Annotated in this window: 44 protein-coding genes (1 of these 44 running past the window's edge); 22 read left to right on the top strand and 22 right to left on the bottom strand. The window is 55.6% G+C overall.

The genetic code is table 11. The features are described 5' to 3' along the window. Positions 1-125: 125 nt before the first annotated feature. Both AC2FLB_RS18610 and AC2FLB_RS18605 read right to left on the bottom strand, forming a co-directional pair. Entirely contained in the window at positions 126-1,463 is a 1,338-nt protein-coding gene (locus tag AC2FLB_RS18610) for an amino acid permease (protein ID WP_496709832.1), read from the bottom strand. Positions 1,464-1,472: 9 nt separating this feature from the next. Then, positions 1,473-2,879 (bottom strand): YfcC family protein, encoded by a 1,407-nt coding sequence (locus tag AC2FLB_RS18605; protein ID WP_496702704.1) that lies wholly within the window; start codon positions 2,877-2,879, stop codon positions 1,473-1,475. Positions 2,880-3,305: 426 nt separating this feature from the next. On the opposite strand from AC2FLB_RS18605, the gene AC2FLB_RS18600 reads away from it, so the two are divergent. After that, the gene (locus AC2FLB_RS18600) at positions 3,306-5,045 is read left to right on the top strand and encodes a type I secretion system permease/ATPase (RefSeq protein WP_496691566.1); all 1,740 of its coding nucleotides are present in this window, start codon (positions 3,306-3,308) and stop codon (positions 5,043-5,045) included. Beyond that, entirely contained in the window at positions 5,045-6,361 is a 1,317-nt protein-coding gene (locus tag AC2FLB_RS18595; RefSeq protein ID WP_496709831.1) for an HlyD family type I secretion periplasmic adaptor subunit, read from the top strand. Before AC2FLB_RS18600 ends, AC2FLB_RS18595 begins: the two co-directional genes overlap by 1 nt. A gap of 12 nt (positions 6,362-6,373) precedes the next feature. Here the strand turns inward: AC2FLB_RS18595 and AC2FLB_RS18590 are convergent, their stop codons facing one another. Then, positions 6,374-8,425: a dockerin type I domain-containing protein gene (locus tag AC2FLB_RS18590; protein WP_496709830.1), complete on the bottom strand. Its 2,052-nt coding sequence runs from the start codon at positions 8,423-8,425 to the stop codon at positions 6,374-6,376. Positions 8,426-8,568: 143 nt separating this feature from the next. Here AC2FLB_RS18590 and AC2FLB_RS18585 point away from each other — a divergent pair, with 143 nt between their 5' ends. Genes AC2FLB_RS18585 through AC2FLB_RS18565 form a run of 5 tightly spaced genes read left to right on the top strand, consistent with a single transcriptional unit; the run spans position 8,569 to position 18,122 of the window. Next, positions 8,569-12,468, top strand: a complete 3,900-nt coding sequence (locus AC2FLB_RS18585; RefSeq protein WP_496709829.1) for a beta strand repeat-containing protein — start codon at positions 8,569-8,571, stop codon at positions 12,466-12,468. A gap of 60 nt (positions 12,469-12,528) precedes the next feature. After that, positions 12,529-13,323, top strand: coding sequence for a SapC family protein (locus tag AC2FLB_RS18580; RefSeq protein WP_496709828.1), 795 nt, complete (start codon positions 12,529-12,531; stop codon positions 13,321-13,323). A 38-nt stretch (positions 13,324-13,361) separates the two neighbouring features. Further along, positions 13,362-14,684 (top strand): TolC family protein, encoded by a 1,323-nt coding sequence (locus AC2FLB_RS18575; RefSeq protein WP_496702127.1) that lies wholly within the window; start codon positions 13,362-13,364, stop codon positions 14,682-14,684. Beyond that, entirely contained in the window at positions 14,681-16,828 is a 2,148-nt protein-coding gene (locus AC2FLB_RS18570; protein ID WP_496709827.1) for a type I secretion system permease/ATPase, read from the top strand. The genes AC2FLB_RS18575 and AC2FLB_RS18570 overlap by 4 nt, the downstream gene beginning before the upstream one ends. Further along, positions 16,812-18,122 (top strand): HlyD family type I secretion periplasmic adaptor subunit, encoded by a 1,311-nt coding sequence (locus AC2FLB_RS18565; RefSeq protein ID WP_496702130.1) that lies wholly within the window; start codon positions 16,812-16,814, stop codon positions 18,120-18,122. The genes AC2FLB_RS18570 and AC2FLB_RS18565 overlap by 17 nt, the downstream gene beginning before the upstream one ends. A gap of 77 nt (positions 18,123-18,199) precedes the next feature. On the opposite strand, the gene AC2FLB_RS18560 is transcribed toward AC2FLB_RS18565, so the two are convergent. The 7 genes from AC2FLB_RS18560 to AC2FLB_RS18530 form a co-directional block, all read right to left on the bottom strand. After that, positions 18,200-19,966 (bottom strand): ABC transporter ATP-binding protein, encoded by a 1,767-nt coding sequence (locus tag AC2FLB_RS18560; RefSeq protein ID WP_496709826.1) that lies wholly within the window; start codon positions 19,964-19,966, stop codon positions 18,200-18,202. A 252-nt stretch (positions 19,967-20,218) separates the two neighbouring features. After that, positions 20,219-20,920 carry a response regulator transcription factor gene (locus tag AC2FLB_RS18555; protein WP_142636417.1) on the bottom strand — a complete coding sequence of 234 codons (702 nt, stop codon included), beginning with the start codon at positions 20,918-20,920 and terminating at the stop codon, positions 20,219-20,221. Beyond that, positions 20,920-22,785: a PAS-domain containing protein gene (locus AC2FLB_RS18550; RefSeq protein WP_496709834.1), complete on the bottom strand. Its 1,866-nt coding sequence runs from the start codon at positions 22,783-22,785 to the stop codon at positions 20,920-20,922. The genes AC2FLB_RS18555 and AC2FLB_RS18550 overlap by 1 nt, the downstream gene beginning before the upstream one ends. Positions 22,786-22,889: 104 nt before the next feature. Next, the gene (locus AC2FLB_RS18545) at positions 22,890-24,422 is read right to left on the bottom strand and encodes a sulfatase-like hydrolase/transferase (RefSeq protein ID WP_496709825.1); all 1,533 of its coding nucleotides are present in this window, start codon (positions 24,420-24,422) and stop codon (positions 22,890-22,892) included. Between the two features lie 72 nt (positions 24,423-24,494). Continuing rightward, the gene (locus tag AC2FLB_RS18540; RefSeq protein ID WP_142636420.1) at positions 24,495-26,330 is read right to left on the bottom strand and encodes a carbamoyltransferase family protein; all 1,836 of its coding nucleotides are present in this window, start codon (positions 26,328-26,330) and stop codon (positions 24,495-24,497) included. A 4-nt stretch (positions 26,331-26,334) separates the two neighbouring features. Then, a complete protein-coding gene (locus AC2FLB_RS18535) occupies positions 26,335-26,484 on the bottom strand; it encodes a DUF5989 family protein (RefSeq protein WP_142636421.1) in 150 nt (49 codons plus the stop codon). Positions 26,485-26,500: 16 nt separating this feature from the next. After that, positions 26,501-26,905 (bottom strand): SxtJ family membrane protein, encoded by a 405-nt coding sequence (locus AC2FLB_RS18530; RefSeq protein ID WP_142636423.1) that lies wholly within the window; start codon positions 26,903-26,905, stop codon positions 26,501-26,503. Positions 26,906-27,096: 191 nt separating this feature from the next. Here AC2FLB_RS18530 and AC2FLB_RS18525 point away from each other — a divergent pair, with 191 nt between their 5' ends. The 4 genes from AC2FLB_RS18525 to AC2FLB_RS18510 are packed head-to-tail and all read left to right on the top strand — an operon-like array spanning position 27,097 to position 31,007. Continuing rightward, positions 27,097-28,221 carry an MlaE family lipid ABC transporter permease subunit gene (locus tag AC2FLB_RS18525; protein ID WP_496691555.1) on the top strand — a complete coding sequence of 375 codons (1,125 nt, stop codon included), beginning with the start codon at positions 27,097-27,099 and terminating at the stop codon, positions 28,219-28,221. 1 nt (position 28,222) lies between these two features. Then, a complete protein-coding gene (locus AC2FLB_RS18520) occupies positions 28,223-29,038 on the top strand; it encodes an ABC transporter ATP-binding protein (RefSeq protein WP_496709824.1) in 816 nt (271 codons plus the stop codon). Positions 29,039-29,043: 5 nt separating this feature from the next. Beyond that, positions 29,044-30,360 carry an MlaD family protein gene (locus AC2FLB_RS18515; RefSeq protein WP_496691554.1) on the top strand — a complete coding sequence of 439 codons (1,317 nt, stop codon included), beginning with the start codon at positions 29,044-29,046 and terminating at the stop codon, positions 30,358-30,360. A gap of 14 nt (positions 30,361-30,374) precedes the next feature. After that, a complete protein-coding gene (locus tag AC2FLB_RS18510; protein ID WP_496691553.1) occupies positions 30,375-31,007 on the top strand; it encodes an ABC-type transport auxiliary lipoprotein family protein in 633 nt (210 codons plus the stop codon). A gap of 19 nt (positions 31,008-31,026) precedes the next feature. Here AC2FLB_RS18510 and AC2FLB_RS18505 read toward each other — a convergent pair whose 3' ends face one another. The 3 genes from AC2FLB_RS18505 to AC2FLB_RS18495 form a co-directional block, all read right to left on the bottom strand. Beyond that, positions 31,027-32,964 carry a vWA domain-containing protein gene (locus AC2FLB_RS18505; protein WP_496709823.1) on the bottom strand — a complete coding sequence of 646 codons (1,938 nt, stop codon included), beginning with the start codon at positions 32,962-32,964 and terminating at the stop codon, positions 31,027-31,029. After that, the gene (locus AC2FLB_RS18500; protein WP_496691551.1) at positions 32,961-33,500 is read right to left on the bottom strand and encodes an RNA polymerase sigma factor; all 540 of its coding nucleotides are present in this window, start codon (positions 33,498-33,500) and stop codon (positions 32,961-32,963) included. Before AC2FLB_RS18500 ends, AC2FLB_RS18505 begins: the two co-directional genes overlap by 4 nt. Positions 33,501-33,561: 61 nt before the next feature. Then, complete coding sequence (locus tag AC2FLB_RS18495; RefSeq protein ID WP_496698347.1) at positions 33,562-35,142, bottom strand: FMN-binding glutamate synthase family protein; 1,581 nt, start codon at positions 35,140-35,142, stop codon at positions 33,562-33,564. 36 nt (positions 35,143-35,178) lie between these two features. Between AC2FLB_RS18495 and AC2FLB_RS18490 the strand changes: the two genes are divergently transcribed. Continuing rightward, positions 35,179-35,727 (top strand): fluoride efflux transporter FluC, encoded by a 549-nt coding sequence (locus AC2FLB_RS18490; protein ID WP_496709822.1) that lies wholly within the window; start codon positions 35,179-35,181, stop codon positions 35,725-35,727. Then, entirely contained in the window at positions 35,724-36,086 is a 363-nt protein-coding gene (locus AC2FLB_RS18485; protein WP_496709821.1) for a fluoride efflux transporter FluC, read from the top strand. The genes AC2FLB_RS18490 and AC2FLB_RS18485 overlap by 4 nt, the downstream gene beginning before the upstream one ends. Positions 36,087-36,102: 16 nt before the next feature. On the opposite strand, the gene AC2FLB_RS18480 is transcribed toward AC2FLB_RS18485, so the two are convergent. The 4 genes from AC2FLB_RS18480 to AC2FLB_RS18465 are packed head-to-tail and all read right to left on the bottom strand — an operon-like array spanning position 36,103 to position 40,100. After that, complete coding sequence (locus tag AC2FLB_RS18480; RefSeq protein ID WP_496676890.1) at positions 36,103-36,411, bottom strand: cytochrome o ubiquinol oxidase subunit IV; 309 nt, start codon at positions 36,409-36,411, stop codon at positions 36,103-36,105. A 10-nt stretch (positions 36,412-36,421) separates the two neighbouring features. Next, the gene (locus AC2FLB_RS18475; protein WP_142639822.1) at positions 36,422-37,054 is read right to left on the bottom strand and encodes a cytochrome c oxidase subunit 3; all 633 of its coding nucleotides are present in this window, start codon (positions 37,052-37,054) and stop codon (positions 36,422-36,424) included. Beyond that, the gene (locus tag AC2FLB_RS18470) at positions 37,051-39,141 is read right to left on the bottom strand and encodes a cbb3-type cytochrome c oxidase subunit I (protein WP_496709820.1); all 2,091 of its coding nucleotides are present in this window, start codon (positions 39,139-39,141) and stop codon (positions 37,051-37,053) included. Before AC2FLB_RS18470 ends, AC2FLB_RS18475 begins: the two co-directional genes overlap by 4 nt. Beyond that, complete coding sequence (locus AC2FLB_RS18465) at positions 39,138-40,100, bottom strand: cytochrome ubiquinol oxidase subunit II family protein (protein WP_271949015.1); 963 nt, start codon at positions 40,098-40,100, stop codon at positions 39,138-39,140. Before AC2FLB_RS18465 ends, AC2FLB_RS18470 begins: the two co-directional genes overlap by 4 nt. A gap of 183 nt (positions 40,101-40,283) precedes the next feature. On the opposite strand from AC2FLB_RS18465, the gene AC2FLB_RS18460 reads away from it, so the two are divergent. The 8 genes from AC2FLB_RS18460 to AC2FLB_RS18425 all read left to right on the top strand — a co-directional run bounded on the left by AC2FLB_RS18460 (position 40,284) and on the right by AC2FLB_RS18425 (position 51,277). Next, positions 40,284-41,519: a lytic murein transglycosylase gene (locus tag AC2FLB_RS18460; RefSeq protein WP_496709819.1), complete on the top strand. Its 1,236-nt coding sequence runs from the start codon at positions 40,284-40,286 to the stop codon at positions 41,517-41,519. A 401-nt stretch (positions 41,520-41,920) separates the two neighbouring features. Continuing rightward, positions 41,921-43,549, top strand: coding sequence for a peptide ABC transporter substrate-binding protein (locus AC2FLB_RS18455; protein WP_496676879.1), 1,629 nt, complete (start codon positions 41,921-41,923; stop codon positions 43,547-43,549). 65 nt (positions 43,550-43,614) lie between these two features. After that, positions 43,615-44,538 carry an oligopeptide ABC transporter permease OppB gene (oppB, locus tag AC2FLB_RS18450; RefSeq protein ID WP_142639832.1) on the top strand — a complete coding sequence of 308 codons (924 nt, stop codon included), beginning with the start codon at positions 43,615-43,617 and terminating at the stop codon, positions 44,536-44,538. A 10-nt stretch (positions 44,539-44,548) separates the two neighbouring features. Beyond that, a complete protein-coding gene (locus tag AC2FLB_RS18445; RefSeq protein WP_142639834.1) occupies positions 44,549-45,478 on the top strand; it encodes an ABC transporter permease subunit in 930 nt (309 codons plus the stop codon). Position 45,479: 1 nt separating this feature from the next. After that, entirely contained in the window at positions 45,480-47,285 is a 1,806-nt protein-coding gene (locus AC2FLB_RS18440) for an ABC transporter ATP-binding protein (protein WP_496709818.1), read from the top strand. 311 nt (positions 47,286-47,596) lie between these two features. Continuing rightward, on the top strand, positions 47,597-48,490 hold the full coding sequence (gene galU, locus AC2FLB_RS18435) for a UTP--glucose-1-phosphate uridylyltransferase GalU (RefSeq protein ID WP_281995135.1): 894 nt from the start codon (positions 47,597-47,599) through the stop codon (positions 48,488-48,490). Between the two features lie 66 nt (positions 48,491-48,556). Continuing rightward, entirely contained in the window at positions 48,557-49,993 is a 1,437-nt protein-coding gene (locus tag AC2FLB_RS18430) for a mannose-1-phosphate guanylyltransferase/mannose-6-phosphate isomerase (protein ID WP_142639840.1), read from the top strand. A gap of 207 nt (positions 49,994-50,200) precedes the next feature. Next, a complete protein-coding gene (locus AC2FLB_RS18425; RefSeq protein WP_496709817.1) occupies positions 50,201-51,277 on the top strand; it encodes a DUF2793 domain-containing protein in 1,077 nt (358 codons plus the stop codon). A gap of 32 nt (positions 51,278-51,309) precedes the next feature. On the opposite strand, the gene fcl is transcribed toward AC2FLB_RS18425, so the two are convergent. Both fcl and gmd read right to left on the bottom strand, forming a co-directional pair. Further along, on the bottom strand, positions 51,310-52,287 hold the full coding sequence (gene fcl / locus AC2FLB_RS18420) for a GDP-L-fucose synthase (RefSeq protein ID WP_496709816.1): 978 nt from the start codon (positions 52,285-52,287) through the stop codon (positions 51,310-51,312). Between the two features lie 10 nt (positions 52,288-52,297). Next, complete coding sequence (gmd, locus tag AC2FLB_RS18415) at positions 52,298-53,422, bottom strand: GDP-mannose 4,6-dehydratase (RefSeq protein WP_142639846.1); 1,125 nt, start codon at positions 53,420-53,422, stop codon at positions 52,298-52,300. Positions 53,423-53,582: 160 nt separating this feature from the next. Between gmd and AC2FLB_RS18410 the strand changes: the two genes are divergently transcribed. Further along, entirely contained in the window at positions 53,583-54,887 is a 1,305-nt protein-coding gene (locus tag AC2FLB_RS18410; RefSeq protein WP_142639848.1) for a UDP-glucose dehydrogenase family protein, read from the top strand. A gap of 59 nt (positions 54,888-54,946) precedes the next feature. Here the strand turns inward: AC2FLB_RS18410 and AC2FLB_RS18405 are convergent, their stop codons facing one another. From AC2FLB_RS18405 to AC2FLB_RS18395, 3 genes are all read right to left on the bottom strand, one after another. Further along, positions 54,947-56,230, bottom strand: coding sequence for a TRAP transporter large permease (locus AC2FLB_RS18405; RefSeq protein ID WP_416383921.1), 1,284 nt, complete (start codon positions 56,228-56,230; stop codon positions 54,947-54,949). Between the two features lie 61 nt (positions 56,231-56,291). Then, a complete protein-coding gene (locus AC2FLB_RS18400; protein ID WP_271949035.1) occupies positions 56,292-56,828 on the bottom strand; it encodes a TRAP transporter small permease in 537 nt (178 codons plus the stop codon). A gap of 92 nt (positions 56,829-56,920) precedes the next feature. Beyond that, positions 56,921-56,952 carry the end of a TRAP transporter substrate-binding protein gene (locus AC2FLB_RS18395; protein WP_496709815.1) on the bottom strand. The gene runs 1,021 nt beyond the window's last position, so 32 of the gene's 1,053 nt are visible here — the last part of the coding sequence; its start codon lies beyond the right edge, outside the window — the gene reads right to left on this strand; it ends in the stop codon at positions 56,921-56,923.

Genomic DNA, 56,952 nt, shown 5'->3' with positions numbered 1-56,952 from the left:
CCAAAGGACATCGTCATAAAGCAACTCTGCCGCATTGCCGGGGGTCAGGCGGGAATGGGCCAGACCCGGTTCGCAGACCATCACCTTTCGAAGTTTCCCAATCTCGGAATGTGCGCCAAATCCAGTCATGATATCTCCTTTGATGTAATCGCGCCGGACTGCCAACGCAGCCAGACATGGATGGGCAACCCAGCCAACAGCAACAGGACGCCCCAGAAAACGACGTCTTTTCCAGCGCCGAAAATCGCCCAGAATGAATAGACAAAACCGAGACCCGCCAGCACAAAGGCCTGCGGTGGCAGGCGGGTGCGTTCTTTGCGTTTTGCGCGGATCATTATCTCGGCACCTGCGCACAGCAGGTAGGGAACCAGCGTGGATAGGGTGGCCAACAGAATGATGAATTCAAACTGTTCAGCCAGAGATCGGGTATAGTTCATAGCGATCAAAGCGCTGGCTAGCAGGCTTGAGGAGATCAGGCCAAATGCAGGCGTACCGGTCCGTGACACCCGGGCAAAACCGGCCGGGAACAACCCGTCGCGGGCAGCGCCCAGTGGCACTTGCCCGGTAAGCAGCACAAATCCGTTGAGCGTGCCGAAGGTCGAAACGCAGGCCCCGACCGCGATGAATACCGCACCGCCAAACCCCCACATCACATGCGCAACATCCGCCAGCGGTGCGTTGCTTCCGGCCAGCGTGCCGGATGGCACCACCCCAAGCGCCACATAGGTCGTGGCGATATAGACCAATGCGGCAACACAGGTTCCGACAATCGTCGCAAGAGGGATCGTTTTGGTAGGGTTCCTGACATCGCCCGCCGGAACCGTTGCGGATTCGAGCCCCACAAAGGCCCAAAGCGTCAACGCCGCGCAGGCCGAGATCGCCGAAATGTTCGACATTCCACTAAGGTTAGCCGGCCGGAAGTTTTCAGGTTGGACATGGGACAGTCCCAGCAGGATCAGCACCAGCAGCGGGGCCAGCTTCATCACCGTGGTCACCACTTGCACAATCCCGGCCTGCCGAACGCCGCGCAGATTGACCCAGGTGAGCAGCCAAATCGCACCAAGTGAGACCGCCAATCCCGCGAGCGCAGTTTCCCCGATGGCGGGTACCATAAAGCTGAGATAGCCAGCAAGGGCGACGGCAACGGCGGCATTCCCAGACCACAGCGCGATCCAATAGCCCCAAGCAATCAGGAAGCCCGCGAAATCACCAAAGCCCTCGCGCGCATAAGCGTATGGCCCACCGGTATTTGAAGACAATCGCGCCAGTCGCCCGAAGATTAACGCCAGAACAATCGCGCCTCCTGCGGTCAGAACCCATCCCGCCATCGAGATTGGCCCGAACGCGGCCAGAGAAGACGGCAGCAGGAAAATACCGGACCCGATCATATTGCCCACCACCAGCGCGGTGCACATCCAGAACCCAAGGGTTCCTTTGGGTTTAGATCGGGTGTCGGTGGGCATAATGCGACCTCATGCCAACGCGGAAAGGCTGAGCCCGGCCATGATGATGACGATCAGGATCAGTAAAAGCGGCCACATGAAACTGAGCCAGCGTTCATAGGGCACACGCCCCAGGGCAAGCCCGCCCATGACCACCGCAAAGGTGGGGTTAATCAGGTTCACCAAACCGCTGGCTGACTGATAGGCCGTCACGACCAAAGACCGTTCTACGCCGGAAAAGTCTGCTAGCGGCGCCATGATCGGCATCGTCAGAACCGCCAAGCCCGAAGATGACGGGACGAGGAAGGACAACAGCCCCTGCAAGGCGAACATCGCATTGATAAAGGCCACTTTGCCTAAACCATCCACGGCACCTTCTGCCCAATACAAAATGGTATCGGTGATGTTTCCTGCGTCCATGACCACTACGATCCCGCGTGCGATCCCGATCACCAGCGCAACGCCCAGCAAATCCCGGGCACCGTCAACGAAGGTCGAGGTGAATTCCTCTTCCCCGATCCGTGCGATCAATCCCACGACTATCGAGGACACAATGAACAGGCCGGACATCTCGGCCATCCACCAGCCTCCTGCCGCGACACCCCAGATCATCACGCCAAAGCTGGCCGCAAAGATCAAAAGGATCAGCCCATGCATACTCGTAAAGGTCGGAGCTTCACCGCCCGTGCGGCCACCTTTGAGGAAATGCGCCTCATTGCTTTCGCGCTTGTCGGCAACGATGGACAGATCCGGATCGGCTTTGACCTTGGCTGCATATCGCATGACAAAGACCACACAGGCCAACCAGCATGCCAGCAACAGCGCAAAGCGCAGCATTATGCCATTGGTGAAGGGCACCCCCGCCGCATCCGAGGCGATGACTGTGGCAAACGGGTTAATCGTCGATCCCAGCGTGCCAACCCCCGCCCCCAGCATGATGATGGCCACACCCACTACCGCGTCATAGCGCGCGGCAATCATCACTGGGATGATCAGCGCGTAAAAAGCCAGTGACTCTTCGGCCATGCCATAGATTGTGCCCCCCGCAGCAAAGAAGGCCATCAAGATGGGGATCATCCATTTCTCGCGCCCCTTTAGACGCACCATTGCGCGCGCTATCCCGGCGTCAATCGCCCCGGTTCGCGTTACAACTCCCAAAAAACCGCCAATCACCAGCACAAAAAGTGCAACATCAATCGCCCGCGCTTCATAACTGACAGGGTCATAAAACCCCCCGATAGGGGCCAGTACGACATCATAGAACCCCTGCGGATTGGGCTCGACAACCTGATAGCTGCCCGGTACCGGAACATCGCGTCCCAGGGCTTCGTTAGCGACGCGGTCATATTGGCCAGCGGGAACAAACCATGTTGCAATGGCGACCAGTGCTATCAACGCAAACAGAATTGTATATGCAGTTGGAAACTTGAGCTTCATGTCATCAAACTCCTAAAAGAGCTGAGATTGGGTTTCGAAACTTCCGGTCCCTTCATACAGTCTCAATATGAGATTTCAAAGGATGAATGACCCCGAGGCGACCTGAACGGTTCTACATGAACGCCATTCGCTGGCGCTGCGCATTGACCTGCATCAATAGAATTCAGGCTGACGCCGGATTCAGGTTGGTCAGTTTTTGCTTTCCTACAGATCGTAAGTAGCTCATTTGAGCGCAGCGTTTAGCACCTTGCGATCCATCGCCCCAGTCTGGCAGAAACCCGCTTGAGACTGTGGTGATCATGTTGACATATCAGCCCATTTCCCTGAACCGGGTAGTCGCACATTTGCATTAGGCTTACCAAAGGCTAATGTGCAAGAAATTAAGGCGCAAATGCCCGTATCGAACAGTAACCCAAGGCTAACAACGTGAGCTCTGAAATTCCCAGGTCCCTGCCTGCCAGACATGAGTTGCACAAGGTGCGCAACAAGGGGCTGTCATTTCTGGCACTGGCCTTCCTGTTCAGCATCTTTGTCAACCTGCTGATGCTGACGGGGCCTTTATTCATGCTGCAGGTTTATGACCGGGTCCTTGCCTCTCGGGCGGTTGAAACCCTCACGGCGCTGTTTCTGATTGTCGCTCTATTATATAGCCTTATGGCCATGCTGGATTTTGCGCGAGGACGTATTGTTGCGCGGTTCGGAGCGAGGTTCCAGTCGCAACTGGACGAGCGGGTGTTCGAGGCAACGCTGCGAAAATCTCTTGTTCCGCAGGCCCGTGCAGCCCCAGCCACTGCCTTGCGCGACCTTGAGGCAATCCAGAACCTGTGTTCCTCACCTGTTTTGCTGGCCGTAATGGATATCCCCTGGACACCGGTTTTTCTGGCAGCAATCTTCCTATTCCACCCGATGCTTGGATGGCTTGCCGTTGCGGGTGGTGCGATCCTGATTGTTATCGCTCTGCTTAATCAGGCACTCACTCATAGAAAGGTGGCCGCTGCGCAGCAGGCCTCGGCGCGGGCAGGCTCATTCTCGGAACATGCCAGACAAGCCGCTGAAGTTGTCCGCTCGCAAGGAATGCAGCATGACATCTCGCAACGCTGGCTGACCCAGAGGACCGATGCGCTGAGACAGACCATCTCGGCAAGCGACTGGACCGGAAGCTTTACCTCATTAACCAAGTCGATGCGGCTGTTCTTGCAATCTGCCATGCTGGCATTGGGAGCGTTGCTGGTTTTAAGAAACGAACTGTCCCCTGGGGCAATGATTGCAGGGTCCATCCTGCTTGGGCGCGCATTGGCCCCGGTCGAGCAGGCGGTGGGCCAATGGGCATTGGTGGAGCGTGCGCGATCTGCGTGGATTTCACTGAACCGATTCCTGGACACCACCCCGCCCGAGCCGGACCGGACCAAATTGCCTGTACCAGATGCGCACCTGACCGCCAAAGGACTGACCGTTGTACCACCCGGCGCCGATTTACCGACACTCAGGAACGTTTCACTGAAACTAGAACCGGGCAAAGCTTTGGGCGTGATCGGCAAAAGCGGGTCAGGAAAATCCACGCTTGCCAAGGCCCTGTTAGGATTGTGGAAACCGGCCGTTGGCGAAATCAGGCTTGGAGGCGCTACGCTGGATCAATACGGCACTGATGATTTGGGCCAACACATCGGCTATCTGCCGCAGGAAGTCACTTTGTTCAACGGAACAGTGACCGAAAACATCGCCCGGATGTCCCAAAACCCGGATTCGGAAGCGGTCATCGCTGCAGCCAAAAAAGCCAAGGCACATGACCTGATCCTGACGTTGGAAAAGGGGTACGACACGTTTCTGGAAGGCAATGACAGTCAACTGTCGGGTGGTCAAAAGCAACGTATTGCTCTGGCGCGCGCTTTGTATGGAGATCCTGTCCTACTGATCCTGGACGAGCCGAACTCGGCTCTGGATGCTGATGGCACTGAGGCATTGAACACCGCGATCCGAGAACTGAAGGCCGCGGGTAAATCAGCCATCATCATGACGCACCGACCACAGGCCATTTCGGAATGCGACGATCTTGCTGTTGTTGAAAATGGCCAGGTCGTGAAATCCGGCAGCCGCGATGAGGTGCTAAGCGCCATGGTTCAGAACGCAAATGCGATCAAAAAAGGTCTGGCACGGGTGGGTGAGTAATGCAAAAGCCCAATCATAATGACACGCGCCCTGTTTGGCGCATTACATTTCCTGCTCTGGTCGGGTTTCTCGCACTGGCTATTTTAGTCGGCGGGTTGGGCTTTTGGGCGGTGCAGACCAGGCTGGCAGGCGCCATTGTATCGCAGGGCGTCATCGAAGTTCAAAGCAACCGCCAGGTAGTCGAGCATCCAGACGGTGGCGTGGTCGGCGAGATTTTTGTGCGCGACGGTGACTCCGTCACCGGCGGCGACATTCTGTTACGTCTGGATGACACGTTTCTGACCTCGGAAAAGACCATCGTTGAGGCGCAGCTGTTTGAATTACTCGTCCGAAAGGCGCGGCTTCAGGCCGAACGCGATGGCACTGATCTGATTGTTTTGACATCCGCGCTGAACGACGTACAGAAACAAGAAGACATTGACCCTGAGCTGATCGCCGGCCAGCAACGCCTGTTCGAGGCGCGTCTGAATACCCTAAATCAGCAGACTCAGCAGTTGAGCAAGCAACTCATTCAGATAGAAAGCGAGATCGAGGGCACCTTGGCGCAACTGGTCTCGCTGCGCCGTCAGGTCGATCTGATACAAGAGGAGCTGCAGGACCAGCAAAGCCTGCTTCAACGCGGTCTGACACAAGCCAGTCGGGTCTCCGCCTTGCAACGCGAAGAAGCCAGCCTGACAGGTGAAATAGGCAGGCTCGAAGCGGCTGCCGCGCGGCTCAAAGGCCAAATCGCGGCAACCGAGATCAAGATTGTAGAACTGCAGGCGACACGCCGCGAAGAAGCAATCACCGCCTTACGCGATGCGCAATCGAAAATCGCCGAACTGTCTGAACGCAGGCTCTCGCTTGCTGTTCGTCTATCGCGGCTGGATATTAGGGCGCCGGTTTCCGGTACTGTCTATGGAAGCCAGGTGTTTGCACTGCATTCGGTTGTACAACCGGCAGAACCGATGATGTATGTCGTACCACAGGAAATTCCTCTGCTGATTGCCGCTCGCGTAGATGCGATTCATGTGGACCAAGTGTATATTGGGCAGCCCGCCCTCCTGCGATTTCCCGCCTTCAACCAACGCGAAACCCCCGAAATCGAAGGGCATGTTGTCACGATTTCTGCCGATACGTTCACTGATGAGAACACCGGACACACATTTTATCGCGCTGAAATGTTACCTGATGCCAACCAGATCGAGCGCCTGAACGGGCAACGCCTTGTACCCGGCATGCCAGTCGAAGCGATGATCAAGACGGACGAGCGATCCCCGTTTTCATATCTGATAAAACCGATGGCCGATTACTTTAACAGGGCCTTCCGGGAATAGATTCCGTCGTCTTTAAACCGCTTCGAGATTGCCCAACAGGATCGAAGTCATGTCAGTCGTGATCACTCCGTCTACCGCGACGACATCGACACCGGTTTCGTAGGTCACGTTTGAACTTGTGATCCCCGACAAATCGGCATCTGCGTCCAGAAACACCCACTCTGCCTCATGCGCTGTGGGCAATCCAACGGCGATCTGCAAGATAGCCAGCGCATCCAGAGCGTTGATGAGGCCATCTTGATTTATATCGGCCGCAATCAGGTTTTCCGGTGCTGCCTGCCCCCATGTCGGGTCCAGTCCCACGGAAAGTCGCAAGACCTGCAATGCGTCCAGAGCGGTGATCTCGCCGGTCCCAGCCGAATAGGACTTTATGATATCCAGTTCACCGATAAATGTGCCCGAAGGCAGATCCAGATCGAACCTCCCTTCATCGTCGGCTTGGACACTAACCGTGCCGCCCCCTTCCGGGGTGAAACGTATTTCAGCGTTTGACAGACCGGGATTTGCAACTTGTGAATCAATGGTAATATTCCCTTGAATGCCTGCCGAACTGTCCGGGTCGAGCCCGCCCAAACCGTTCAAATCCACCGGAATATGGTCTGGCCCGCCAAATCCGGCGCCGAAGACATCTGAACTGGTCAGCGGAGCACCTGACGCCGAAAACACCTGAACCACATTATCCAGATACTCGATCTGCGCACCTTGCGCGGTGGACGTAAAAGTGAGCTGTCCAGGTGAGCGCAGAAATGGATAGTCAAACAGATCCAGCCTGTCCGATCCGACTTCAAAATCGGTAATCGTTGTCATCGCGGTTCCGGTCTGCATCACAAAGATATCAGACCCGGAACCGCCGGTCATCGTAGTGGCCCCAATCCCCGCTATCAGGATGTCATCGCCGCCGCCGCCAAGTAGAGAGGCATCAAGGATGCTGCCACTGAGCATATCGTTCTGCGCGGTGCCAGTGACTGTCCCATAACCGTCCGCGACGATACCCAAGTCAGCGACCGAAAAAGTAAGCTGCGTCAACCCAGCCTCTTCTTGTGAGGCCGCAAAGATCTGAATTTCGTCCCCGATATGGGCCACGCTGAGCGATTCGACATTTTGCAGCCCGGTGCTCAACGTATCGGCAAAACTGTCCAGATAGACCAGTTGACCATCCGGTGTCAGGGTAAACAGTGTCACCCCATCATCGCCTCCCCCGGCCACGACAAACACCTGACCATTCACTTCGACCACGGCCAGGTCCTGAACCGATTCAAAGCGGGTATTCAGTGTATCCAGCACATGATCGGTGGGTATCAACCGGCCATCACCAGACAGCTCCATGACGCTGATCGTGTTGCTTTCGCTGCCAGCAACGATGACCCAGGAATGGCCATGCGCCCGCACAATTTCGACGGCCGTTGGGGCGCCAATGCCCAAAGTCGAGACCCCATCGCCAGAATCTGCGAGGCTCAAGGTTCCCGCGCTGCTGTCCACCAAATAGGTCGTTATCGAATTGCTGGTAGCGTCGGTTAGGACGACAAAATGATCCGACCCGGAGTAAGCGGTCTGGATCGAGTCGGCCTGACCTGCAACGGCCCCCGCAAAGGTCAGTGAGCCGTCTGAGCCGACCGTATAGGTCGAAATCAACCCGCTGCCCTCTTGCGCCACGGCCAGAATGTCGACCGATCCAAAGGAAACCTGCACTAAGGCCGAATAGCCACCCCCACCGCTCAGGGTCCCGGTTTCCTGTAATTCTCCGATAGATCCGTCTGGAAGGATTTCGTAGCTGACAAGGCCGGCTGCGGACCTGACATCCAGAACGATGTGATCGCCCCCCAACAGAGAAACCGTTACCCCGGAACGTCCAACGGTGCCCGAGATTGCACCACTGAAATATTCTATGTCTTGCTGCTGGGGAACCGCGCCTTCGACGAGGTGCCATACGACAATGCCCCCTCCCTGTCCGGTCAGGCTGTACAGATACGTTTCCCCGTTAAACGTTTCTAAAGCCGTATCGCCGATACCTGAATCGAGCGCTGCGCTCCCTGTTGCAACTACTCCGCCGAACTGAAGCATCATACCAAATCACCCCACGCCAAAATCTGGCTCTTGAACAGGATGATCTGATGCCCGGTCCAATACCAAAGCGGGATTGTGGTGAAAACGAGGAGTTCGGTTTCAGTTTAACACAATTTTTTCTGGTCCGACCGCATGAACATCCGATGGGCAACACACATGAACAAAACGTCGCTGCCCATGATTTCAGCGCGGAAACAGCATGTGAGGGCAAGATGACCAAAACACCTGATATGACACGCAATCCTGCAAGTACCCGGCCCGATGCGGGTCAGCGGCAACAGATACGCAAGTGGATCGACAACAAAATGCGCCGCTGGGTCGGGCGCGGTATCGCAGGCAGCCTAAGTTCGGCCTTGCTTGCCCTTCCTGCGTTGGCACAGGCCACGACCGAAGAACTGGACACCTTCCAATTCGCTGATGCGATTCCCGGCGTTAACAGCGCAAAGCTACTGGCAAATGGCGATGTTCTCCTCAAATTGGAAGATGGGCGCACGGTTTTGGTCTCGGCAGAGAATGTTCATATCCTGGATGGCGGCTCCATCATGATTGCCGAAGATGCGGCGGCGGAAATCGCGCAATTCGCACTGGCCGCCGAAGCCGGGGGAGCCGCAGCAGCCGCTGGCGGCGTTAGCGGCGCCGGTGCTGTTTTGGGGGGCCTTGGTCTGGCGGGTGCAGCCGCAGCAGGAGGAGGAGGTGGCGGCGGCGGTGGAAATGACGAGGCTCCGTCGCCTGCGCCGGATTTCCAAAGCCTGAACCTTGCTGGTCTGCAAGCGAACGCATTGAACAGCGCCAGCGCAAACCTGATGGCACCGACCGGAACCACAACGGTCGAGGTGACAATCGGGTCACTGACCAAGACGGCAACGCCCAATCCAGATGGCAGTTGGAGTATTTCCCTTACGGCGGTTGAGGCAGCTAGCCTTCCTCAAGGTGTGACAACAGTCACCGTTCGCAACCTGGATGGAGCGGGTGAGGAAGTATCGGTCGAAACGGTAAGATTCGATGTGGATACTCTTCCACCGACGGTCAGCATTACGGGCTTTTCGGACGGGGCCATTCTGAATGCCGCCGAGCAGGCGACTGATCTTACAATCTCTGGCACTTCTGACGCCGAGAGAGGTCAAACAGTAACGGTATCTGTAAACGGGCAGACTTATACTGGGACAGTGAATGGCGGCGGCCACTGGAGTGTTACCGTGCCAGCCACAGACCTGGCCGCCCTGCCTGACGGGGTGACCGTTTCAGTGACTGCCGATGTCGACGACCGCGCAGGAAATCCGGCGATGCAGACAAGCGCAAGCTTTGACACAGACTTTAGCGCTCCAACGATCACGCTTGATCCGGTCTCTGGCGGTTCGATTGGCCTGGGGGACATCGGCTCTGACCTGATTGTCACCGGGTCGACATCCGCCGCAGACGGGCAGACAGTCACCGTGACCTTCGATGGCCAAACATATACCGGCACCGTGTCAGGCGGTACTTGGAGTGTCACCATACCCAGCAGCGACCTCGGCTCGCTTTCCACCGGAAATCCGGCCACGGTAAGTGTTGCCGTAGATGATGTGGCAGGAAACCCATCGGTACCGGTCACCGCCTCGGTTCCGGTCGATCTGACGGGACCCTCGGTGAATATCGCGCCATTGTCAGTTGGCGCGGTCATCAACGCTGCCGAAACCGGGTCTGATCTGACAATCTCTGGCACGACAGGAAACGTTCAGGACGGCCAGATGGTGACAGTCACCCTGGATGGACAAACCTACACCGGTACAGTCAGCGGCGGCAGTTGGAGCGTCACCGTCCCTGCAAGCGATCTTGCATCGCTGGCAGATGGGGGCGATTTCACGATCACGGCGGATGTGCTTGACACAGACGGCCTGTCAGCGCCGCAGGCAAGTGTGCCCCTGTCTAAGGATGCCAGTGCGCCAACAGTCAGCATCGACATCTTCTCTGATGGCGCTGTCATGAATGCAGCCGAACAGGGCACTGATCTGACGATCTCTGGCACGACGAATGCTGAGAATGGTCAAACCGTAACCGTTTCCATGAATGGGCAGGACTACACCGCAACCGCCTCTGGCGGTACCTGGTCGGCGACCGTCCCGGCGATAGATCTTGCTGCCCTGTCCGATGCAGCAACCGTCAATGTTACCGCAGATGTCTCTGACGCGGCTGGCAATCCGGCCCTGCAGGCCAGCGGCAGTTTCACAACGGATTTCACAGCACCGGCGGTTTCCATCACCGGGTTGTCGGATGGTGCTGTCATGAACGCAGCAGAACAAGGAACCGACCTTACGGTGTCCGGAACTTCCGATGCGGCAGACGGCACGGTTGTGACCGTAGAAATCGTTCGGCAGGATGGCACAGTTGACGTCACCGGCACGGCGACCGTAATGGGCGGGTCCTGGACCTATACCGCCTCAGCCGCGGATTTGGCCGGACTTCAGGATAGCGAAACCTACGATGTCGAGGCATCTGCTTCGGATGCGGCTGGGAACACAACAGCGACATCAACCAGTTTTGACACAGACTATACAGCACCAGCGGTCACCATCGACCCTCTTTCGGTCGGGTCAGAGCTGGATGTATCCGAAAAAGATAGTGACCTGACGATCACCGGCACAACAGATGCCGCCGATGGGGAAACGGTTACAGTCACACTGAACGGGCAATCCTATACCGGCACCGCCTCAAGTGGCACCTGGTCAGCAACCGTTCCGTCAGGTGACTTGGGAGCGTTGGCAGACAGCACAACCTTCCAGGTTTCAGCGACGGTTACGGATTCCGCCGGCAACATCTCTACCGCCGCCGCCACCCCGTTAACCACGGATTTCCGGCCTGTCCTGACAATCAATGACACCGGAACAAACGGTGCCGTTTCATTGGATGACGCCCAAAACTCAGGAGTCGTTGTCTCTGGCACGTCAATAGGCCTTGCCGCAGGCGAGGCTGTAGATGTGACGTTGAATTCCGTGTCAGTTGGAACCGCTACGGTCGGCGCCGACGGAACCTGGACACTGGCGGTAAGTGCGGCCACCTTTGCATCGGTCGAGGCGGGAGATGATCTGGACTTTGGCGCAACGGTATCTGTGGCAGGTGGACCCGACCCTTTGCCAGTTACGGATGAAAACACGGCCCATGAACCTGCAGCCTATGTGATCACTGAAGCCGGCCAAAGTGGATCAACGGTCATATTTGAAATCTACGCAGATCCTGATACGGATCTGTCCAGCGGCCTGGCGATCACAGCCGAACTGGGTTTCGATCCCTCAGTGGTGACGTTTGACACCGGATCAGATGTCGAGAATGGGGCATTCGATTTGTTCCTGACGAACCCGGTGAGTGGATCAGCCGTCAGTTTTGCTGGCGCGGCGACCACCTATTCCGACCTGTCCCAACCCATCGTCACATTCACGATGACAGTTCTAGATGCCTCTGAACCGATTGTTCTGACGTTGACGACTCCGGATGGTGGTCCATCGGTGCTGCAGATCGGGACGTCAGGCGACGACACATTGATTGCAACCGACATCGACAACGTCATTCGTGGCCAGGACGGCGATGACACAGTGGATGTCTCAGGTGCTGGTCGGGACATTGTCGTGTTCGAGCCGGACCCAACAGCAAATGGCGTTGATACGATCACTGGCTTCACGACTGGACCCGCGACTGACACCGCTGATGCGATCATGTTCAGTGGATTGGATGTCGGCAGCTTGCGCGGCGACGGAACCGGTGTGGAAACGCTTTCAGTAGGGGATGCACTAGGCGCGGACACCGGAGTGGTTGGTTTGACGACAGAGCTGAGCGATCTGACGGCTCAAACCATCGAGACAGCGGTCGAAAGCCTTACCGGCGCCGAAGCAGGTGACGAGATCTATGTCCTGGCTACGGATGGAACTGACAGTGTGCTGGTCAAGGTCGACTATTCCGCATCCGATGCGGCGACAGTCGAAACGGTGGCCCATTTCACCGGATTGGATGACCTCAGCGGGCTTACTGCTGACAATATTCTGCATACCGATCCAACCGGGGCCAGTGCCTGACGCTCGACTACGCTGCCGCCCTACGCGGGTGGCAGTACTTTCGATTTTCAAGAGGTAGAAATGGCACAGAATGGCCTAGTTCCGATCAATTTCAACCGTCACCGTCATCGGTATTGGAAGCGTTTCACATCTTATGACTTTGCAGCTGAACGCACCGAGAGCGTGATCGTGGAAGAAGAGGTGCTCCAGATTGCAGCCACTTTTCCGATCGTGTTTCGCAGGACCGGCCCAGAAATTGAACCGATTGCGGTATATTCACTTCTTGCTGGTGAACCCTCGCCATTTGTTTCAACAGAAGGGCGTTGGCTGGCCAGCTATATTCCGTCCGAACTGCGTAGTCATCCTTTTACGTGCCGCCGGCTGGATAGCGGCAGCACCTTTCAGCTGGTCGTAGATGAAGGTTCGGGCCTGTTGACCGAAGAGTGTTCTGACAATCCCTTTTTTTCAGCTCCGGATACGCTCGGCACTGAATTGAAAGAAGTTCAAAACTTCCTGAAAGCGCGCGCAACCTCTCAGATTAGAACAACCGAAATTTGCAAGATGATAGACGCATTTGGGCTGTTTGAGCCTTTGAGCGGCAATTTGGAATTAGGCTCTGCACATAACTGGTTGCAAATCAACTCTGCACGCCTGGAACAGCTATCGGCAAAACGCAAATTTGAACTGGTCGAAACAAAAGGCTTACGCCTGATCTATGGCCATCAGGCTTCATTATCCAATCTCAGATGGCTTTTTCAGGCGCAAAAGCAGATTTCCCAGGCCGGTGCATCTGTAAAATACACCGAAAATTCAGAACTTACCGGTTTCATGAATGCATTCGCCCAAGCCCAAACCGATGACGTAATCTGGCCCTAATGAAGTGTGAATGACAAATGCCCACATGCGGTCGCTTTTTGAGTTTTCTGATTTCTGCTCTCTCTTTCAGCATAGTATCGGCCTGTACCCAGCCACCTGACATTGCCGGGGTCGAGGCTTCTTTTTCGACCGGGGCCTTGGGTTTCCGCGCGCCGGAACCGTCTCAGAAACTGACCACAAGCTCTTTTGGCAAGCGCGTACGGCACGCCGTCGAGACCAGCCCCAACCTGGCGCGATCTATGTCCGCGCTGGATGTGGCAGTAGCCAACCATGACGCGGCAAAAGGGGCCTTTCTTCCGCAGGTTTCACTTGGAATCAACGCCAGATCCGAGCGGGTAGACTCGGACACAGCCAACGTGACCCCTTATCTGCGGATCTCACAGCTCGTTTATGACGGGGGGGCCGCATCCGGTGATTTGACTGCTGCAAAAGCACGGGTTTTTGAAAGTCGCGGCGGCCAGTTATCAACAGCCTCGGCAACCGCTCTGGCTGCGATTGAGGCCTATATAGTGGTCTTGGATTTACGGAAAATCCTGGATATTTCGGTGAAAAATGTGGAAGTCCACCAACAGCTCGTTCAACAAATTTCCGAGAGGGCTGCATTAGGCGCTGGTTCGAACGCCGATGTATTGACAGCGCGGTCGCGGATGGCCGATGCACGGACGCGACTGGCGGATGCAAAAGCCAGAGTGGACCTCGCCGATGCCCGTTTTCGTGAAGTTTTTGGCAGCCCGTCAGGTGATCTGCAACCCCCAGTCAAAGCGCCGACGATCTCACAATCGGATCATAGTATCGTAACGGGAAGCCTGCAGATTCGACGCTCAGAAGCGGCCCTGCTTGCCGCCAAGGCAGAACGTGCTGCCGCTTTGGCGCGCCGTCAACCCGGCGTGAATGTTTCGGCATTTGCGGATCGCGATGATAGCAATGACGCAAATTTCGGGGTCGACCTGTCCTTTAATTATGAGCTGGACTCTACTGGACAGCGCCGTGCCGCCATCACCGCGGCTGAAGCCAAAGTTCGCGAAGCGGAATTCGTTCATCAATCCCTAACGCGAGAAATACAAAGAGAGCTGGACACAATTCGCGCTGACCAAATTGCTGGAGCACAACGGCTTAGAGAGGCGCGAATAGCTGCGCAGGCGAATGCTGACAGTGTTGCAGCGGCGCGAGCGCAATTCACAATCGGACGACGCAGTCTGATCGAAATCCTTGACGCACAGCGCGACTATGTGAATGCACAGGAAAGACTTATCCTAGCCGAACAGAACTATTTCCTGACAGACTACGCAATCCTTAGTTTGACTGGTGACATCCTGGATCTCCTTGGTATTTCAATCAGTTCCGTTGAGGGTTCTCAATGAAACAATTGACACCTGCCTTCGCAACGCCCGAGTTATCGTGCTTTGAAAAATGCCTGATGCACGCTGCGGCCCATCTTGACTGTCCAATCACTTTTGCCGGGATTCTCGCGGCCCAAACAGGCCCGAACGGAGAGCTTACAATCCGCGATTCATTGGAACTGGCACGGCGTGTTGGGGTCCAGGCGGGATACGGAAGAAGGGCTTTGTCAGCTTTTGACAACACTTTGGTTCCTGCGTTGTTGATTCTTGAAGGGGGAAAATCCGTTGTGTTTCATGGCCGAACCTCAAATGGTCGGGTTCTGATCTATGATCCGGAGGTTGGCACGGAAATAGGTCAAATTCAGCAAACCGAGCTATCAGAAGTCTATACAGGGTTTGCGATCCTGCTGCGGCGCAATCACCGTGAGGATTTAGCCAGGGGGTCCAGTTCTGCTTCGGGCCACTGGTTTTGGTCCGCTATGGCGGCAAATCGTTGGTCTTACACTCAGGTTGCGCTTGCGGCGGCGTTGGCAAATCTGCTTGGTCTATCTACCTCGGTCTTTATCATGGTCGTCTATGACCGTGTTTTGCCAAACGAAGCCACAGAATCTCTGATTGCTTTGACAGCAGGTGTTGGGATCGCGCTGCTTTTTGATTTCGTGCTCAAACTCCTGCGGGCAGGATTCATAGATCGGGCTGGCCAGAAAGCAGATATTTCGATGGGCCGTAGAGTCTTTGACCAGGTCCTCAACATTCGCATGAAGGCGCGCACAGGTTCGACAGGGGCCATGGCCAGCACCATTCGTGAATTTGAGACACTCCGTGAGTTTTTCACATCCGCCACCTTGGTGGCAGTCGTGGATCTACCCTTCATAGCATTGTTTGTCTTTGTCATTTACTTGGTCGGTGGCCCACTTGCACTTGTTCCAGCTCTGGCTGTGCCTGTCGTTTTGCTAGCAGGCATCATCGTGCAACCTATACTTTCTCGCCTTGCCGAGAAAAGCTTCATCGATGGTCAATCCAAGCAATCGGTTCTGGTCGAAACTGTATCCGGGTTGGAGACCATAAAAACGACAGCGGCGGCCCGGCTCATGAGGTCGCGGTGGGAGGCTGCCATACAGCTTCAGTCATCACATGGCGCGCGCAGCAGGGCAGTGACTCAATTTGCCTTGAATCTGACCGGATTTACCCAACAGGCCGCCCAGGTCCTTATCGTTTTCTACGGTGTTTTTCTTGTGATGGATGGTCAGGCAAGCATGGGCGCGCTTGTTGCTTCGGTCATGTTGACCGGGCGGGCTCTTGCGCCTCTTGGGCAACTGGCACAGACCCTGACACGGGTTAATCAGGCCCGAAATGCCTATCAAAACCTTAATGCCTTAATGCAGGCCGACAGTGAACGCCCCGAAGGGCGGAGCTGGATCAGTCGCGATCGCTTTGAAGGGAGATTAACCTTCAAAAATATCCAGTTTGCTTATCCCGAAAAACACGACAACGTCTTGTCCGGTGTTTCATTCACCATCTCGCCCGGAGAGAAGGTTGCAATCCTTGGTCCGATCGGCTCGGGGAAAAGCACGGTCGCGCGGCTAATGCTTGGCTTGTACGATCCAGACGCCGGGTCTGTTCAATTGGATGGGGTCGATATCAGACAAATTGATCCAGGTGATTTGCGGCGCAATATCGGCTCTGTTCTGCAAGATATTTGGCTGTTTTCCGGGTCAATCCGCGACAATATCAAAAGCGGCGCAATCAGGCCAAGGGATGAGGACCTGATTTGGGCGGGGCAAGTCGCTGGGGTCGAGGATTTTGTCTCTCGCCATCCCGGAGGCTATGACCAAAATCTGGCAGAGCGCGGTGAGGGATTGTCAGGGGGACAACGGCAGGCCATCGCCTTGGCCAGAGCCTTGATTGGTAAACCTCCGGTTCTTCTTCTGGACGAGCCAACAAGTGCCATGGACGTCAAAACCGAAGCTGAGGTCATACAGCGGCTCAAAAAGGCGACCCCCGACACAACTATGCTGATCGTAACCCATCGAACCAGCCTATTGGAACTTGTCGATAGGGTTATCGTCATAGAGGGCGGCAAAGTACGGGTAGATGGACCAAAAAGCATACTGTCACAGCATTCCGGAAAGCAACGGAGGCATCTGAATGTCGCAGCATCATGACCTAGCCTCGCTTGCCCGGGAAATGCGAGGCGGGTCACCGGTCAGGAGTTCATTGCTTCTCTTGGTAATCCTGACTTTCCTGGCGACAGCAGCGTTTTGGGCCCATTTCACTGAACTTGATGATGTCACCCGTGTAGAAGGCCGCATCGTGCCGTCGGCGGATGTTCAGATGATTGAAGCTACGGAGTCCGGCATTCTGCAGTCATTGAATGTCCGAGAAGGCGAGGTTGTTGAAAAGGGGAAGTTGCTGATGGAGTTCGATACCACCCAAATCGACAGCAAGCTCAGCCAAGAGGAACAGCGTGCATATGGCTTGAGAGCCCGATCCCAGCGCCTGCAAGCTGAGATAGACGGGACCGAGCTGACATTTGATACGATCCTGGTCCAAGGTGCGCCGACTGTTGTTCAGTCTGAGACAGCTCTGTTTCAAGGCCGGCGATCAGAGTTGCAGGCAGAAATCTCAATTCTGATGAGCCAACGGGAACAGCGGTTAAGAGAATACGAAGAAGGGCTTGTCGATACGGTGACCGCGTCCGAGACTTTGAAAGTTCTGGCCGAGGAACGGGCAATCATTACCCCCCTAGTAGAACAGCAGATGGAACCCGCCACGACACTATTGTCTTTGCGACGCAGCGAGGCTGAGTGGCAAGGCCGCCGGACCAGGGCTGAAGCCGCTACCAACCGTCTGAAGACAGGATTGGAGGAAATTGATGATCGGGTTCGGGCGACACAAAGCAGGTTTCGAAGCGCGGCTTTGACCGAACTTGCATTGGCAACTGCGGAACTGGCTACTCTGGAACCATCGCTGCCAGCCTTACGAAACAGAGCGGAACAGGCGCAGATCAGGTCGCCGGTACGCGGCATCGTAAATCGCATTCACCGCACGACCATAGGCGGTATGGCACGGAGCGGTGAGGAACTGATCGAAATTGTACCGCTGGATGAGTCTTTGTTGGTCGAAGCCTATGTCCGCCCCGAAGACATCGCATTTCTGCACCCTGAACAGTTGGTTCGGATCAAGATTACTGCCTATGATTTTGCTCGATACGGGGCCTTGGACGGGCAAATTATCCGTATCGGGGCTGATACCGTGACGCGATCTGAGCGGGACGATGAAGAAGTTTTTGTCGTGGAAATCCGGACCAACCACTCGATGTTGGATGGGAACGGAGTAGCGGTTGAAATTATTCCCGGCATGATTGCCGAAGTGGATATTCTTGCGGGCAAGAAAACCGTTTTGGACTACCTTCTGCAGCCGATTGTCAAAGTCAAAGATCAGGCCCTTCGTGAGTAGTAATTGACCGGGCCAACGCCCATTACTTCTCGATGCCGTTCAGAATCTATGTGGGGCCCCGCCCATTCTGACTGAGCTTAGGATCCCGGAAGCTTGAATTGCTGGTCAAACAGTTGGCGGAACGTCCCGTTATGTTCGATTAGCGCATCAAGGTTGCCTTGTTCGATAACTTCACCGTCTTGAACAACCATAATGGTATCTGCCTGAAGCACAGTTGAAAGCCGGTGTGCGATTACAATGGTTGTTACATTCTCGGTCAACTTGTCCAGCGCAGCCTTAACAAGCGCCTCAGATTCCGCATCCAAAGCACTGGTGGCTTCATCCAAAAGCAAAATCTCGGCATTGCGTAGAATTGCCCGCGCGATCGCCAGACGCTGTTTTTGACCTCCAGAAAGAAACGCGCCGTTTTCGCCTACCTGCGTATCGTACCCATTTGGCAGTTGTGAGATGAACACATCAGCATGGGCAGCCTTTGCGGCCTCAATCACCTCTTCATCGGTGGCACCAGGTCGTGCATAGCGAAGGTTTTCCATCACAGTTGTCGAAAACAGGAATGTGTCCTGGCCCACATAGGAAATCTTGCGACGCAAAGACGCAAAACTCACTCCGACAAGGTTTTGGCCATCAATTTCCACCTTGCCCTGGTCGGGATCATAAAACCGCATGATCAATCCGAATATCGTGGACTTGCCCCCCCCGGATTGACCAACCAAAGCTGTGGTCTTGCCCGCCTCGAAAGTCAGGTTCATATCCTTGATTACTTTTTGCTCGCCTTGATAGCCAAAGGTCACGTTGTTCAGGCGTATTTCACCCGGGCCGGATTTCAGCTTCTCGGGGTTCAAGCTTTCGACCATCGGATCTTCCTGATCAAGCAGTTCGAACATCATCCCCACAGGCACCAGGGCAGTTTCAATCACGACACGCGTTTTTGACAAACGTTTGGCCGGTTCATAAGCCATCAGAAGGGCTGTGATAAATGACATCAGCTGGCCCGCCGAAGTCGGCTCGCTGCCGGTAACATCAAGGGTGCTGATGATAAGAATACCGGCAATCGCGACACCGGCCAGAAGCTCCATCAATGGGCTGGCAATCGACTGCAATCTGGAAATCGAGTTTGCCCGCTTTTCAACCGACCTGATCGCTGCGTTCATACGATCGGTCATGTTGTCTTCCAAAGCAAAGACCTTGATGACCCGTATGCCAGCGGATGTTTCCTGAAGAACCTTGATGATTTCGGACAACGCCTTCATTTCTGACTGCATGATCGACCGCACACCTTTGAGAATGTAACGCACGCTCAAAAGCGCAACGGGACCCACAAAGAAGAACAGAATAGACAGCATAGGCTCTTGGTAAATCATCACGAAAACCAGCCCAACCAGAGTCAGAGCATCGCGCACGAAACTGGTCACCATAACGTCGATTAGCCGCCGCGCGGCCTGAGCCCCATGGGTCACACGCATGAGAAGGTTGGACGATTCTGTTTCCGCAAAGAAACCAACACCGCGTTTCAGCAGTTTATTGTACAACTTTTCCTGTTGCACAGCGATGATCCGATTGCCTGCACGCGCCAGAAAGATCGACTGGATATAAGAGGCGACCGCCTTACCCAAAAACAAACCCACCACCGCGGCGGCAATCAGGTAGACTTTCGATTTCATCTCAGGCGTGGTCATCGCATTGACGATGTTCTCCATCATCCAAGCGGTTCCGGCCGTTGTTGCTGCGACGAAAATCATTGCCACCATGGCAACACCGTACAACCAACCCTGCTTCCGGAGACTTTCACTCAAAAGTCGACCGAGATGGCTGGATCTCCAGTTCGCTAAGGTCTCTTTGATCATTTTACGCTCCAAAACCTTTTCGAATTCGATATCTGATCACGTTTCAACCCAAGTTAGCCTTAGCCAAAGAACCGCGCGGTTGTGTTAGTTATGCCCGACTGTGCCGAGAATCCAGTGCCTGCCGACAGATTATCAACACGCGACCGACAATAACGGGGTGGCGACCGTAATATCTGCTTTAACGCCCCTACGTTCCGACAGCTTATGAGCCCGTTTCACACCGAATGCCAGATGCACCCAGCTTCGTCATCATCATCGCCAGGCGACGTCGCCCAAAAAGATGTACCCTGCCCCATAGATGGTTTTAATCAATCGCGGGTTCTTGGGGTCCTCGCCCAGTTTTGTTCGCAATCGGGATATTCGCACGTCCATGGCCCGGTCAAAGCTGTCGCCCGCGCCTCCCCCGAGCGCTTCTTGCATCTGCGACCGGCTGATCAATCGTTTAGGACTATCTAGAAACAGACGTAACACCTCGGCCTCGGCGTGGCTGAACGGCGTTTCTGATCCGGAACCGTCTTCAAGAACATAGCGGTCGAAATACGCGGTCCAGCCGTTGAATTCTGCGATCTCTGACTGAGGCGCTGGTGCCCGCGACGATCGAAGCCGCGCCCGGATACGAGCGACCACTTCGGCTGGATCAAAGGGTTTGGTGATGTAGTCATCCGCGCCAAGCTCCAATCCGGTGACACGATCCTGTACCTGTGCCCGCCCCGAAATAATGATGACTGCGGCACCTTGTTCCAAAGCCAGGCGATGAACAAGTGCCAAGCCGTCTGTGTCCGGCAAAGACAGGTCGACCAGACACACATCGGGCACCACTCTTTTCAACGATGCTTCAAATTCACGAGCACGGGAAAAACTTTGAGTGCGGAACCCCGCCTCTTCCAGTGTGTCGGTCAGGATACGACGTATCTCAGGCTCATCATCTAAGATGGTTACCAGCGGTTGGTTCATCATGCGGCCTCATTTCGGATTAAGGCAGTAAGCTGCGCTTGTGTGAACGGTTTGCGCAGAACTGGTGCCAAAGCCAGTGCCTGACGATGCAGCGGGTCGGAATAAGGCAGCGATGTCATTAGAATACACGGCAAGGAAGGGTTCACTTTCTGCAAAAGGTCAAGCCCTGTCTCTGGTCCTTCCAGCCGAATGTCGGACAATATCAATGCGATGTCTTCGATCTGGTTCACCAATGAAAGCGCCTCATCGGTTGAGGTCGCCTCAATCACGGTGAACCCCATCTCCACAAGCATATCACGGAAATTCCGACGAAGTTGGCTGCTGTCTTCAACCAACAGAACCAGCCCTTCCAGCGCAGGCGGCGCGGCGCGGTATGGTAACCGAAGAACCACCATGGCGCCGCTTGGTGTATTGCGCAGGCTCAGATTTCCACCGGTCAGTTTGACCGTATCGTAAACCATGGGCAAACCCAAACCCGATCCCTTGTCACCCTTTGTGGTGAAGAATGGATTGAGTGCCTTGCCAAGCGCTTCTTCCGAAAAGCCCGGCCCTGTGTCCGAGACGGAAATCTCGACCCAGGTTCCACCAATCGTATGCGCGCTGATCGTGATCTGACCTGTTTCTCCGCAGGCATCTCGCGCATTCAGCACCAGATTCAGGATGGCGTCCTGCATCATCCCCTGATCCAGCATAAGTGCCACATCCGGCAATGTATTCACGACCGAAAGCCCCATGCCACGCGGCAGTGACGGCGTGGCGAGAATACGCAAATCCTCGAGCAGAGCACGCATATCCGTGGCTTTGGGTTGCGGCGTTCGGTTACCGGTCATGCCTGCTATGCGGTTCAGCAACTGCCCGCCACGTTTAGCAGTCTGGCGCGTGGCGGCCACCAGCTTTTGTGCGCCTTCCGGCAGGTCCATTTTATCAAGCTTGGCCTGCATCCCCAGTATAATTGTCAGCAAGTTTGAGAAATCATGCGCAAGACCGCTTGTCATTTGCGCCGCCATTTCCCGGCGGCGTGTTTGTTGCAGGGCCACACGGGCTTGCGTTTCTTCAGTGATGTCGACTGACATCACATAGACACCGCCTTCGCTGTCGGGCGTGAACGAAACACGGATTCGACGTGAATCCTGACCCTCTGTGAATTCAAATACCGTGGCTTCCCCGTCGTAGGCCCGGTTCAGGTTCTGTTCGATCCGCGCAAATGCGGCCGGTCCCAAAGCGTCAGAAATATGCATCCCAAGAATCTCAGAGGGACGGCCGGGCAAAACCGAACTGAGCTTGCGATTGGAATAATCGTACCGCCCATCGGCATCCAGATGCGCAATATGCGCTGGCATCATTTCGGTTGTCATCCGGGTGCGGGCTTCGATTTCGGTTAACTGACGTTTTGCCTCTTCCAAAGCCGAAATGGTCGACGCTAGCTTTCGGTTGGTCGCCGCCATTTCCTCGGCCCGGGTCAACAATTCGTCCGACAATTCTTCGGAACGCGCCCGCAATAGCGCTTCGGCCTGTTTGGTATCTGTGATGTCGGTATAGACCGTTACCCATCCGCCGTTGGGCAGCGGTGCACCCTCGACCGAGATCACTTGCCCATTCGCCCTGACGCGCTCAATATAGTGCGGTTCAAAAGTGAGGGCTTGACTGACCCTATGTGCGACGATGTCCTCGACATTCTCATCATGGCCATACTCGCCGATGCTCGCCAGAAAATGTATTGTGTCACGGAACAACGCACCCGGCCGGACCAGATCATCCGGAAGGTCGAACATCACCTGAAAAGGCCGGTTGCAAAGTACCAGCCGCAACTGACTGTCGTAGATCGACAACGCCTGACCGATCAGATTCAGCCCCGCTGTCGTCATTGCCTTTATCTGGTTATCTGTGATGTTCAATCTGCCCCCTCTCTGAAGCTATGCGTAACATCAGATTGATCGCAGGTGTAGCAGAGACAGGGCAACATTCCCGACTAATGCCTGAGCTTGGATTTTGGCCCCTCTTCGGTGATGGAATGCAGGGAAAGCGTATGGTCCATATTTCGCATACGGTGCCGCAGCATCTCGCGCCCCAACCTGGCCAGGTCTGTTGCGTATTCCGGGTTGCTCGCCACGTTTTCCATTTCGCCGCAACGCAGGTGGTCAAACAAAAGCGGTGGCAGGTTTGCCGCAAATTCGACCAACGTAAACCGTTCGTCACGCAAGATGGACAGGCATGAATCGCTATTGCCCGTTCCCAATTCCTGTTGCCAAAGGGTTGGATTTTCCGGCTCGGAAAAGTCAAGCTCGCTGAAAGAAAAGCTTCGCCAATCCTTGGGTCCCTGCCCCTGCAGAAACGGCATCAAAGACCGCCCATCTATAGAATTCGGGATACTCTGGCCCACCCAATCCAAAATGGTTGGCGTGATGTCAATCGACTCGGTCGGTGCCGTCACCACGGCTCCGGCCTGCGCCTGATTGCCTGGCATCCGGATTAGTAAAGGCGTGTGATAAGCTGCGTCATAGACGGTCATCTTACCCCAGCTATGTCGATCACCCAGCATTTCACCGTGGTCCGCTGTGATTACGATCAATGTCTCATCATATTGATTGCTGTCCTTGAGAAACTGGACAACGCGGCCGATATGATAATCGACCTCTGTTGCAAGACCCAGATAAACAGAGCGCAGCGCCTGAATATTGGCCGTGGAGGGTTGCACCTCATCAAAACCCAAAACGAAATCCGAAGCCGAATACCGCGCCATCGTTGGTCCAAAAAACGGGTGTATTGCCTGTTCATCTTCTGGGCTGACATGACCAACCGGCCCCGGCAACGCGACGGGATCGTACATATCGTTATAGGGAGCGGGTGCGACCAAAGGAGGATGAGGCCGGATATAGGTCAGATGCGCAAACCAGCTTTGGTCGCCGAAGGCCGCGATACTGTCCAGAAAAGCATTGGTCAAAAAGGCGGTGTCGCTGTCTTCGGCGCAGTACACCGCCGGGTCGTTCAATTTGGATGGCTCACCTGAGGTTGAAACAGGTTTGTGCAGATCCCAGTATGTGTCGAACCTATAACCTTTTTTCAGCAGGTCAGCGCGCCAGGGATAAGATTCTTCAAGCCGCATTTCCACGACCTCTTCAAACCCCTCCATGGGACGTTCGTAAGATTTCAGGATCGGGTCATTGGCATCGTAAACCCGTGGGTCAGCCGAGGTGTCGGTATACCCGTAGAGCAAGGGCAGATATCCCGCCTTACGCATCTCGCTTGCGATGTTTGGCGTGTCGTGCCGCAAAGGCGTTCCATTGCGAACCGATCTATGATTCATCGCATATTGCCCGGTCAGGATAGACGCACGCGACGGGCCACAAGGGTTAGTAACCGAGAAATGGCGCTGAAACGTTACGGCCTCGTCCATAAAAGCGCGCAGATTAGGCAAATTGACATGCTCGGCCAGCGCGCCGGTCAGACAATCTGCCCGAAGCTGGTCAATCACGACAAACAAGACATTTCCGCGCTGCCGCATTCCCTGCCCCCGATTCCACCAAATAGGTCTCAGGGGCAGACTGTGTCGCGGTTCCGCCGCTTGCGCAACAGATTAGTCCAGCTCGTATTTTGTCTCGTAATTCTCCCTAAGTGCGGGATCCTGATCTTCCTTACGCAACAGGCAGTTCCCGATGGACAGGACCTCGATATCCGTTCCCATGAAACAGCGGAACGCATCGGTGGGCGTGCACACAATCGGTTCGCCGCGCACATTGAATGAAGTGTTCACCACCAAAGAGCATCCGGTCAGTTCTTTGAACTTTGAAATCAGCGCGTGATAGGCTGGGTTGGTCTCTTGGTGGACTGTCTGGATACGGGCAGAATAATCGACATGGGTCACAGCAGGAATGTCAGATCGTTTGACGTTCAGCTTTTCAATCCCGAACAGAGCGTCTTCTTCCTCGGTCATCTTGCGCCGGATTTTTTCCTGCACATCCGCCACAATCAACATGTAAGGGCTGTCGCCATCCAATTCGAACCAATCGGCTACGTCTTCGCGCAGAACAGATGGAGCAAATGGGCGGAAGCTTTCGCGATACTTGACCTTCAGGTTCAGCGTTTTCTGCATCGAAGCTGACCGTGGATCGCCCAGAATGGAGCGGGCACCCAACGCGCGCGGCCCGAATTCCATCCGCCCCTGGAACCAACCAACGGCCTTACCGTCAGCCAGCGCCTGCGCCGTCTGGTCAATCAACTCACCATTTTCATAGGTGGAAAACTTCGCACCGGCCGCCGCCAGTTCTTGCGCTATGTCGTCATCTTCATAACGCGGACCAAGATAGGCCCCCAGCATCTGATCACCCGAGGTCACTTGCCGCGGCTGCGCTAGCTCTTGATGCCAGGCCGCATAGGCAGCACCCAGCGCCCCGCCCGCATCACCCGCTGCGGGCTGCACCCAAACATTGTCGAAGGCGCCATCGCGAAGGATTTTGCCATTCGCGACACAGTTCAGAGCAACGCCTCCGGCCATGCAGAGGTTGCGTATACCATGCTCTTTCGCCAGGTCCCGAGTGATCCGCAGCATGATCTCTTCGGTCACGGCCTGAACCGAGGCGGCAATATCCATGTGGAACTGCGTCAGCTGGTCGGTTTCGGCTTTTCGAACCGGTTGGTCGAACAGCTCTTCCATCGCTTTGCTCGTCATGGTCAGACCAGCTGTATAGTTGAAATACTTCTGGTTCAGGCGGAACGAACCGTCCTCTTTCAGGTCGACAAGATGCTCAAGGATCAGATCCTTGTATTTGGGGTCGCCATAGGGTGCCAAGCCCATGACCTTGTATTCACCAGAATTCACCTTGAACCCGGTGTAATAGGTGAATGCAGAATACAGCAGACCCAGCGAATGCGGGAAATGCAGCTCTTTCACCATGGTCAGCTCGTTACCGCGACCAATACCCACGGTGGTGGTTGCCCATTCTCCGACTCCATCGACAGTCAGCACGACCGCGTCTTCGAAGGGCGAAGGATAGAACGCACTGGCCGCGTGACTGATGTGGTGCTCGGCGAACAGCAGTTTTTCGAGATCGAATTCCGGGTCGATTTTGCGAAGCTGCTTTGCAAGCAGATCCTTGAGAAACAGCTTCTCTCGCAGCCAGACCGGCATTGCCATGCGGAAGGAATTGAACCCGCGTGGCGCCACCGCAATGTAAGTCTCGATCAACCGTTCGAATTTTAGAAACGGTTTGTCGTAGAAAACCACATTGTCGACGTCTTCAAGCGCAACCCCCGATTCGGCCAGCACGTAATTGATGGCTTCTACCGGAAATCCGGGGTCGTGTTTGCGCCGTGTAAAACGCTCTTCCTGCGCGGCCGCAACGATCTTGCCGTCGCAAAGCAACGCCGCTGCGCTGTCGTGATACAGCGCCGAAATACCTAAAATGTATGCCATGTGATCAGAACAACGTGTAGACGAAAGGTGCAATCGCCGAGCCTTGGCTCAACACGATCAATCCACCAAACACACCCAAAACGATCAGAATGGGCAACAGCCAGAATTTCTTTCTGACTTTCATAAATGACCAGAGCTCGGATACGAATGTCACGCCTGGTACTCCCTTGTTAAAATTGCTGTTTCATGCTGCCGGGCTGCTCTTCACGAACAATCCAGTAGCTATCTGATGAACTGTCCAGTTTCTGTGACAGCAGGTCTTTTCCCAACAGGCGCGTAACCAGCCCAAACGGGACAAACGTAGTGATAAACACCAAAAACATGACGATTGGGGCCACAATCGCACCCAAAAGCATGCCGAGTTTGAACCAAAGCCGGTTCGGCACCTTCAGTGTAGCGGGTGCAAAAACTGTCAAAGCCAGAATAACCCCAGCGATAACCATTGGGATCAGGCGCACCGACCCTCCGCCCCACAAGGGCCAAAGAGCGATAATTATGAAGACAGCGGTGAAGACGTAACCAAAGCCCCGTTCGGACCCAATTTCGACTTCTACCTTCGCGTGATGATCAGACATTGAACACAACCATAATAACCAAACAAAAAACCTGCGCAAAGAATAACACTACTGGTTGCCGAAACAAGCCTTTTGCAAGCTCACACCATCATTCTTGCGATGAATGCCATCTTGCATCGCCTGATGGCTAAATACTTGAAGCGTGACAAAAACCCGTTGCAGCACCATGCAGATTCACATCAGATACCCCCATGACCCCGCCTACATTCACAACTGACCTGGATACGGATCAGGTTCACCTGCAGATATCGGGTGATCTTCACACCCAATCGCTGGATATGGTTGAGCGTGAATTCGCGAATTTCCATCCCAACGGCGGAACGGTCATAGTTGATTTGACAGGCGTTAAGGCACTCGACACGGGCGGGGCTTGGCTGATTGCCAGCCTTGTCCGCAAGGTGAAGTCCAGCGGCGGGCAGGTCGAGCTGCACGGTGCAACCGCCGCGCATTCCGCGCTGATCGAAACGGTTTCCCGCAACATGCCGGACGAATCCGCCCCTGATCCCGGAAAGCCAGATTTTCTGGATTGGGTGGCACGTGTCGGCGAGCGTACAGTCGGTGGCTGGAAAGACAGCTTGTCGTTGCTTGAGTTTCTGGGCCTGACGCTACACCGGCTGGTCCGCACAATCTTGATGCCGCGGCGTCTGCGGCGTGCTGCACTGGTATCGCAGATGGAAGAAACCGGATTGAAAGCGATTCCGATCGTTGCCCTTATGGGTTTTCTGATCGGCGTTGTACTAGCATTTCAGGGGGCCACGCAGCTCAAGCAGTTCGGGGCCGAGATATTCGTGGTCGAATTGATCTCGATCTCCGTGCTGCGTGAGCTGGGCATTTTGTTGACGGCAATCATTGTTGCGGGTCGATCGGGATCTGCCTTTACAGCTTCCATCGGCTCGATGAAGGTGCAAGAAGAAATAGATGCCATGCGGACGCTGGGCCTGGATCCGATCGAGGTTCTGGTCATTCCACGCGTTGTAGCGTTGCTGATCATGCTGCCAATCCTAGGGTTCATCGCCGATATCGCCGCCTTGATTGGCGGCGGACTTATGAGCTGGATCGACCTTGGAGTCAGCCCCGGAATGTTCGTGACCCGCCTCAAGGAAAACACCGGCATCTGGCAATTTGCCATCGGTATGATCAAGGCACCTTTCTTTGCGCTGGTCATCGGTATCATCGCCTGTTGGCAGGCCTTACAGGTCAAAGGATCGGCACAAAGTGTTGGGCAAAGAACCACCGCGTCCGTGGTCCAGGCGATCTTCTTGGTGATCGCGCTGGATGCCATGTTCTCGATCTTTTTCTCGGTACTGGGGGTCTGAAATGGACGGTGTAGCCCACGAACAGATGCCGATTGGCGACACCCAGCGCGAGGCGGTGATACGGGTCCGCAATCTGACCAACCGGTTCGGACCGCAGATCGTGCACCAGGATCTGAATTTGGATGTCTGGCGGGGCGAAGTACTGGGCATTGTCGGCGGCTCGGGCACGGGCAAATCCGTCTTGCTCCGCACCATCGTCGGCCTGAACAAACCGGCCGCGGGAAGCATCGAAGTTCTGGGCGTCGACGTCCTGAACGGCCCCGAACAAGAGAGGCGGCGCATCGAACGCCGCTGGGGCGTCGCCTTTCAGGACGGCGCGCTTTTCTCGTCGCTCACCGTGTTGCAGAATGTCGTAGCCCCCCTGCGCGAGCATACAGGAATAAGTGAAAGCCTTATGTCGGCGCTTGGCGGTCTGAAAATTAGCTTGGTCGGACTGCCGCAGCTGAGCTGTGGCAAATTCCCGTCTGAACTGTCGGGCGGGATGCGCAAACGTGCCGCTTTGGCGCGTGCGCTGGCGCTGGACCCTGAGATCGTATTTCTTGATGAACCAACGGCCGGTTTGGATCCCATCGGCGCCGCTGCTTATGACGACCTGATTGGCGAGCTTCAGCAAGCGCTGGGTCTGACTGTGTTTATGGTCACGCACGATCTGGATAGCCTTTATGCGATTTGCAACAGGATCGCAGTTCTTGCAGAAAAACGTGTTCTGGTTGATGGTCCGATTGAAGAGATGACCAAAGTCGATCATCCTTGGGTCCAAGAATATTTCACCGGCCCCCGGGCGCGCGCAGCACAAAAAAAGGGTCAGGACAGGTAACACCCATGGAAACCCGAGCAAATTATATCCTGATCGGTGCATTCACCCTAGCTGGAATACTGGGTGCGTTTGGCTTTTTTCTATGGCTGGCCAAATTCGAGGTTTCCCGGCAATACGCCTATTACAATGTACTGTTCGACAATGTTTCCGGCCTGTCTGCGGCAGGTGGCGTCAGTTACAACGGACTGCCAGTCGGGCAGGTAATCTCCCTTAACTTGGATGACGAGCACCCATCCAAAGTGCGCGTCCGCATTGAAGTAGACGCAAGTATCCCGGTGACCGAGGATACCGTCGCCCAGTTACAATCGCTTGGGGTCACCGGGGTCAGCTATGTGGAACTGACCGGAGGTTCGGCATCGGCCAAACGACTAGAGCAGGACAGCCTTATCAAAAGCAAACGCAGCACCATCCAGTCCTTGTTCGAAGGTGCCCCTAAACTGTTGGAAAAGGCGATTACGCTGATCGAGGATATCGACAAGGTGGTGGATGACAAGAACCGCCAGCAGGTATCTCAGATTCTGGAGAACGTATCTTCGGCCACCGGAAGGTTGGACAAAACCCTTGCAGATTTCGAAAACTTGTCCTCAGATTTGGGTGGCGCAGCTAAAGAAATTTCAGCCTTCTCAAAACGCCTCGAAAAATTGGCAGACACCGCAGAAACAACGCTGGAAGCCGGAACAAATACATTAAATAGCCTGAAAACCGCATCCGACACGGCTGTATCGGCCCTAGACAGCGCAAAAGATACTTTTGACGCAGCAGATCGCATCATGCAGCAGGATCTGCATCCCTTCATCGAACGGGCCTCGACCCTGGCAGACCACCTTACGGTCCTGACCGAAGATGGGCGCGTCGCGCTGGCCACGGTTTCCGAGACTTTCGTGAACGCAAACAAAACGCTTGGCTCCGTCACTGGTGCGATGGAAACAGCAAAGGGCACTTTGACCTCAGCTGAACGCGCATTTGACTCGGCCAATGAGGTGATCAACAAAGATATCGGCGTCGTCATGGATGATGTCCGCAATGCCGCCAACCAAGTGGCGTCCACGGTGACGAAAGTGACAGACAGGCTTGATGATATTTCAGCCGATATCCTCAGCGCGTCCAAATCGGCCTCGGAACTTTTGGGAACGATCGACGGCATCGTTCAGGACAATCGCCGTCAACTGTCCGATTTCATGCGGGTTGGCCTGCCACAATTCACGCGTTTCATAGAAGAATCCCAACGACTGGTGATCAGCCTCGATCGACTGGTGGACAAAGTTGAACGCGACCCCGCCCGTTTCCTTCTTGGGACCCAAGCATCGGAGTATCGTCAATGATCAGGCATTTGATTATGACCGCAGTTTTGGCGTCTTTGGGGGCGTGTACTGGACTGGAAACGCTGCGGCAGGCCTCAGAACCCAATGATCTCTATCTGCTGACACCCAAAAGCACGTTTTCTTCTTCGCTGCCACGCATCCAGAAACAGATCGTGGTCCAAGAGCCAACCGCGACTGCCGCGGTAAATACCGATCAAATTGCAGTTCAGCCGACACCTTTGCAGGTTCAATATCTGCCGCGTGCCAGATGGGTGGATCGTGCGCCGCTGATCGTCCAGGCGCTTTTGGTCGAAAGCTATGAAAACAGTGGACGGGTATCCGCCGTGGGTCGTTCGACCGTGGGGCTTCGTCCGGATTATGTGATTGTTCCCGATCTACGCGAGTTTCAGGGCATTGTCGTTAACCAGGATGGTGAAAGCTCGACCGTACGCGTCGAAGTTCGCATGAATATCAAGATCGTGGACGAGTTCGACGACAAAATCATCGCTTCGAATTCGTTCCAAGAGAACATAATTGCCAAAAGCAACCAGACCGAAGATCTGGTTACTGCCTTTGACGTTGCTCTGGGTAAAACCATGCGGGATGCTGTCGAATGGAGCATTCGTAGAATTAGTGCCCATACAGCCAACAACCCTAGGTCATTCTAGTTTCTCCCAAGCCCGGACCTTACTCAGCCAGCGTCTGGGCCAGACGCATCGAGGTGACAGCTTCAGCCCGATATCCGAAAGAATCCTCACCTCGGGACAGCGTGGCCAGATCAATGGCATCCGCATAGGACCAGCCGCCAAGATATTCTCCGCCCCGGAGCAACTGACCAAATCCTGCAATCGCATAGGAAAAGCGGATGTCATCCGTGACTGTCCCTTGTCCGGGTAAGATAGGCTGCTCCATCAGATTGCTTTGATCTTCACCAGGAAGCTTGTAACGCATTTTGAAGAAACCAATTTCCGCTGAATCATCCGATATGGATTGTTCAGCATACCGCAACGGGCCGTTTCTGATCGCATCGGAACCAACTGGCGTGACCTCGTAGATTGCCGTTACGGTGTGACCTGCTCCAATATCACCAGCATCCACTTTGTCATTTGAAAAGTCCTCGCGCTGCAGGGATCGGGTTTCATAACCGATCAGTCGGTATTCAGCGATCTGTGACGGGTTGAATTCGACCTGGATTTTGACGTCGTTGGCGATGGGGAAAAGCGCCCCGGTAAGTTGATCGACCAATACCTTTTGCGCCTCAACCAGCGTATCGATATATGCCGCCTGCCCGTTTCCGTTCTGGGCCAGAGCCTGCATGGTGGTATCGTCCAGATTGCCTCGGCCAAAACCCAGAACGCTTAGGAATGTACCACTGTCGCGCTTGCGGGCGATAAAATCCTTCAGGGCATCAGGGTCTGACAGACCCACATTGAAATCGCCATCGGTGGCCAGAATTACGCGGGTCACCTCACCGTCCGCAGCCATACCTTCTGCCACTTGATAGGCTTGCTGCAACCCGGCCTGCCCCGCTGTCGAGCCACCGGCTTCGAGCCTGTCGAGGGCTGAGAGAATGGTCGTCTTTTCGGCTGCCGCGGTCGGTGGCAAAACCTGCCCGGCACTTCCCGCATAGGTGACGATCGAAACCTGATCTTCCGGACTGAGTTCAGACAGCATCAACCTGAAAGACTGTTTCAGCAGCGGCAATTTGTTAGCATCCTGCATTGAGCCCGATGTGTCGATCAGGAAAACCAGGTTCAATGGAGGACGGTCTTCGATCTGGGGCATGACCCCTTGGATGCCGACATGAACAAGCTGCGTCCCCTCATTCCAAGGCGTCGGTGTCACGGTGATCGTAGAACGGAACGGTTCCGCCCCATCAGGCGCCGGGTAGGAATAGGGGAAATAGTTCACCATCTCTTCAACCCGCACCGCATCCTTGGGCGGCAGATGGCCATTCATCAAAGACGACCGAACAATGGCGTAAGAGGCGGTATCTACATCAATCGAAAAAGTCGAAACCGGTTCGTCCGTCGTGATCTTCAGCGAGTTGCTGTCCGCGTTGGCGAAAGTTTCGGTATTCTGTTCCGGCGCGGGAACAGTCTCATGTTGAAGGTCAAATTTCCCGACCGCCGATGCCGGCGCGCGCTGTAAAAGGTCCGCAGCCCCCAGCTGCGCAACGGCCCCCTGCCTCTTGGCGGAAGGTTCGATTGTTTCTTCAATCACAACAGGCGCCTCAACAACTGGTTCTTCGAGATTGGCCTCGGGCATATCCGCCACCAATAGGTCAGACTCCTGCCGTGCGTCGGCGCGGTCCTCGGACCAGGGCAGTGGCGCAACAACCTCGTCGCGCGTCTGCGGCAAGATCACAATCAGAGCCACAGCAGCAACTGCGGTGGTAGCGGTCAGGACACCGCGATAAGAGAGGGCATTCAACATGGCTTTCGCTCCTTCTGTCAGGCGGGCTATGAGGCCGCGCTTGACAGTGGGACGTCGCGCAGAGGTCGATCCTTGGATATTATCGAATTTTTTTTGCGCCTGGCTCAGATTTTCAATCCGTCGCGACGCATCCGGGGTCGGCGTGGCGGCGTCCATCAGCATCTTCAGCTTGTCCAGTTCATCGGTCATTGTGCCAGTTCCTCTTGCCGCAAGGCTCGCAGCCGTTTGCGGATATCTGACATCCTCCAGGACACTGTCCCTTCGGAAACACCCAGCACCTCTGCAGCTTCTGCATGAGTCATCTCATCCTCGAGGGTCAGGGCCAGAGTGTCTTGCAAGTCCTGTGGCAGGGACCGCATGGCCCGTTGCAACCAATCGACAGCCTCGGCCGTTTCCTGCACCTCGGCCCGGCGCATCTGCTCTACATCCCCCCAGCCGTGGGCCGCCTTTGTGTGACGCGTCGCGCGACGGCGTGCATCCTCGGCTGCATTGACAACAACACGGTACAACCATGTCGTAAACCGGGCTTCGGCACGAAAACCTACGATCTTTGACGGCAAGGCGGCGCATATATCCTGCGTCAGATCTTCGGCCTGATCCGCGCGTCCTGTCAGTCGAAAAGCCAACCGAAAGACCCTGTCGTAGTGGCGTGCCAATAGCGTGGCAAACGCATCAGCGTCCCCTGCAGCAGCGGCCTTTGCCAGATTCTCATCCGATGTTTTCATGCGCATCACAATGGGTAAGACGAACCAAAAACATCAATCCTTGGCAATGCACACAAAAAAATCAGAAATGATCCGCCGATGCGCGATTCCAGTCCTCTGCATATTCATCCGGAAGCGGAGCCTTCAGCAAAGCGCCTTCTTCAAGATGCAAATAGAGTTCAGCATAAGAGCGATCTCTTTCATCTGCAGTACGCCGAAGGATGTCCGAAGGGTGAAGTTCGGAGACCTTTTCCTTGCCCATGGCGCCCAGCAGCTCGCGAAAGCTCTCTAAAGTCGCGTCGTGATAGCGATGTACCCGTTGTCTTTTTTGCGGAACATTCACAGCGCGGCCTCGGACCGGATCCTGTGTGGCCACGCCGGACGGGCATCGGTTTGTGTTGCAGTGAAGCGCCTGAATGCATCCCACTGCAAACATCATTGCCCTTGCCGCATTACACATATCGGCCCCAAGCGCGCATTTCTCGATGATGTCATAGCCTGTGGCGACTTTGCCCGAGCAAATTATGCGGATCTTATCGCGCAAACCCACACCGCGCAGACAGTTATTCACGAAAATCAACGCCTCGTTCAAAGGCATGCCCAACCGGTTGGTGAATTCTACAGGGGCCGCGCCCGTGCCGCCTTCGGCACCATCAATGGTGATAAAATCAGGCAGGATGCCTGTTTCCAGCATGGCTTTGCATATCGCTAAGAACTCGGACGGACGACCAATGCACAACTTAAACCCAATAGGTTTGCCACCCGACATCTCGCGCAGATTTTGAACGAAATTCATCAAGCCGGTAGGTCCGTCAAATGCGGAATGAATTGGCGGAGAGATCACGTCCTGATGCAGGGGAACACCGCGTATCTGCGCAATCTCTTCATCCACCTTGGCCGCAGGCAACACCCCCCCGTGCGAGGGCTTGGCCCCTTGCGACAGCTTGATTTCAATCGCCTTGACGACCTCGTTCCTGGCTCTTTCGGTGAATTTGTCTTTGTCGAACCCGCCATCCGGTGCGCGGCATCCGAAATACCCAGTGCCAATCTGCCAGATGATATCCCCACCTTCGGCCAGATGGTGCGGCGACAGACCACCCTCACCCGTATTATGCGCAAAACCTCCATCCTTTGCCCCACCATTCAACGCTCGGATTGCATTGGCGCTGAGGGCACCAAAGCTCATCGCTGAAACGTTCAGGCGCGAGGCACTATAGGGTTGGGAACATTGCGGCCCGCCCAACATCACCCGTTCTTCGCTTTCCGGCACATGTTTGGGCGCAAGCGAGTGATTGGCCCTGTGGTATCCAACGGTTTGGATGTCGTATTGGGTTCCAAATGCCTGGGTATCAACCTGCCCTTTGGCACGGGAATAAACCAGACTGCGAATGATGCGGTTATAGGGACGGCCGTTTTCGTTGGTTTCAACAAAATATTGCCGTATCTCTGGGCTGACGAATTCCAGCATATACCGGAAATGTCCCAGAACCGGGTAGTTATTCAGTACGTTATGTCTGGTGGTCAGTAGATCATAGAGACCGGTCACCGCGTATGGGATTAGAACAATAAGAAACCAATGAGCCGGTGGCCAGAAAAACCCAGCCAAAACTGTCAATGGCAGACACACAAGGCTCAATACGTAATAGAGTCTGCGTACAATCATTCGTGCTCTCCCAATATGGCGGTACCCTGTGTCAACGTGAAACAAATTCGCGATTATACGCAAGCCTTTACGCCCGAAATCACGCAAATGGTTGAACTTGTGATCCGCCAAGTGCGGTTGATCCCGGTCGCACCAATCGGTATCCCCGATAACAGACTAACGCGGGTGGGATCAGCAGCTGTGAAAAAATCGCAAACAGCATGGGCCACGGCTCTCATGTTCTGCGCCGTTTTCACGGGTGGCGCGGCTGGGTCACTGGTCAGAGAAGCGTTGTCGCTCGGGATCTCGGGCCTGCCGATCTTGACCGAGACCTTTGGCATCAATATAGCCGCATGCTTTGTGCTTGGCTGGTTATACGCCATCCGGCACCGGGTGCATGCCCACGTCCTGCATTTGGGCGCGGTTGGGTTTTGTGGCGGGTTATCTACGTTTTCCTCATTTGTCGCGGAATTGGAACGTCTGGCCGAGGTCAGTTTCGGTTTTGCCCTCGCTGCGGCGGGTTTGGAAATTGTGGCGGGTCTGGCTGCAGCAATTTTGGGTGAAACTGTCGGGCGTCGCTTTTCAACACCGAGGTCGTCAGAATGAGCGATCTCTACCTGCACGCAATGTTTGGTTTGGGCGGCGGTTTGGGCGCGGTTCTGCGGCACTGGATCGCCATTCGAATTCGCCATGACCTGCCCGTGGCAACGCTGATCGTGAACGTCTTTGGCAGTCTGTTGCTTGGGCTTTGGGTCGGGTATCTGGGCGGACCGACGGGCGTCAGCCTGGAGGAACAGCGCCTGGTGTTCGGCTTTTGTGGCGGCTTTACCACTTTCTCCAGCTTTGCATACCAGTCCCTGGAACTGCGGCGCGAACGCACAATCGCTACGGCGGCGGGCAATATCGCGCTGAGCCTTTTGCTGTGTTGGGGCGCGCTGTGGCTTGGGCTGATGGCGATGCGCTGATCCGGTGCAGCCGGACCTACATCGGATAGGTATGCATCCGCACCGCCAGATTCCCCATTATCCAGACCGTCCCAACAATGATGATCAATAGAACCATCGTGGAAAACAGGACCAGGTCCAGGTCCTCGCGGCTGCTGCGTCGACGGTCGATATGCAGGAAATACACCAGTTGAACAATCAACTGCGCCAGCCCCAACAAACCGATCGACAAATAAACGCCCTTGGTCTCGATCCCGAACGTATATGCAATGGTAAAGACCGCCAGTGTCAGCAGCAGCGATCCGCCATAGCCAATCACATATCGGCGGCGTTCACGTCGGTGCATTTCGCTGCGCCTATCCATAGGTCAGCCCTCCGAAATAGACGATCGTGATTATGCCGATCCAGATGAGGTCGAGAAAATGCCAGAACAGGGCCAGACGAACCACCCGTGACATCAGAACGTCGGTTAGACCAAACACACGCAGCTGAATACCCAGAACGATCAACCACAGACACCCCGCAGCGACATGCAGCCCGTGCAGCGGCACAAGCCCGTAAAACGCTGACAGAAACCCGCTGCGCTGTGGAATGCCACCCTTTTCCGCCATAGCCAGAAAGTCACGTATCTCAAGTACCAGAAAGCTGAGACCCAGAACCAGAGTTACCGCGAACCAAAGCACGATACGGGGCCGTGGCAGGTTGTATTTCAACGCCAGCATCGCAAGGCCCACTGTAAGGCTGCTGGTCAACAGGATCAGGGTCTGGGCAAAAATGCTGGTCAGGTCGAACAGCTCATGCGGACCGGGCCCACCCGCCTGCGCGTCGATCATGGTGATATAGATCGCGAACATCAGGCCGAAATAGACCAGATCGCTCATCAGAAAGACCCAGAACCCAAAGGTGACCACTTCGCTGGCCTTGTCGGCACCCGGATGCCGTCGGCCCAAGTTTAGGCCCGGATAGCTGTGTGTCGGCGCGCGTTTCATGTAGTGGCCTCCAGATCGGGACGGGCCAGGCCGCGGTTCTCGGGCGCGTATTCATGATCGCGATTGACCGGAGCCGATGCGCGCACGAGATCAAGCCAGGCTTCATGCTCTTTGCGGACCTGCTCGGCCGGAATAACCTCTTCGGTGTCGGTTCTGAAAGTCCAGGCGATGAAGGCCGCCAACATCGCGGCTGTCGTCGCAATAGCCAGCCACCAGATCCACCAGACCAGCGCAAACATCCAGATACCGCTGAGCACGCACAGACCGAACCCGATCGCCGTATTGCGTGGCATGAGGATATCTTCATAGGCATCAAGGGACGGATAGGCGTTGCCGCGCTCTTTTGCGGCGGCAAAATCATCCCGGTCGGTCACATGCGGAATGATTGCAAAGTTATACGGAGGCGGCGGTGCCGGAATTGACCATTCCAGCGTGCGCCCATCCCAAGGGTCGCCAACCGGAACGCGGGTTTTTTCCCGGTCTCGAATGCTGACCCAAAGCTGGACAATGATCGACAGAAGCGCTGCGATAATGACCATAGACCCAAGCACGGCGACGATCATATAGGGGTGAAAGCTGGGGTCTTCCCAACTGTAAGATCGACGCGGCATCCCCATCAGGCCGACAAAATAAAGCGGCAGGAAGGTCAACATAAATCCAACGGTCCACAACGCGACAGATATCCGTCCCCAGCCTTCATTCAGGCGGAAACCAAAAGCTTTGGGGAACCAATAGTTGTATCCCGCAAGCAGGCCAAACAGGACGCCAGGCAGCAGCACATTGTGAAAATGCGCGACCAGGAACAGGGTGTTATGCACCTGATAGTCGATGGTCGGATTGGCCAGGATGACGCCCGACAACCCTCCGATCACGAACAGCATCAGGAAAGACAACCCATAGAGCATCGGGACCGAGAACCGGATACGCCCGCGAAACAGCGTGGCCATCCAATCATAAACTTTCACGCCAGTCGGTATGGCGATCAGCATCGTGGCAATCCCAAACACCGCATTGATCAGCGCGCTTTGGCCCATAGTGAAAAAGTGGTGCAGCCAGACCGTGAAGGACAGCACCGCAATCGACATCGTTGCAATCACCAAGGAGTTGTACCCGTACAGGCGCTTGGCCGAGAAGGTCGCAAAAACCTCGGAATAGATACCATAGGCGGGCAGGACCAACAGATAGACCTCGGGATGTCCGAACAGCCAGAACAGGTTGGCATAGTTCATCATGTTGCCGCCAAGGTCATTGGTGAAAAAGTGGAAATCCAAGTACCGGTCTGCGGCCAGCATCAGCGCCGCAACACCCAGCGGCGGCATGGCAAAGACAATCAGGATCGAGCTGCAGATGATCGTCCAGCAATACATCGGCAACCGCATGAACTGCATCCCCGGCGCGCGCATCTTGTAGATCGTAACGGCAAAGTTGATTCCGGTCAGCGTCGTTCCGATCCCCGACACAACGATGGCCCAAATCCAATAATCCGGCCCTACGCCGGGATTGAAGGCTGCACCGGTAAAGGGAGGGTAGGCCGTCCAGCCCCCGGTCGAGAACTCTCCGACCACCAGGGAAACCATCAGCATCATGCCCGAGGACACGGTCAGGCCTAGGCTGATCTGGTTCATCACCGGGAATGCCACGTCGCGGGCGCCTATCATCAGCGGGATCAGGAAATTGGCGGCACCGAACACAAACGGCACGGCCACGAAGAAGATCATGATCGTGCCATGGGTACTGAAAAGCTCGGCGAAATGCTCGGCTTCCAGAAAGCCTTCGCCCGGCCCTGCGGCTTGCTGGGCGCGCATGACAACGCCTTCCAGAACCCCCCGCGCCAGCATCACGATGGCAAAGACGATATACATGATGCCGATCTTCTTGTGGTCGGCGCTGGTCAGCCAGTCACGCCACAGCGGCCCCCACAGACGAAACCATGTCAGCAGCCCCACAACGGCAATGACGCCCACAATCACGATCCCAGCGGCAGCATTTGCCACGATCTCATTTGCGTTGGGCGACTGGATCAACCCGGTGATCGGAAAAGCATCCCAGTTTAGACGGCCGAAAAAACCAGTCTCGACATCGGTCATTGTGTTTTCTCCTGACCATATTCGGCAGTGCCCGGTTGCTGATCGGCAGGCAAGGGTGTGGCCCCGTGATAGCGGTGCAGGATCGACTGAAACAGATCACCATCGGCTAGCGTGAAATACAGCGCATCAGTCGGCATCTGATCATTGCCCAACATGGCCTGCACCTCGTCCCGGTCCGTTCGCATGGCAAGCGTTCGGTATGTTTCAGCGCTCAACGGAACCCCGTTTGCCTGGACATTCTCGGCCCAGTCATTGAACTCCTGAGGCGCCATGGCAATGGCTTTGAATTTCTGCTTGGTAAAGCCGCGTCCGTTATACTGCGTATTTTCGCCCTGCATTGTTTCGGGCCTATCGGCGACAAGGTGCAATTTGGTCGTCATCCCCGGCATGGCATAGATTTGCCCGGCCAGTGCCGGGATCATAAAGGACTGCATCACCGTATCTGTTGTCAGTGTGACAGCCACCTGTTGGTTGACCGGGAGCCCCATCTCACCGACGCTGGCGATGCCAAGATCGGGGTAGATGAACAGCCACTTCCAGTCGAGACCAACAACCTGCACTTTCAGCGCCGGTTCTTCTCCGAATGAGGTCTCGTAAGGGTCCAGCCGGTGGGTGGCTTTCCACAAATAGAATGAAAGGATGGCCACAATAACAACCGGGATACCCCACATGAGAAACTCCAACCGGGCGGAAAAATCCCATTCCGGTCGATAGTCTGCCTGCCCCTCCTTTCGCCTTCGATACCGTATGGCAATCAAAGGCACCAGGATCAGAACCGGAACAACTGCGACCAGTATCAGAACAGTTGCCCGTAAAAGGTGGCTTTTCTGAAGGGCGGCGACGGGTCCCTGAGGGTCCAAGAAATTGTTGCTGGCTTCGGCAACCGGCACAAAGCCAAGACCTGCGATGGCGGCAGACAGGACAACCAAGGATGCAAAAGACGGTCTGGAATATGTCACGCCTGTTCATCCTCATTTCAAAATTGATTGGGACAACTATCGGCAGAGTCCTGAATTTTCACAAGGATTTTTACGCAGCTCTGCCAGTTTCCCGAGATTTGATCTTGCCACCCCGATCACAGCGGCAGAAACGCCATTCTGGTAGGTTGACTTAAAGCAGATCGCAGGTGAGATCATAGGATAATGCGTTGGTTAATCCTTACTCTTGGACTTTGCTACCTGTCGACAAGTGCGACAGCACAGGATCGTGCGGCGATCGAGGCTCAGTTTCAGTCATGGCTGAAACACACGGTCTGGGCGCGGGCGAAATCCGAGGGTGTTTCAAAACGCACGATGAACAGGGCTTTCAACGGCGTCACGCTGAACTGGAAACTGCCAGACCTGGTTCCTCCAGGTACGGCAACAACAGTTCCCAAGGAACAAAAGCAGGCCGAGTTCGGATCACCCGGGCGCTATTTCAACGCTGGTTCGGTTCAGGGGGCCACCTCTGTCGGACGCAAGATGGCCCGGCGCTATAACACGACACTGAAACAGGTAGAATCCGATACCGGTGTACCAGCGCGCGTCATTCTGGCGATCTGGGGCCGCGAAAGCGGATATGGGCAGGTGGCTATCCGGCATAATGCGTTTCAGGTTCTGGGCACCAAAGGTTTCATGAGCACCCGCTCAGAATATTTCACGTCAGAGCTTATCGCCGCGCTCAAGATTGCCGATGCTGGCCACATACCGCCGGATCAAATGAAAAGCAGTTGGGCCGGTGCGCTTGGGCAACCGCAGTTCATGCCATCGAACTACCTGACTTATGCGGCCGATGGAAATGGCGACGGGCGCGCGGATATCTGGACCTCGGCCGAGGATACGATCTCATCCATAGGCAATTACCTCGACCAACATGGCTGGGTCGCGGGCCGCGATTGGGGGTTCGAAGTCATTGTCCCGCCATCGGTTTCCTGCACCCTTGAAGGGCCGGATCAGGGCCGTCCTATTCGCGACTGGGTCGGGATGGGGATCACGCGGGTGTCTGGCAAGCCGTTCCCCAAGCAGGAAATGCCCGGACAGGGGTTTTTGATGATGCCCGCCGGGCGTTATGGCCCGACCTTCATTGTCACGCCGAATTTCTATGTTCTGAAGGAATACAACAAAAGCGATCTCTATGCGCTGTTTGTTGGCCATGTTGGGGATAGGATAGAATATGGCGTCCAGGATTTCCGCGGCCGGTGGGACAAAGTCGGCGGTCTTTACCGATCGGATATAGCAGCCATGCAGCGCGCATTGGAACAGATGGGCCATGACGTCGGCGGCGCTGACGGCCTGCCGGGCTTTCGAACACGCCGCTCTATCGGGCGCTGGCAAGAGGCCACTAATCAGTCCGCCACATGCTTTCCTCAGACCCATATGGTCCGGGCACTGACCCAATAGCGATTCGCGCCAATTTTTGGAAAGCCGCAAAAGCGGACCTTGCGTCAACGCTCAACCGCTCAATCAAGAGCTTCACAAAAATGTCAAGAAACCATCGCGTATCATTATAATATTTCCGTTCTCCCGTGGAATTTTTTAGATTTCGGCCGCACCTGGCCATTTTGCACGCAAAGGCTTTAACCTTTTTTGAAATAGTGCCACGTTCTGCATCAGTGAAAGGCGACTTTCGCAACTACGTTTCCGACAGCAAACCGAAAGACTGCGACGCGGTGTTCATTGCGATCTGAAAAAGCAAAATTCGAACAAGTCCCGGTCTATCTGAGTCGGACAATCATGGTGGTCAGCGACCATCCTGAACGGATGTGCGTACCTTGCCACCACACAAATGGGAGTAGAAAGATATGAACAAATACATTCGGACATCTCTGGCGGGGCTACTGACCTCGACCATGATCACCGGCGCTGCATTTGCCGCCGGCACCCATCCCGAAACCGGCGAGGCGCTGGCGGATGATCAAACCTTCACCTATCGCGTTCTGGATGAGCACAGTTCGGTTGACCCGCAGGTTGTTGAAGACGTTACCGGTGCGGAAATTGTCCGCGACCTGTTCGAAGGCCTGATGAACCAGGACGAAGACGGCAATTTGGTGCCCGGCGTCGCAACCGGCTATACCACAAACGATACCAAGGACGTTTACACATTTACACTGCGTGATAACGCCAAATGGTCCAATGGTGATCCGGTCACGGCAGGCGATTTCGTCTTTGCATGGAAACGTGCCGTCGATCCCGCTCTGTCCTCGCCTTATGCGTGGTTCATGGAACTGATGTCGATCGAAAATGCGGCCGAAATCATTGCCGGTGAGAAGCCGGTGGACGAACTGGGCGTAACCGCCATCGACGACCACACACTTGAGGTCAAGCTGAGCGCAGCACTGCCTTATTTCGCGCAAATGACCACCCATTCCACCACCTTCCCTGCCCCGCAGAAGGTGATCGAAGAGTTTGGCGACGCCTGGACTAAGCCGGAAAACATCGTCTCGAACGGCGCCTATGTTCTGACCGAACACCTGCCACAGGAACGCTCGGTCCGTGAGCGCAACGAGATGTATTGGGATAACGACAATACGATTGTCGAAAAAGTCGTGGCCCTTGTCATCAACGACGAAAACGTAGCCCTGACCCGTTACCTCGCAGGCGAGCTGGACCGAACCGAAGTACCTGCTGGTCAGTTCCCGCGCCTACAGAAAGAGCACCCCGAAGAGGCCATCAGCTTCCCGCGCCTGTGCAACTATTACTATACATTCAACCTGTCTGACAGCGGACCGGAAGAATTCAAGAACCCAAATGTACGTCAAGCCCTGTCTCTTGCAGTTGACCGCGACATCATCACCAAGAACGTCAAAGCCGGTGGTGAGCCGCCCGCATATACGTTCGCACCCGAAGCAACCGCCGGGTTCACCGTCCCTGAAGTCGAAATGGCTTCGATGACGCAAGCCGAGCGTGACGAGCTGGCCAAGGAGCTGCTGGCCGAGGCCGGATTTGGCCCCGACAACCCGCTGAGCTTTGACATGGTCTACAACACATCAGAGGCCCATAAGAAAGTCGCAGTGGCACTGAGCCAGATGTGGAAACAGAAACTGGGCGTACAGGTCGAGTTGGCCAATATGGAATGGAAAGTGTTCCTGGAAGAGCGCGGCAACCAGAACTTCGATCTGGCCCGTGGCGCCTGGTGTGGCGACTATAACGAAGCCTCGACCTTCCTGGACCTGTTGCAATCGGATTCCGGCTATAACGACGGCAAGTACAACAACTCCAAGGTTGACGATTTGCTGACCCAGGCCAAGACAGCAGATGACGCAGCACCACTGTATACCGAGGTTGAGCGGATCATTGCACAAGAGACTCCGGTTATCCCGATCTATCACTATGCTGGCGTCTACATGATGGACAGCGATGTCGGCAACTGGCCGGTCAAGAACGTAGAGCAGAACTGGTACTCCAAGAACCTCTACAAGATCGCCGAATAACCTTCCTTAGACCACGCTTTGCCCCGAGGATCACCCCGGGGCAAAGCCAATAATGGGGGCATGAAATGCTTGCCTATATCATCCGGCGATTGCTGATCGCCGTTCCAACGATCCTGTTGCTGATCGTTGCCTGTTTCTTTCTGATGCACTACGCGCCCGGCGGGCCGTTTACCTCGGAACGGCCATTGCCGCCGCAGGTACTGGCCAATATCGAGGCGCGCTATGGTCTGGACCAGCCGCTGTGGAAACAGCTTTGGGACTATCTGTACAACATTGTCGTGCATTTCGATTTCGGCCCGTCCTTCAAGTTCAAGGACCGGGACGTCAATGATATCATTTCGCAAGGCTTCCCGATCTCGCTGACTTACGGGTCATTGTCATTCCTGCTGGCGAGTGTCGTAGGTATTGGCCTTGGGATCGCCGCAGCCATCCGACACAACAGCTGGATCGACTATTTTGCCGTAGGTCTGGGTATCGCTGCGCAGGCTCTGCCGAACTTCATCATGGGCCCGATCCTGATCCTGACCTTCACTTTGTGGCTGGGATGGTTGCCGGGTGGTGGCTGGAACGGCGGTCAGTGGCAATATCTGATAATGCCGGTCATCGCATTGGCCACGTCCTATATGGGGTCGATCGCGCGGATTACCCGTTCGTCGATGCTGGAAGTTCTGAACTCGAACTTCATCCGCACGGCCCGGGCCAAGGGTTTGCCTACCAGGACCGTAATCTGGCGCCATGCGTTGAAGCCCACGCTGCTGCCGGTGGTGTCCTATCTGGGGCCGGTCTTTGTCTATGTCCTGACCGGATCGGTTTTCGTCGACATCTATTTCTCGACCGGTGGTCTGGGGCAGGCCTATGTCGGCTCGGCCCTGTCGCGCGATTATGCAGTGCTGCTGGGGGTCACCATCCTGTACGGCACGCTGACAGTGATCGTGAACCTGCTGACCGACCTGGCTTATGCCTGGTTCGATCCGAAAATCCGGTACTGAGGGGCACAAAATGCTAGGAAAATCACAAAAAGCCGCCCATCTGGCCGAGGATATCACCGATTTCACGGCCGTTCAGGGGCGTTCCCTCTGGCAGGATGCGCGGATGCGGTTTGTCCGCAACAAAGCCGCAATGGCGAGTGTATTCATCTTGCTGATGATCGTTCTGTTCACAATCTTCGGCCCATATTTCGCCGTTTGGAGCAATGAGGAAATCGACTGGAACGTTATGGGTGACATCCGTGGCATGGGAATGCCGTCGATCGAGACTGGGCACTTCTTTGGCGTCGACGATCTGGGGCGCGACCTTTACAGCCGGGTCATTCAGGCCACAACAACATCGTTGTTGGTGGGGCTTGTCGGGGCGGCCACCGCGTTGATTGTTGGCACCTGCTATGGCATCGCCGCCGGGTATATTGGCGGGCGCCTTGACGGCGCGATGATGCGGTTCGTCGATATCCTTCTGGCCATTCCGACAACTCTGATCATCATTCTGTTGCTTGTAGTGGCCGGTCGGTCGTTCTTTACCCTGTTCATCGCATTGGGCGCGGTTGGTTGGCTGACCATGTCACGGATCGTCAGAGGGCAGACTCTGGCCCTGAAAAACCGCGAATTCATCGAGGCCGCGCGTGCCGCCGGTGTCAGCGAATTCACCATCATGTATCGCCATATCCTGCCCAACCTGCTGGGCGTGGTAATCGTCTATGCTTCGCTTCTGGTGCCCGAGATGATCCTGACCGAAAGCTTTATCTCGTTCCTCGGACTTGGCATCTCGGAGCCCTATACCTCGCTAGGCCGTCTGATCGCTGAAGGGGCAGGCACAATGGGGTACGGAACCCTCTGGCAGCTGATGTTCCCTCTGACATTCTATGTCGCCATTATCATCACGATGTTCTTCATCGGCGATGGGCTGCGTGACGCTCTGGACCCGAAGGATCGCTGATATGAGCCTGTTCTCTGTTAAGGACCTAAGCGTCCAGTTCGACACCCCCGATGGTGTGGTCGAGGCCGTCAAAGGCATCAGCTTTGACATTAATCCGGGCGAATGCCTTGGTATTGTGGGCGAAAGCGGGTCCGGTAAAAGCCAGACTTTCATGGCCGCGATGGGGCTGTTGCCTTCAGCGGGTCGTGCAATCGGTTCGGCCACGCTGAACGGCAAGGAAATCCTGAATCTGCCGATCAACAAGCTGAACCAGATCCGCGGCGATGACGTCGGCATGATCTTTCAGGATCCGCTGACCGCCCTGACCCCGCATCTGCGGGTCGGGCAGCAAATGCGTGAGGTTCTGCAGGTTCACGAAGGGTTGCAGGGTTCGGCCGCTCGGGCGCGCTGTCTGGAGTGGTTGGACCGGGTCCGCATCCCAGAGGCAAACCGTCGTCTGGATCAATACCCGCACGAATTGTCGGGGGGCATGCGCCAACGTGTCATGATCGCCATGTCGATGTTGTGCAGCCCAAAGCTGCTGATCGCCGATGAACCGACCACGGCGCTGGATGTGACGGTCCAGGCCGACATTCTGGACTTGATGGTGCACCTGCAAAAAGACGAAGGCACTGCCATTGCGCTGATCACGCATGACATGGGCGTGGTGGCACGGATGTGTGACCGCATTCAGGTCATGCGTCTTGGTCAGTTTGTTGAGGCCGGGGACACACGCGAGATCTTCCGCGCGCCGCAGCATGAATACACCCGCACCCTGCTTGAAGCGATGCCGCGCATTGATGCCGGTGACGCGCCAAAAGCTCTGGAAGAAACCGATGAACCTCTGCTGCGGGTCGATGACGTCAAAGTGCATTTCCCGATCCATGTCTCGGGCGGGCTGTTCGGGCGCAAAGTGCCGCTGAAGGCCGTGGACGGCGTCAGCTTTGACATCCGTAAGGGCGAGACGCTGGGCGTTGTGGGTGAATCCGGCTGTGGCAAATCCACACTGGCACGGGCGGTTCTGCAGCTGATCGAACCCAGCGGTGGCAATGTCAGCTGGTTGGGCCATCCGATAGTCGGGCTAAAGCGGGCCGAGCTGAACAAGTACCGCAAGGACCTGCAGATTGTGTTCCAGGATCCGCTGGCCAGCCTCGATCCGCGAATGACCATCTCGGCCTCTATCGCCGAACCGCTGAAAACCTATCGCCCGGATCTGACAGAGCGTGAGCGCAAGAAAATGGTCGGCGAAATGATGGAGCGGGTCGGCCTGCAGGCCAACATGATCAACCGCTATCCGCACGAGCTGTCCGGTGGGCAGAACCAGCGGGTCGGGATCGCGCGGGCGATGATCAACAAGCCCAAGCTGATCATTTGTGACGAGGCGGTCTCGGCTCTGGACGTGTCGATCCAGGCCCAGATCGTAGAGCTTTTGAAAGAGCTGCAGCAGGAATTCGGGCTGTCGATGATTTTCATCAGCCACGACCTGTCCGTGGTACGGACAGTGTCAAACCGGATCATGGTACTGTATCTGGGGCGCATCGTCGAATTGGGAGATGGAGAGGTGATCTGTTCGCAGCCTCTGCACCCCTATACCAAATCGCTGATCTCGGCGGTCCCGATCCCCGATCCGGATGTGGAACGGCAACGCCAGCGCCTCAAATTACCGGGCGAGCTGCCTTCGCCGATGGACCCGAAAGCGGCGCTCAGGTTCTTGCCCAGCCGGCTATCGGCCGGTCAGAACGATTATGTTCCACAGCTCAACGAGGTCGCACCAAACCATTTCGTGGCCGAGCATGACCCGCTTGAGACAATACTGGCGAACACATAAATCCCCTGTCCCCGAGGCCGCATGAACAGCCTCGGGGACAGGTTCGGCTTTGCACGACTTCATGACGATTCTTGGCGTATTCTTGCCAATGAATGGACGAAGGGCCGGATTGTACAACAAAACACCGGTAAATGACGGGTTTCAAAGGCATCAAACGGCGGTTCGTTTTGACTTCCCCTACCCCCGGTGGCACCTTCCTGTCAGATTTTAGACTGCGGCCGCGATGTCATTGATTGTTCTGACTGCGCAGCCTAATAGGAAACCCCGGCCTGCCCTACGCGGTCGGGCAAGAATTGAATTTGAGAGGTAACATGGTACGCAAGGTCACCAAGGCGATTTTCCCCGTTGCGGGATTGGGCACGCGTTTTCTCCCAGCGACAAAATCCGTCCCCAAAGAGATCATGACACTGGTTGACCGTCCTTTGGTTCAATACGCAATCGACGAAGCCCGTGCCGCAGGTATTACCGAATTCATCTTTGTAACTTCGCGTGGCAAATCTGCGCTGGAAGATTACTTTGATCACAACCTCGTTCTGGAACAGGAGCTCAAGGCCAAGGGCAAGGATGACCTGCTTGAAGCGCTGAATGCAACGAATATGGAAAGCGGTGCCATCGCCTATATCCGCCAGCACAAGGCGCTTGGTCTGGGCCACGCAGTCTGGTGTGCCCGCCGTCTGATCGGCGACGAGCCATTTGCAGTAATGTTGCCTGATGACGTCATTGCTGCTGATAAACCCTGTCTGCAGCAGATGGTCGAAGCCTATGAGGAAACCGGCGGCAATATGGTCGCAACGATGGAAGTGCCAAACGAAAAAACCAGTTCCTATGGCGTTCTCGATGTAGGCGAAAACGTCGGCTCAGTGGTTCGCGCCAGAGGAATGGTTGAAAAGCCCAAGCCGGAAGAAGCCCCCTCGAACCTAGCCGTTATCGGTCGGTATATTCTGGGGCCGTCAGTGCTGTACAATCTCAACCAAAAGAAAACGGGCAGTGGCGGTGAGATTCAGCTGACCGATGCTATCGCAGAAGACATCTGTAACGGTGTGCCCGTGTTTGGCTATAAATTCGACGGCCAGCGATTTGATTGCGGCTCGAAAGCCGGGTTCCTCCAGGCAACTGTTGCCTTTGCGCTGGCCCGTAGCGATCTGCGTGATGACCTGAGCCAATATCTGAACGAGATAGTCGCCGCCGGGAAGGCCGCTCAATAGCGCCCGCAACCTTCAGCATGTCGTTTCTAAAGTGACAAAGTCCAAGAACCTTCGAGGCAAGCCGCAATGACCACCATCCATCCCATCATACTCTGCGGAGGGTCCGGCACCCGACTGTGGCCCCTGTCGCGCAAAAGTTACCCCAAGCAGTTCGTCCCTCTGATCGGTGATTCAAGCCTGCTTCAGGATTGTGCTGAACGAATGCAGGGACCCAAGGACGCGCCTTATGCCAAGCCGCTGATCCTTACCAATGATGCATTCCGTTTTGTGGTTCCGGAACAACTGGGCGCGATTGGCATAGATCCGGGCCCCATTCTGATCGAACCCGAAGGGCGCAACACAGCACCAGCGGTTCTGGCCGCCGCGTTGTATCTGGCCGCCAGCAACCCGGATGCGATCATGCTTGTCGCCCCATCGGACCATGTCATCCCGGACAAAGCTGCTTTTCATCAGGCAGTTACCGAAGGCGCGCGCGCGATTTCGGATCGTGGGGATCTCGTCACTTTCGGGATCACTCCGGACCGGCCGGAAACCGGCTATGGATATCTCAAGCTCAGCCATGCCCCAGATACGGGCAACACCGCCATTGCGCTGGACCGTTTTGTCGAAAAGCCTGATCTGCAGAATGCCCAAGCCATGATCGCCGATGGCAGCTATCTTTGGAATTCGGGGATATTTCTGTTCGCGGTCAAAGACATAATTGCTGCATTCAAAGAACATGCGTCCGCACTGCTGGACCCGGTCGGCAAGGCCGTCCGTGAGGCAAAGGCCGACCTCGGGTTTCTGCGCCTCGATCCCCAAGCCTGGGGCACGGTCGAGGATATCTCGATCGACTACGCGGTCATGGAGAAAGCCCGCAATCTGAGCGTTGTTCCTTACGCCTCTGGCTGGTCGGATGTCGGCAGCTGGTCGGCAGTTCAAGAGCTGAGCAATCCAGACGCCGATGGCGTTGCCACCACGGGCCAGGTTACCACCATTGACTGCCGGAACGTATTGGTGCGTTCAGAAACCCCCACGCAAGAAGTTGTTGCGATGGGTCTGGAAAACATGATTGCGGTCGCCATGCCCGATGCGGTTTTGGTGGCCAGCATGGACAAGGCTCAGGACGTCAAACAGGCGGTTGCGGCCCTGAAGGCCAAAGGCGCCAAACAAGCGGAATCGCTGCCGGTCGATCATCGCCCTTGGGGCTGGTTCGAAAGCCTGGTCATCGGGGATCGGTTCCAGGTCAAACGCATACACGTTCACCCCGGCGCCTCACTAAGCCTGCAATCTCATCACCACCGGTCTGAACACTGGATCGTTGTACAGGGCACGGCAAAAGTTACGATCGACGAAGATGTGCGCCTGATCTCTGAAAACCAGTCTGTCTACATCCCGCTCGGTGCCGTTCATCGGATGGAGAATCCGGGCAAGGTGCCGATGGTTCTGATCGAGGTCCAGACCGGGTCTTATCTGGGTGAGGACGACATCATCCGGTACGAGGATGTGTACGCCCGCAGCTAACCTTTCACGGTGATTGGTAAACTTAAGGGCAGCTTCGGCTGTCCTTTTTCGTTGAATCCAGACCTTTGGCTACGCCCCATGGAATCCTCCAAACGTTAGGAAATGATTATTCGAACGTTCGGTAAGATCAGAACGGATTCATCCTGGGCACGGCAATGTAGCGCGCAATGCAATAGTCGGACCGACAGCTACAGGAGGACGCCACCCGTGTCACAAAACTCACCCAGATTGGATTTACCTTTCCTGCAACCTTCGCAGGCCCAGAAACACGTCACCCATAACGAGGCGCTGCGTGCTCTGGACCTGATTGTCCAGCTGAGCGTAGCGTCGACAAACGCCTCGGTCCCGCCTGCGGTGCCGGAACAGGGCGAGATTCACGCGCTTGGCGCCAACCCTACCGGGGATTGGGCCGCGCAACCGGGCGCCCTTGCGGCCTGGTTGGATGACGCATGGCATTTTGTGACCCCGGGAATCGGCTGGCGGGCCTGGGATGAACAGGCCAACCGGTTTAAGATCTGGGACGGCGCAGACTGGTCCGAACCTCAGGTCGCGACCCAGAACCTGGACGGGTTGGGCATCGCAACCGGGTATGACAGCACCAATCGGCTATCGGTCCGGTCGCCTGCGACGTTGCTCAGCCATGACGGGGCGGGGCACCAGTTGAAGATCAACAAGGCAGCGGCCGTGGATACCGCCTCGCTTTTGTTCCAGTCAAACTGGGTCGGTCATGCGGAGATGGGATTGTCCGGCAACACCGGTTTTTCCATCAAAGTCTCGGCTGATGGCGGATCCTGGACCGAGGCGCTGAGCTTTGACCCAGCCACCGGAACAGCCTCAGGCTCTGCCATTCAAAACGATGCCGAAGACATCACCGCAGGTCGCCTGATGCGGGCCGACTATGGCTACTGCCCCGGAAACCTGCTGGGCTCTGTGTCAGAAACCGCCGGGGTGCCAACCGGCGCGGTCGTCGAACGCGGATCAACCGCCAATGGCGAATACGTCCGGTTTGCGGATGGTACACAAATCTGCACGGGCGTTCTGACGGCCACCGATTGCGTGAACGCCGAAGGATCGCTGTATTCCAGCGCCGAGACCACCTGGAGCTTTCCCGCAGCCTTTGCGTCCGGAACCTCACCCTCGGTCGGTGGCAGTGGCGGCGCGACAAGCCGGTTTATAGGTTTGGGCGCGGCCACTGAAACACAAGTGCCCTTTAAGGTTCTATCGGCATCCTCGGACACAAGCAGCCTGTCCCCAACGGTAATCGCAACCGGTCGCTGGTTCTGAGCTTTAGACCGTCCAGAGCTATTCCCGGGCGGTCATTTGGCGCGCAAATCGGTGTCTGCCTGCTCCAGAAACCACGCATAGGTCTCGCGGATACCATCTTCGAGTCCGACGCGTGCGCGCCACCCCATATCGGCCAGTCGGGACACATCCATCAACTTGCGCAGTGTCCCGTCAGGCTTGCTGACATCCTGGGTGATCTTACCCGTGAATCCGGTTGTCCTGGCCACCAGGGCCGCCAGCTCAGCGATTGAGATATCTTCGCCGCATCCCACATTGATATGGCTCAGCATCGGCTGGGTATTCGCGTCGTAGATATCGCGCGGTAAGTCGAGCACAAACAAGGACGCCTCGGCCATATCATCGACATGCAAAAACTCGCGCCGCGGTTTTCCTGTGCCCCAGATCACCACTTCTTCCAGCCCGTCGCGCTGTGCCTCGTGGAATCTGCGGATCAGGGCCGGCAGGACATGGCTGTTTTCGGGGTGAAAATTGTCTCCGGGTCCGTAAAGATTGGTTGGCATAACCGACCGGTAATCGACGCCATGTTGGCGATTATAGCTTTCACACAGCTTGATCCCGGCGATTTTCGCAACCGCATAGGGTTCGTTGGTGGGTTCCAGCACGCCGGTCAGCAAAGCGTCTTCACGCATGGGCTGAGGCACAGCCCGTGGGTAAATGCACGAGCTGCCCAGCTGTAGCAAATGCTTTACCCCCGCTGCAAAAGCCTGATGAATCACGTTGCATTCAATCATCAGGTTTTCGTAAATGAAATCTGCGGGGTACGTGTTATTTGCGTGAATCCCACCGACCTTGGCCGCGGCTAGGATCACCATATCCGGACGCTCAGTCTGCATAAAATCACGCACGGCGGATTGGTCGGTCAGATCCAGTTCGGAATGCCTGCGCGTGATCAACTCCAGCGCTTCGCCTTCGTCCTTGCGGTTTTGCAAACGACGCAGGATTGCGCCGCCAACCATACCACGATGCCCGGCAACATAGATCTTACGCATGAGGGCCTCCTCAGCCGTTTTCCAGGCTCATTGGCAGCTCAAACCCGTGCTCTTTCAAAAGCGCGTGACGTTTGGCCGTCTTCAGGTCTTCGGTCACCATCTCAGCGCACATTTCCTGCACGGTCAGTTCTGGTACCCAACCCAGTTTGTTCTTGGCGTTTGAGGGATCGCCCAGAAGGGTCTCGACCTCGGCCGGGCGAAAATATTGCGGGTCTATCCGCATCACGACGTCACCGGGTTTCAATCCCGGGGCTTTGTCCCCCTCGATCGAGACGACAGTCGCGGTTTCGTCAACGCCTGACCCGGTGAATTCCAGTGAAACGCCAAGCTCGGCTGCCGACCATTCAATGAACTGTCGTACCGAATACTGAACCCCGGTCGCAATCACGAAATCCTCAGGATTGTCCTGCTGCAGCATCAGCCACTGCATCCGCACATAGTCCTTCGCGTGGCCCCAATCCCGCAGACTGTCGATATTGCCCATGTACAGGCAACTTTCCAATCCTTGCGCAATATTTGCCAAACCGCGTGTGATCTTGCGGGTAACAAAAGTTTCGCCCCGGCGCGGGCTTTCGTGGTTAAACAGGATCCCGTTACAGGCATACATGCCATAGGCCTCACGGTAATTGACCGTGATCCAGTAAGAATAAAGTTTGGCAACCGCATAAGGTGACCGTGGGTGGAACGGGGTGGTTTCGCGTTGCGGGGTCTCTTGCACCAGACCGTAGAGTTCCGAGGTCGAGGCCTGATAGAAGCGTGTCTTTTTCTCGAGCCCGAGAAAACGTATCGCTTCCAGCAAACGCAAAGTACCAATGGCATCTACATCCGCAGTGTATTCCGGGGATTCAAAACTGACGGCCACATGGGACTGTGCGCCTAGGTTATAGACCTCGTCCGGCTGCACTTCGCGAATGATTCGCGTCAGGTTAGACGTATCGCTCAGATCTCCATAGTGCAGGTGCAGTTTGGGATTGGGAACGTGTGGATCCTGATAGATGTGATCGATGCGTTGCGTGTTGAATGAGGACGCCCTACGCTTAATGCCGTGAACTTCATAACCTTTTTCCAACAAAAACTCGGCCAGATACGATCCGTCTTGTCCGGTAATCCCGGTGATTAATGCCGTTTTTGTCATAGTTCCGCCCTACGAAAACAAATGTGTATGATTGCCGACCCAAAAACAGCAAGAATCCCCGGAATGCAACCCAAGCACGCTGACAGGCATTGAAACCGGCGGAACTTTCTTCGAATGTGTGCGCGCCAAAGGCGGTATTTGTTAAGAAGGGTATTTTAGTATGCGTATTGCGATGATCGGAACCGGCTATGTAGGTTTGGTGTCCGGGGTATGTTTTTCCGATTTCGGCCATGATGTCATTTGCGTCGACAAGGCCGAACAGAAAATTGAGATGCTGCAGGCTGGCGAAGTCCCGATATATGAGCCCGGGCTTGACGTCCTGATGGCCAAAAACGTAGCCGCTGGTCGGCTCAGCTTTTCCACGGACCTGGCCGCAGCAGTGGATGGTGCGGATGCTGTTTTTATTGCCGTGGGCACGCCCACACGTCGCGGGGACGGTCACGCCGATCTGACTTATGTGATGGCCGCCGCAGAAGAAATTGCGCATGCGATTACGGGCTACACTGTGGTGGTAACCAAATCGACCGTTCCAGTTGGCACCAATCGCAAGGTGCATCAGGTCATTTCTGCCGCCAACCCGAAGGCCGAATTCGACGTCGCCTCGAACCCTGAATTCCTGCGCGAAGGGGCCGCCATTGATGATTTCATGCGCCCGGATCGTGTGGTTGTCGGCGTTGAATCAGACCGCGCCGCCGATGTCATGGCGGAAATATACCGCCCGCTTTACCTGCGGGACTTCCCGATCCTGACCACCGATCTGGAAAGCGCAGAGATGATCAAATACGCCGCTAACGCGTTTCTTGCGACCAAGATCACCTTTATAAATGAGATCGCAGGCCTGTGCGAACGTGTTGGCGGCGACGTGAAAGAGGTCGCCCGAGGCATCGGTCTGGATGGACGCATTGGCAATAAATTCCTACATGCAGGTCCGGGATATGGCGGATCGTGCTTTCCAAAAGACACCGCCGCTCTGGCCCGGATCGGTCAGGAACATGCCCACCCGATGCAGATCACCGAAACCGTCATCCGGGTGAATGACGAGGTCAAGAAACGGATGATCCAGAAAATCCGAGATGTCTGCGACGACAGTTTCAATGGAAAAACGATCGCTGTTCTGGGCGTGACCTTCAAACCCAATACCGACGATATGCGTGATGCGCCCTCGTTAACTATCGTGCCTGCACTGATCGGTGGTGGGGCAACGGTGCGGGTTGTCGACCCTCAGGGGCGTTCCGAAGGTGAGGCCCTGCTGCCCGGCGTCGAATGGTGCGAAGACCCCTATGCTGCTGCTGCTGATGCGGATGTCGTTGTGCTGTTGACCGAATGGAACGAGTTCCGTGCGCTCAATCTGAGCGAACTAGCTGGCACGATGAAATCCCCCCGAATGGTCGATCTGCGCAATATCTATTCCGAACCCGCCGTCAAGAAATCCGGCTTCGATAGTTACGTCGGTATTGGGCGCTGATCTTCGGATCAAGTTTGGATGGCCGATTCAAAACAACCGGCCATCCGTCATTCATTTTGTCAAAACGCCGCCAGATCCCTGAGGAACAGCGCGATACCCGGGAAGTAGATCAGCATAGCCGTCATCAGCGCCAGGATCGCGAAGAACGGCAAAGTGCCCCGGATCACCTCAAGATAAGGTCTGTTGAAAATCGCGATTGCGGTGAAGATATCGCAGCCAAACGGCGGTGTTGCTGATCCGATGGCCATCTGCAGCGTCACCATAACCCCGACAAGAACCGGATCAATCCCCGAGGCATCCACGATCGGAACGAAGATTGGCGTAAGGATGACAAGCACGACCAGCGAGTCGACGAACATACATCCCACGAAGAAGCACAGCGCGATGATGAACAGGATGTATTCCTGCGACGCGCCTTCCAGGTTCAGCGGCTCTAACAAGCCCTGTGGGATCTGTTCGAAGGAAATATACCAGGAGAACGCCTGACCGATCCCGACAAGGATGAACACAACCGCCGTAATCAATCCTGTGCTGAGAGCGGAATCCAAAACGTCGTTGAGTTTCAGTTCCCGATAAATCACGCATTCGACGATCAGCGCATAAAGCACCGAAAACGAGGCTGCTTCGGTCGGGGTCACTGCGCCGGTGTAGATACCGCCGACGATCAGGACCGGGAAACCAAGCGGCAGTATGGCCTTGCGAAACGCTGCGCGCCGCTCGGCCCCGGATTTCTTTGGCACCCGCGCGATCAGATCGCCCTGCAGGACGCTGTAGAAATAGCAATAGACCGAAAACATCAGCGCCAGAACAACGCCCGGACCAATTCCTGCAATGAACAGCTCGCCCACGCTGGTATTGGCCAGCGTGCCATATAGGATCATCCCGATGCTTGGAGGGATAAGGAAGGCGATGTCGCTGGCATTGATGATCAACGCCATGACAAAACTGTCCTTGTAACCGGCCTTCAGCAGCTTTGGCCGCATGATCTGACCAATCGAAACCACGGTAGCCTGAGTCGAACCCGAAACCGAGCCGAACAATGTGCAACTGATGCAGGCCGTGATCGGCAATCCGGCCCGGCGGTGACCGACAAAGGCTTCGATCAGCCCCAGCAGATTGTTGGCCGTATGACCTCTCGCCATGATATCGGCGGCGAATATGAACATCGGCACAGCGATCAGCGCGTTTGGCGAAATGCCGGTGACCATCTGCTGGATGATGACGCCAGTATCGCTTTGCGAGAAATGAACAAGGCCAATCAGCGTGGCAACCGCTAGCGGAACAACCATCGGGTAGCTGAGGAACAGCAGAACCACCATCGCCACGACCAGAGCAAAGGTGATTACATAGATATCCAGCTCACCAGCTATGACATCGCCAAAGAAATCAAGGAATCCGGGCATCTCAGACTCCTACATCCACTGCGTCATTGTCCTCGACCTCGTACGAGTGCCAGATGCCGACATGAGTGACATTCATGATGAATGCGATCAGATATTGCAGGCTGGCCATAAACAGGCCGACCGGGATCACCGAGTAGATGATATAGACCGGAAACTGCAGCGCCGGGCTCAGACGGTTCAGCTCTTTGATCTCAAGCACGTAGAACACGGACTTATAGGCCAAAAAGGCCAGCAGCATGCTGGTCGTGATCGAAATCAGCGTCAGGATCACTTTCTTGGACCGGCGGGACAGCGTGTCATAAACCGCCGTCATCCGAATGTTCCGACCTTTCCGAACCGCATAGGCAAATCCAAAAAAGGTCACGCTGACAATCAGAAACTGGTTCAGCTCTTCCGAGAAGAACAGGCTTTTGCCAAAGGCGTAGCGGCCAATGGCGTTAGCGGTCGAATTCACCATCATCAACAATATGGCCAGAATGATAACGAATTTCTCGATGAACTCGGTGCCCCTACTCAGGGCGACCAATGCGCTTTTCATGATTTTCCCTCCCTCGGCCCGCCAGTCAGCGTTCCGTAAATGAAAGACGCGACGCCTGAATGAGACGCCGCGCCTTTCAGTGATGTCAGCTCTTATTGCGACGCATCGCTCACCTCGTTAAGCA

This window comes from Ruegeria sp. CDSA236 (assembly GCF_059611285.1).
Note: the sequence above shows the minus strand (reverse complement) of the source record. Positions and strands in the feature narration are given on the sequence as shown.

What these genes read in the sequence shown, in the direction of transcription:
- AC2FLB_RS18610 (WP_496709832.1), bottom strand. Translation starts at nt 1,463, where the DNA reads ATGCCCACCGACACCCGATCTAAACCCAAAGGAACCCTTGGGTTCTGG.
- AC2FLB_RS18605 (WP_496702704.1), bottom strand. Translation starts at nt 2,879, where the DNA reads ATGAAGCTCAAGTTTCCAACTGCATATACAATTCTGTTTGCGTTGATA.
- AC2FLB_RS18595 (WP_496709831.1), top strand. Translation starts at nt 5,045, where the DNA reads ATGCAAAAGCCCAATCATAATGACACGCGCCCTGTTTGGCGCATTACA.
- AC2FLB_RS18590 (WP_496709830.1), bottom strand. Translation starts at nt 8,425, where the DNA reads ATGATGCTTCAGTTCGGCGGAGTAGTTGCAACAGGGAGCGCAGCGCTC.
- AC2FLB_RS18585 (WP_496709829.1), top strand. Translation starts at nt 8,569, where the DNA reads ATGGGCAACACACATGAACAAAACGTCGCTGCCCATGATTTCAGCGCG.
- AC2FLB_RS18580 (WP_496709828.1), top strand. Translation starts at nt 12,529, where the DNA reads ATGGCACAGAATGGCCTAGTTCCGATCAATTTCAACCGTCACCGTCAT.
- AC2FLB_RS18570 (WP_496709827.1), top strand. Translation starts at nt 14,681, where the DNA reads ATGAAACAATTGACACCTGCCTTCGCAACGCCCGAGTTATCGTGCTTT.
- AC2FLB_RS18565 (WP_496702130.1), top strand. Translation starts at nt 16,812, where the DNA reads ATGTCGCAGCATCATGACCTAGCCTCGCTTGCCCGGGAAATGCGAGGC.
- AC2FLB_RS18560 (WP_496709826.1), bottom strand. Translation starts at nt 19,966, where the DNA reads ATGATCAAAGAGACCTTAGCGAACTGGAGATCCAGCCATCTCGGTCGA.
- AC2FLB_RS18555 (WP_142636417.1), bottom strand. Translation starts at nt 20,920, where the DNA reads ATGAACCAACCGCTGGTAACCATCTTAGATGATGAGCCTGAGATACGT.
- AC2FLB_RS18550 (WP_496709834.1), bottom strand. Translation starts at nt 22,785, where the DNA reads ATGACGACAGCGGGGCTGAATCTGATCGGTCAGGCGTTGTCGATCTAC.
- AC2FLB_RS18545 (WP_496709825.1), bottom strand. Translation starts at nt 24,422, where the DNA reads ATGCGGCAGCGCGGAAATGTCTTGTTTGTCGTGATTGACCAGCTTCGG.
- AC2FLB_RS18540 (WP_142636420.1), bottom strand. Translation starts at nt 26,330, where the DNA reads ATGGCATACATTTTAGGTATTTCGGCGCTGTATCACGACAGCGCAGCG.
- AC2FLB_RS18530 (WP_142636423.1), bottom strand. Translation starts at nt 26,905, where the DNA reads ATGTCTGATCATCACGCGAAGGTAGAAGTCGAAATTGGGTCCGAACGG.
- AC2FLB_RS18525 (WP_496691555.1), top strand. Translation starts at nt 27,097, where the DNA reads ATGACCCCGCCTACATTCACAACTGACCTGGATACGGATCAGGTTCAC.
- AC2FLB_RS18520 (WP_496709824.1), top strand. Translation starts at nt 28,223, where the DNA reads ATGGACGGTGTAGCCCACGAACAGATGCCGATTGGCGACACCCAGCGC.
- AC2FLB_RS18515 (WP_496691554.1), top strand. Translation starts at nt 29,044, where the DNA reads ATGGAAACCCGAGCAAATTATATCCTGATCGGTGCATTCACCCTAGCT.
- AC2FLB_RS18510 (WP_496691553.1), top strand. Translation starts at nt 30,375, where the DNA reads ATGACCGCAGTTTTGGCGTCTTTGGGGGCGTGTACTGGACTGGAAACG.
- AC2FLB_RS18505 (WP_496709823.1), bottom strand. Translation starts at nt 32,964, where the DNA reads ATGACCGATGAACTGGACAAGCTGAAGATGCTGATGGACGCCGCCACG.
- AC2FLB_RS18500 (WP_496691551.1), bottom strand. Translation starts at nt 33,500, where the DNA reads ATGAAAACATCGGATGAGAATCTGGCAAAGGCCGCTGCTGCAGGGGAC.
- AC2FLB_RS18495 (WP_496698347.1), bottom strand. Translation starts at nt 35,142, where the DNA reads ATGATTGTACGCAGACTCTATTACGTATTGAGCCTTGTGTGTCTGCCA.
- AC2FLB_RS18485 (WP_496709821.1), top strand. Translation starts at nt 35,724, where the DNA reads ATGAGCGATCTCTACCTGCACGCAATGTTTGGTTTGGGCGGCGGTTTG.
- AC2FLB_RS18480 (WP_496676890.1), bottom strand. Translation starts at nt 36,411, where the DNA reads ATGCACCGACGTGAACGCCGCCGATATGTGATTGGCTATGGCGGATCG.
- AC2FLB_RS18475 (WP_142639822.1), bottom strand. Translation starts at nt 37,054, where the DNA reads ATGAAACGCGCGCCGACACACAGCTATCCGGGCCTAAACTTGGGCCGA.
- AC2FLB_RS18470 (WP_496709820.1), bottom strand. Translation starts at nt 39,141, where the DNA reads ATGACCGATGTCGAGACTGGTTTTTTCGGCCGTCTAAACTGGGATGCT.
- AC2FLB_RS18460 (WP_496709819.1), top strand. Translation starts at nt 40,284, where the DNA reads ATGCGTTGGTTAATCCTTACTCTTGGACTTTGCTACCTGTCGACAAGT.
- AC2FLB_RS18455 (WP_496676879.1), top strand. Translation starts at nt 41,921, where the DNA reads ATGAACAAATACATTCGGACATCTCTGGCGGGGCTACTGACCTCGACC.
- oppB (WP_142639832.1), top strand. Translation starts at nt 43,615, where the DNA reads ATGCTTGCCTATATCATCCGGCGATTGCTGATCGCCGTTCCAACGATC.
- AC2FLB_RS18445 (WP_142639834.1), top strand. Translation starts at nt 44,549, where the DNA reads ATGCTAGGAAAATCACAAAAAGCCGCCCATCTGGCCGAGGATATCACC.
- AC2FLB_RS18440 (WP_496709818.1), top strand. Translation starts at nt 45,480, where the DNA reads ATGAGCCTGTTCTCTGTTAAGGACCTAAGCGTCCAGTTCGACACCCCC.
- galU (WP_281995135.1), top strand. Translation starts at nt 47,597, where the DNA reads ATGGTACGCAAGGTCACCAAGGCGATTTTCCCCGTTGCGGGATTGGGC.
- AC2FLB_RS18430 (WP_142639840.1), top strand. Translation starts at nt 48,557, where the DNA reads ATGACCACCATCCATCCCATCATACTCTGCGGAGGGTCCGGCACCCGA.
- fcl (WP_496709816.1), bottom strand. Translation starts at nt 52,287, where the DNA reads ATGCGTAAGATCTATGTTGCCGGGCATCGTGGTATGGTTGGCGGCGCA.
- gmd (WP_142639846.1), bottom strand. Translation starts at nt 53,422, where the DNA reads ATGACAAAAACGGCATTAATCACCGGGATTACCGGACAAGACGGATCG.
- AC2FLB_RS18410 (WP_142639848.1), top strand. Translation starts at nt 53,583, where the DNA reads ATGCGTATTGCGATGATCGGAACCGGCTATGTAGGTTTGGTGTCCGGG.
- AC2FLB_RS18400 (WP_271949035.1), bottom strand. Translation starts at nt 56,828, where the DNA reads ATGAAAAGCGCATTGGTCGCCCTGAGTAGGGGCACCGAGTTCATCGAG.